Below are 57671 nucleotides of genomic sequence, written 5' to 3' on the forward strand. Positions count from 1 at the left end.
TTCGCCCGCCGCCGGCAGGCCACTGTCATTGATTTCCAGCAGCAGCTGACGCGCAATACGCAGGCCGTCATTAATCTGGAAACTGCCGTCCATGTGCGGATCGTTAATCAGTCCCTTCCAGCCGACCGTGGTGCGCGGTTTTTCAAAATAGACGCGCATCACTATTTCCAGCGAATCTTTCAGCTCGTCACGCAGCGTCAGCAGACGTGAGGCATACTCTTTTGCTGCCACGGTATCGTGGATTGAACAGGGGCCAATCACCACCAGCAGACGATCGTCCTGCTTTTTCAGAATTTTATGTATCGCCTGGCGCGCAGAAGAGACTGTGGCAGCCGCCTTGTCCGTGGCAGGGAATTTTTCAAATAACGCAACCGGAGGTAAAAGCTCTTTTATCTCTTTGATTCTTAAGTCATCATTCTGATAATTCATAGTATTTCCAGGTTATTACATTGCCATACTGCACACCAGGCGCATCCGTTCCAATTTATCGCGACTCCCCTGCCCTGTAAATCGCCATTCGCGACTAAAAGCGCCGGGCACATTTGATCTTTTCACAGGCTCTACTACACTTTTAAGCGTTAACTCTTGAAAAAAACGTATTTGCACCACTAATGATTATTGGGTGGTACATATGCGGGATTTTATTTTGCCAGAAGTGGATTTACCTCAGACCTTAAAGTTCTGGTTGTTCGCCAGTATTCATAAAATTAACGGAGCATAATGATGAATAAGTTTGCAATCGTATTCCTGACAGCAGCAATGACTTTAGGCAGCGGCGCGGCGATGGCTGCTGGTGACGGTAACGGCTCTGCCAACGCGGCTGCCGATGCAGGTGCAGTGGCGCCAGGTGCGAAAGAGAATTTGCCACCAAATAAAGTGGATAACAGCAAAATTAACACCTCTGGTGATAATGCCACGCATAAAGACATGAAAAACCACAATGGCATGAGCGCGGATGAAGTGAACAAAAACGCGCAGTGTAAAGACGGCAAATGCCCGGATATTAATTCCAAAGTGGGTGACGGCGCGGATACCAAAACTGACGGCACCACACAGTAATTCCTGCGCGTAAGCGAATAAATAAAGGAGAGCAAAAGCTCTCCTTTTTTGTTTCTTATTTTCATCAGCAACCTCATCGGCTATCCTGAACCCCCAGTTTGATTTCGGACCCCTTAATGACCACGTTGCTGCTGATAGACGATCATCCGCTGGTGCAGTTAGCGCTGGAAGCCGCCCTACGTCACGCCCCGTTCCCTCTTACGCTGCTGGCCGCGGAAGATCAGCAGACGGCACTGGATGTGCTTAACCGGCAGACGGTTAATGTGGTGATACTTGATATCGGCCTGCCCGACAGCGATGGCCTGCAGTTGCTGAAGCGGATCAAGCGCCTGTACGCTGAACTGCCGGTGGTGATTTACTCCGCTCAGGAAGAGCGCGTATGGCCACGACTGGCGGAGGAAGCCGGCGCATCCGGATATGTGGCAAAGCGTCAACCCGTCAGCCAGCTGCTGTCGGCCGTGCTGGCGGTGATGGGAGGCCAGCGGGCCTTCCCACCGCAGCAGCCCGATGAAACCCCGCATGAGCAGCTCACGGCGAAAGAGGTTCAAATCCTCGCTCTGCTGGCTCGCGGGCAGTCAAACCTGCAAATTGCCGCCCAGCTGAATATCAGCAATAAAACCGTCAGCACGCATAAAAAAAATATTATGGAAAAAACCGGGGCGCAGTCAGTGGTTGAACTGGCCCGACTCTGGCAGTCACAGCAGTGATAGCCCGTCTGCTGTTACTGGTTCTTCTGCTGTGTATGACCAGCGCCAACGCCAGCCTGCGCCCCGTCAGCAGTATTGCCCTGCCGCAGGAGATGATGCCGCTGGATTCCGCCCCGGCCGGATGGGAGAAGCCTCTGCGCATGGGCGTCCTGTGCTGCGGTAACTCGCCGTGGAATATGGTTGTCGGTAACGATCTGTATGGCATTAATGCTGATTATCTGGTGGCGTTGCAGCAGACCACCGGCCTGAGTATGACCGTTGAGCGTTTTGACGACCTGCCCGCGATGTTTCAGGCACTGCAGCAGGGCAAGGTGGATGCGCTGTTTGGCGTGCCGCAGCAGCCCCTCCCGGCAGGCCTGAGCGCCACGCAGCCGTGGTTCAGCAGCCCGCTGCGCATCTACCGCAACCGCAACAATCTTCGTCCGGTGATGTTTAACTCCGCAGAGGCCCGTATCAGCGTCAGCCGTGACACCCTGGCGCGGATCAATCCTGCCTTCGTCCGCCAGCACCACTGGCAGATCACCGACACCGATTTGCAGGCACTGTCTGGGCTGCTGAATCAGCACAGTGATTACGTAGTTGCGGATGAGACCAGCGCCGGTTTTCTGCTCGGGCAGCTCCAGCAGGGTGAAGTGTATCAGTTGGCTTCTGCCCTCGATCCTGGAAAAATTCAGCTGCAAACCGTGACCCGCGACGCCGCGCTGACCCGGCTGCTGGACAAGGCTATCCGGCAGTTGCCCATGGAAGTGATTAATGGTATCCAGGGCCGCTGGAGCAGCGCGCTGCCGCGATACCAGGACAGCAATACTGCACGCCTGACGCCGATGGAGCGCAGCTGGATTGCACAGCATCCCACGGTGACCTACGCCGCCGTCAGTGATGATTATCCCTGGAGCTACCGTAACGCCAGCGGCCAGCCCGCCGGTTACAGCGTCGATTTACTCAACAGTATTGGTCAGATCACCGGTCTGCGCTTTCAACCTTACTGGGTCAGCAATGCCCTGCAGGCCGGCACGCTGGTCAGTCAGGGCCGTGCGCTGATCCAGCTCACGCTGCCTCTGACCGGCAACGATGCCATGCTGAACAACTCACAGCCGGTCTGGCGGGCCCTGTGGGGGGTCTATGTGCGCTCTCCGGTGCAGGGGATCACTCAGTGGAGCGATCTCAGGGGTAAACGCATCGGCGTGAAGCGCGGCGACCTGGCCCTGCGCCTGCTGCCGGCAGACACGGTACCCCAGGTGTTTGACGATACCACCAGCCTGTATGACGCCCTGGCCAGTGGACAGATTGATGCCCTGGCCGACAATGTGCTGTCCGCGCGCTGGCGGATCCAGAGCCGCTATGCCCGTTCGCTACAGCTGGCGTTTACCGCCAGTGATACCGCCTGGCCGGTTGCGATGGGAACGGCTCATAATCAGCCGCTACTGCGCGCCCTGCTGAACAGCAGCCTGCAACAGATCCCGACAGAAAGCTGGCAGCGCCTGCGGGAAAACTGGAGCAGTACCCCGGAAAGTTTTAACGACGGCCATCAGGGTGAGATGCGGCCCATTTCTCTGTTTGTGCTGGTCGCCGCCCTTTTCGCCATCGCTTTTCTGCTTATTCTGCTGTTCCGTCGCTATCTTGAACAACGCCGCGAGCGCCAGCAGCGGAAGCTGCTCGAGCAGGAGCGGGAAGTCGCTCAGCGGGAAAACCGGATGAAGAGCCAGTTTCTTGCCACCGTCAGCCATGAACTGCGCACGCCGATGCAGGCGGTACTCGGGCTACTTGAACTGGAGCTGGCGCAGCAGCCCCAGCGCCATAATCTGTCTCTGATCCACAGCAGCGCCTCCGGGCTACTGACACTGCTGAACGATCTGCAGGATCATGCCCGGGTTGAGAACAACAGCTTCAGCCTGGTGCTGAAGCCTCTTGAGCCGGAAAGCTGGCTGAAACGGCAGGAGGTTTTTTATCATCCTCTGATGCGCCGTAACGGGCCGCAGCTGCGGGTCAGCGCCCTCACGCCCCTGCCCGCATGGGTGCTGATTGACGGTGAACGACTGCAGCAGATCGCCAATAATCTTATCGGCAACGCCATTAAATTCACCTCGCAGGGCGAAATCCATCTCACCCTGGCCAGACAGGAACATCCGCCCGGGCTCTGTCTGCAGGTCAGCGATACCGGCAGCGGTATTCCTGCGGACGAGCAGCAGCGCCTGTTTGAACCCTGGTACCAGACGCCATCCGGCCGGCAGCTTTCGGTACAGGGCAGTGGACTGGGTCTGTCTATCTGCCGGGAAATCGTTACCCGCATGGGCGGCGATATTGCACTGCGTTCGGTTCCCGGGGAAGGCACCTGTGTCAGTGTTACCCTGCCGTGCCAGACCATTAATGCTCCGCAGAAAAGCGCGTCCTCCGACCGGCCAGAAGCGATCCCTGTCAGCCACTTGCGCGCAGCGATTGTTGATGACCACCCCACTAACCTGCTGGTCATGCAGCAGCAGCTGGCGCACTGTGGCATTCAGGCAGAAACCTTTTCTGATGGCCGTACCCTGCTGGAGGCCGCACAGCGCCGTCAGTGGGACCTGCTGTTTATCGACGTCAATATGCCTCACCCGGACGGACTGATGCTGGCGAAAATCCTGCGCCGCCGCGAACGGGGTCAGCCGCACTCTACCCGCATCATCCTGTGCTCCGCCGATGCGCAAATTCAGAGTCACCCTCAGGCACAGCAGATCGCCGATCGTTTACTGCTGAAGCCGGTCTCTCTGAGTGATATCACTACCCTGCTACAGACGGAATCACCTCTCCCCTTTGCCGACCTCTCGCAGCGCCTGCAGCAGCTGGCGCATCACGATGAGCACTATTTACAGCGCCTGTCTGCCACGCTGAGTGAAACACTGAACCGCGACAGCGAGGCAATGCTGCAGGCACTGGCTGCCAAAGAGTGGGTGACGCTTGAAAAAGCCGCCCACCGGATGAAGGGCAGCTGGCTGCTGCTGGGATACAGTGAGGGGGAAGTGTTATGTCAGCAGGTGATCACGGCGGCACAAACTCATCAGGATGCTAAATCTGCGCTAAATTTACTGATATCCTTCAGTAATATGTTACTCACTCAACTGGATTCGTATGGCTCACAACCACGGTGATACCGACACCAACCGTTCGCGGTTACTCGCAGCCTTTGCTGTCACCGCCCTCTTTATGGTGGCTGAGGTCGCTGGCGGGCTGATCTCCGGCTCGCTGGCGCTTTTGGCCGATGCCGGACATATGCTCACCGATGCCGCTGCCCTGTTACTGGCGTTGATGGCCACGCATTTTTCCCGACGCGCGCCCACGGTACAACATTCATTCGGCCTGCTGCGTTTAACCACGCTGGCCGCTTTTGTTAATGCCATTGCGCTGCTGGTCATTACGGCGCTGATTGTCTGGGAGGCGATTAACCGCTTCTGGCAGCCGCAGCCCGTCGCCGGCGGCATGATGCTGGTTATTGCCGTTGGCGGACTGCTGGCCAACCTGCTTTCTCTCTGGCTACTGCGCAGCGGCAGTCAGGAGAAAAACCTGAACGTGCGCGCGGCGGCACTCCACGTGCTGGGCGATCTGCTGGGTTCCGTGGGGGCGATTGTTGCCGCGATAATTATTATGCTGACAGGATGGACACCGGTTGATCCGATTCTGTCCGTTCTGGTGTCAGTACTGGTACTGCGGAGCGGATGGGCGCTGATGAAAGAGAGCGGTCGTGAACTGCTGGAAGGCGCACCCGCGGGCATCGACGTGGTGAAGCTGCAGCGGGCGCTGGTACGCAGCATTCCGGAAGTCAGAAATATCCATCATCTGCATTTATGGCAGGTCGGAGAAAAGCCGGTGATCACCCTGCACGTGCACGTGGTACCGCCCCACGATCATGATGCCCTGCTGCATCGCATCCACCACTACCTGCATGAACACTATGAGATTGAACATGCTACGGTGCAGATGGAGTACCAGTCGTGTCAGTCTGATGACTGCGACCTGCAGTGGATTCAGGGCAGCGGCGGTGCGCATCACTCTCACCACCATTAATGATGTTGGGGCGGCCGGAATAACGGGCCGCCCCAACAGCCTGCGTTCAGATCAGCGCTGGCGGGCGCTTTTCATCCACAGCCACGAGCCGTTCAGGGCAATGAGCGTCAGCAGCGCATATTCCAGCGCCATCGCATAGACCCCCTGCCGGGCAAAAATCATCACGCTGATGACATTGATCACCACCCACAGCAGCCAGTTTTCTACGTATTTTCTGGTCATCAGGATCATCGCCACAATCGACAGCACCATCATGCAGGAATCCCAGAACGGGAACGCGTCGGGCTGCAGCTGCGGCATCACCACGTTCAGGCCCATGCCCTGCATCAGGGAGACAGCGGCCTGGGTCAGGAAGGCAAACACCGGGTCGATATAGCGCGTCATCAGCGCAATGGCCACCACAATCGCAGCGCCCCAGCCAAGCAGTTTCGGCAGCGGCAGCCAGCGTATTTTCAGCGCCTGCTGGTTATCGCTGGTTTGCCGGCTCCAGGCGTACCACCCGTAAATATTGGCGACAAAGAAAAACAGCTGTAACAGCAGGCTGGCGTACAGTTGGATCTGGAAGAAAATCACCGCAAACAGCGTGACGTTAATCAGGCCAAACGCATAGTTAACAATCTTTTCCAGACTGGCCAGCCAGATACACAGTAAACCGGCAAGGGTTCCAATGGCTTCGATCCAGGAAAGATCGTAACCCCCGGCCCCGAGCGGAATATGAACCAGAATATTAGAGGTACTGAAAAAATCCATATTGAGAAATCCTTCAATGAGAAAACTGGAACAGGAGCGGCGGTCAGGCGTTGCCCTTACCCGCGATCTTAATTTTAAGATCCGCTGCAAAGGTTAGCATACGATCCAGCGGGATCAATGCCGCCTGACGCAGCCCCTCATCCACAAAAATTTCATGTTCACGGCCGCCCTGCTCCAGCGCATCGGCCATCGCCTTCAGCCCATTCATCGCCATCCACGGACAGTGGGCACAGCTGCGGCAGGTGGCCCCCTCACCGGCAGTCGGTGCTTCCAGCAGCTCCTTATCCGGGCAGGCCTGCTGCATCTTGTAGAAAATACCGCGATCGGTGGCGACGATCATCTGCTTCTGCGGCAGGGTTTGCGCGGCATGGATCAGCTGGCTGGTTGATCCGACGGCATCGGCCAGATCAACGATGGCCTGAGGCGATTCCGGGTGCACCAGCACCGCCGCCTCCGGATAGAGCCGCTTCATGCGCTGCAGCGCCTGCGTTTTAAACTCGTCATGGACGATACAGGCTGCCTGCCAGCAGATAACGTCCGCACCGGTTTTACCGGTCACGTACTGCCCCAGATGACGGTCCGGTGCCCAGATAATTTTCTCACCCAGGCTGTCCAGGTGCTCAATCAGCTCAACGGCAATACTGGAGGTCACCACCCAGTCGGCACGGGCTTTCACCGCCGCTGAGGTGTTGGCGTACACCACCACGGTACGATCGGGATGGGCATCGCAGAAAGCGCTGAATTCTTCCACCGGGCAGCCGAGATCGAGTGAACACTCTGCCTGTAATGTCGGCATCAGAATCGTTTTTTCCGGACTGAGGATCTTCGCCGTTTCGCCCATAAAGCGGACGCCGGCCACCAGTAGCGTGGAGGCGGGATGCTGGCTGCCAAAGCGCGCCATCTCCAGAGAGTCGGAGACGCAGCCGCCGGTCTCTTCCGCCAGCGCCTGGATCTCGGGGTCGGTATAGTAATGCGCGACCAGAACGGCATTGCGCTCTTTCAGCAGGCGTCGGATTTTCTCGCGATAAAACGCCTGTTCATCAACGGATAATCGGGCCGGTTTAGGCGGAAAAGGATAAACGGCAGCTTCGGGATCGAACATCAGGCTCATAAGGCGACTCTCGTTTCATCAACTTAACCGAATTAGCGCGGAATGCCGATCCGTCGCCAACTCTACGGCTGGTTTGTTTTGTATGCTAAACACGATAGCGGAAAAATGAACCGGTGTCGCCGGGTTTTTACCTTTTGCCGCGGGAGGTGAATCCGCTCAAAAGAGCGGTTCTTCCTGCCACAACTGTCCACCTTCCAGACGCAGCAGGAAAGCTTTGGTTTCCAGGCCTCCAGCGAACCCCGTCAGTTTACCGTTGGCGCCAATCACGCGATGGCAGGGCGCAATAATCGAGACAGGATTACGCCCGTTCGCCGCCCCGACTGCCCGCACTGCTGCCGGGCTGCCAACCTGGCGGGCGATCTCGCTGTAGCTCCGCGTCTCACCAAAGGGAATAGTCACCAGTGCTGCCCAGACCCTGCGCTGAAACTCCGTGCCGATAAAATCGAGCGTCAAATCGAACTGCTGTCGCTCGCCGGTAAAGTATTCGCGCAGCTGCTTTTCGGCTTCCAGCAGCGTCCTGTGGTGAACATCCTCCTGCTGGGGGAGGAAGCGTACACGTTTTGGATCGTCATTTTCCCACATCACCGCCGCCAGGCCGCGCTCTGTCGCAACCAGTTTCAATTCTCCCACCGGGGAGTCGATCATTTTGTACCAGAAAGCCATCTTCCTTCTCCTTTCGTATCAGGGGCACGGTATATTATGCCCAGGGGGCAGCGCATAACTCGCTGTTTTCGGACACCGGCACAGAATAGTTTCATGACCGAAAATGGCGAGTACAGGATGTGTTAAGCGCCTAGTCTGAGGTGAATTCTGTGCAACAGGACATAAAGATGATTGACCCGATCTCTGCTTATCTTGCCCTGACATCCCGGGATGTCCGCTTTGACGGCGTATTCTACGTGGGTGTGACCTCAACCGGTATTTATTGTCGCCCGATTTGCCCGGTCAAAGCCCCCCGGGCGGCGAACTGCCGGTTTTTTGATAGTGCAGAAGCGGCAGAGAAAGCCGCTTTTCGCCCCTGCCTGCGCTGCCGCCCGGAGCTGGCACCCGGCAACGCGCCAGTGGATAACGGGCAACGTATTGCTGAACGCCTGATGCAGCGGATTGATGAAGGACTGATTGAGCAGGTAGAAAGTCTGGACGAGATCGCTGCCCATTTTAATCTCAGCCTGCGCCAGCTCCGCCGCATCGTACAGAAGGAGCTGGGGGTCTCTCCCCTTGAGCTCCGTCAGACCCGGCGTCTGCTGCTGGCCAAACAGTTACTCAGTGAAACTCATCTACCGGTTACTGAAATCGCCTTTGCCAGCGGCTTTTCCAGCCTGCGGCGTTTCAACGCCGCGTTCAGCCAGCAATACCGGATGTCCCCTTCCCGCCTGCGCAAAAGCGGTGATACCCGGTCGGGGGAGGAAAACATCGGGGGCACGTCTGCATTACAATTGAGCTATCGCCCCCCCTACGACTGGGAGGCGATGCTGGCCTTTCTCAGGCGACGTGCGCTGCTGGGCGTGGAACACGTCGATCACCAAAGTTATGCCCGTACGGTGCGTCTGGGAGCGCACAGTGGATGGATCCGGGTCACTCAGCGCAGTGAGAAGAACGTTCTTCAGGTTGAGTTCACGCATTCGCTGAATGCAGTCTTGCCGGTTTTGCTTCGCCGGCTACGTAATCTGTTCGATCTGAGCGCCCGCCCGGACCTGATTACGCAGCACCTCAGCCAGGATCCGCTACTGGCCGCCCGGGTAATGGCCAGCCCGGGGCTAAGGGTTCCCGGTGCTTTTGATGGATTCGAGATGGCCGTGCGCGCGATTCTCGGTCAGCAGATCACCGTTCAGGCGGCTGCCACGCTGGGCGGCCGTTTTACTACTGCACTGGGTGAACCTTTCGCCACGCCGGTGGCAGGGCTCACTCACCTTTCTCCCCTCCCGGCTCGGGTCGCGCAGTGCAGCGTTGATGAGATTGCCCGCCTGGGAATTGTCAGTGCGCGCACCCGCTGCATTCTGGCCCTGGCAGAACACTGCACGCAGGGCACACTGCAGCTGGATGCGGCAAGCCATCCGGATCAGACCATTTCACAGCTTCTGTCTCTGCCGGGGATCGGTGACTGGACGGCGCAATACCTTGCGATGCGCGCACTGCGCTGGCCTGATGCTTTTCCTGCCGGTGATATAGTGGTGCGCAATAACCTGGGGGGGCTGAGTGCCAGGGAGGCTGAGGCTCGTTCTCAGCAATGGCGACCATGGCGCAGTTATGCGGTGATGCATATCTGGAACAGCGGTAAGCTGCTGGGATGATCAAATCTCGTGCGAAACGAGCAGAAAAAAGACTATCCCGCGACGCTGGCTGAATCTCACCGCGGAATGGCAGGGGCTGACCTTATTTGTGGTCAGCCCGGATGCTCTGCATTCGACCCGAACCTGCTGCAGGTTCGAACCCCGCCCGGGTGACAGATAGCAAAAAGGCGCCTTTAGGGCGCCTTTCTACATTGGTGGGTCGTGCAGGATTCGAACCTGCGACCAATTGATTAAAAGTCAACTGCTCTACCAACTGAGCTAACGACCCGATATGGTGGGTGATGACGGGCTCGAACCGCCGACCCCCTCCGTGTAAAGGAGATGCTCTACCAACTGAGCTAATCACCCATATCGAAACTTTAAAGCAAAACGTATTAGTGGTGGGTCGTGCAGGGCTCGAACCTGCGACCAATTGATTAAAAGTCAACTGCTCTACCAACTGAGCTAACGACCCGTAATACGGTAAATCTGAAATTTTTATCGCTGATACGTTGAAGTGGTGGGTCGTGCAGGATTCGAACCTGCGACCAATTGATTAAAAGTCAACTGCTCTACCAACTGAGCTAACGACCCGATATGGTGGGTGATGACGGGCTCGAACCGCCGACCCCCTCCGTGTAAAGGAGATGCTCTACCAACTGAGCTAATCACCCATATCGAAACTTCAAAGCAAAACGTAATAGTGGTGGGTCGTGCAGGGCTCGAACCTGCGACCAATTGATTAAAAGTCAACTGCTCTACCAACTGAGCTAACGACCCACTTTTGTGCTGCTGGCGTCTCTTAACATATCCCCCGGCAACGGCGGCATATATTACTGATTTGAATTCCCAGCGCAACCACTATTTCAGGATAAGTTGTTCAACTGCTTAGGTTTCACGCGGTAAGACCACAATTCAGGCTAAAAGAGGACAAAAGTCGTCAGTTACAGTGCGGCTGAACGCTTCTGAGCCTGTTTTGCGGCTTCACTGTTAGGGTACAGTTTCACCACCTGCTGATAGACCGCTTTGGCTTTCGCTTTATCGCCTTTTTCCTGCATGATCACCCCAACCTTCAACAGCGCATCAGCACTCTTGGGCGATTTGGGATACTTTTTGACAACTGTAGCGAAATAGTAAGCCGCATCGTCTTTTTTGCCTTTGTTGTAATTCAACTGACCGAGCCAGTAATTCGCATTTGGCTGATAAGTTGAATCCGGGTATTTCTTCACAAAAGCCTGAAACGCTGCGATAGCCTGATCGTACTGTTTTTTCTCCAGTACCAGCGCTACAGCGGCATTATAGTCAGTATTCGCATCGCCGCTCTGGGTAGGAGCAGCAGCGGCAGCAGCAGGTGCCGCCGCTGCATTACTGCCATCAGAGGACGTCTCGGCAGCTGCCGCACCGGCACCTGACGCTGCCGCGGCACCGGCGTTTGCACCACCGCTGCTCAGCGCATCAATCTGCTGATAAAGACCTTTCTGACGTTCCACGACCTGATTCAGCTGATAGCTATTTTCCTGAATTTGACCACGAAGTGAGTCAATATCATTTTGCGTTTCGGAAAGTTGCTGCTGAAGCTGCTGAAGGAGTTGCGCCTGAGCATTAGAAATACGCTCAAGGGTAGTGACACGGTCTTCGACCGAGCCGGAGCCAACGTTACTGATTGTTGCCTGGGCATTAGCGGCCCAGGGGGCCGCTACGCCAACCAGTAACGACAGACTCAACAGGTGAGTTCTGAAGCTACTAATCATGTGATTCTCTTAGTAAACCAGTACTGCACGACGGTTTTTAGCATACGCTGACTCGTCATGACCCAGTACGGCTGGTTTTTCTTTACCGTAAGAAACGATAGAGATCTGGTCAGCAGAAACGCCTTTACCCTGCAGGTACATTTTCACTGCTGAAGCACGACGTTCGCCCAGGGCGATGTTGTACTCAGGTGTACCGCGCTCATCCGCATGACCTTCAACAGTCACTTTGTATGATGGGTTGCTACGCAGGAAGTTAGCGTGAGCATCCAGCATCTGAGCAAAGTCAGACGCGATGTCATACTTGTCCAGGCCGAAGTAGACGATGTTGTTTTTCTGCAGTTCCTGCATCTGCAGACGTGCCTGCTCATCAGAAGACATGTTACCGCTGTTCATGCCGCTGTTAGAACCGTCACCCATGCCCATACCGTTGGTCTGGTCATTGTTGTTGTTCTTGTGAGAGCTACATGCAGCCACTGCGATTACTGGCAGTGCCAGCATTAAGCCTTTCAGCACTTTGTTCAGTTGCATTATTTAATTCCTATTATAGTTTGCCATACATATTTACACATGCATCACAGATACGGCGACCAGGCAGGAAATTTGACCTGTCCATCGGTTGCCGGAAGACGCGCTTTGAAACGCCCATCCGTCGAAACCAACTGCAATACGGAACCCATACCCTGTGTAGAGCTGTAGATTACCATTGTGCCGTTAGGTGCGAGACTTGGCGTCTCATCCAGGAACGTGTCCGTTAATTGTTGAACGGCTCCCGTTACCAGATCTTGTCGGGCGACGTGTTGAGCGCCACCGTTGGTGCTGATCATCACCATTGATTTGCCATCAGAGCTCACGTCGGCATCCTGGTTCTGAGAACCTTCCCAGGTAATACGCTGGGCTGTGCCACCGCTGGCGCTGATTTTGTAGATTTGTGGACGTCCCGCCTGGTCAGAGGTATAGGCCAGACTCTGGCTGTCCGGGAACCAGGTCGGTTCAGTACTGTTATAACGACCGTCAGTCACCTGGCTGATCTGGCCAGAAGCGAGGTTCATCACATACAGGTTCAGGCTGCCGGTTTTCGATAAGGCAAACGCCAGCTTGCTGCCATCAGGAGAAAAGGCCGGTGCACCGTTGTGACGTGGGAATGAAGCCACCTGTTTGATTGCACCGTTAGCCAGCGTCTGGATAACCAGAGCAGACTTACCGCTTTCAAACGTCACGTAAGCCACTTTGCTGCCGTCTGGAGACCAGGCCGGTGACATCAATGGCTGTGGTGAACGGTGAACCACGAACTGGTTGTAGCCATCGTAATCTGACACGCGCAGCTCATAAGGGAACTGGCCGCCGTTGGTCTGGACTACATACGCGATACGGGTACGGAATGCACCTTTAATACCGGTCAGTTTTTCAAAGCTTTCATCACTGGCGGTATGCGCTGCATAGCGCAGCCACTGTTTGGTGACTTTAAACTGATTCTGTGCAAGTACCGCCCCCGGATTGCCGGACGTGTCAACGAGCTGGTAAGAAACCATATAGCTACCGTCAGCGCCCGGCTGTACCTGGCCTACGACTACGGCATCAATACCCAGCGCAGTCCATGCAGCAGGCTGCACTTCGGCGACAGAGGTCGGCTGCTGGGGTAAGCGTGAACGATCGATTGGGTTAAATTTACCGCTGTTGCGCAAGTCGGCAGCAACGATGCCACCGATGTCTTCCGGCGCTGCACCCGGGCCATCCCACTTAAACGGCACAACGCCGATTGGACGTGCGGTATTCACACCCTGAGTAATTTCAATGCGGACTTCTGCATGCGCTACCGCGACAAACAGCATTAAAAAACTCAGCGCTACACGAAATGCCTGCTTCATTCTTTCTCCCTTATCCGGGCATAGCACCCACGATAATTAGCCTTGTATCAAGAAACCTAAGAGTACGGCATGAATAACATAGTTCAACATGCCGCTTATTATCGAATTCTTACAGTTTAAACCCGACTGTCGCTTCTTTCACAGCCTGCCAGACCTCCGGGCTTGGCGGTTTCGGGATCTTCGCCGTACGTGCAGCAGTTAATGCAGCCTGACAAAGCGCAGCATCGCCGCCCGCCGGTATCGCTGAAGTCAGAAACCCGTCCGGTGCCAGTTTAATACGGATATCACAGGTCTGTCCGGCGTACGTATCCGCATTATACAGTTTACTCTCAATCGCGCCTTTTACCTGGCCAAGATAGCTGTCAATTGCCGCGCCAGATGCGCCTGACTTCTTCTGCGTCCCCTGCCCTGCGGCACCGCCACCACCGGCAGCATTACCGGATTTCGGCGCATTTTTACCGGAGGTCAGATCGCCCAACAGATCGCCAACATCACCCGACTCTTTTGCGGCTTCTGCAGCTGCTTTCTTCTTCGCTGCGGCATCGGCTTTCGCTTTTGCCGCTGCTTCGGCTTTGGCTTTCGCTGCCGCTTCCGCTTTTTCTTTCGCTGCGGCTGCGGCTTTCTCTTTGGCTTCTTCTGCCGCTTTTTCTTTCGCTTCCGCCGCTGCCTGCGCTTTCGCTTCCTGAGCCGCTTTCGCATCGGCAGTGGCTTTGGCTTTCGCCTCGGCCGCTGCTTTCACTTTTGCGGCTTCAGCTGCGGCTTTTTTCGCTTCGGCTTCAGCTTCTTTCTTTGCGTCAGCAGCGGCTTTTTTCGCCTCTTCTGCCGCTTTTTTCTGGGCGTCAGCGGCGGACTTCGCCTGAGCATCCGCCTGAGCTTTTGCATCGGCTTTGGCTTTTGCTGCCGCAGCTTCCGCCTGCTTCTGTTCCTGCTGCGCCTGCTTCGCCGCATCCGCAGCCTGTTTCTGTTCGCTGGCCTGTTCCGCAGCCTGCTGTTTGGCCTCTTCCTGTGCCTGCAGACGCTCTTTCTCGATCTGCTTCAGTCGTTGCTGCTCCGCCGCCTGCTTCTGCTGCAGTTCTTCCGCCTGCTGTTTAGCCTGCTTCTGACGCTGCTGCTCAGCGCGTTTACTGTCGCTCTGCTGATTTTGCTGACGATTGTACTGTTCCACAACCGCGCCTGGATCGACCATGACGGCATCGATATCGCTACCGCCACCGCCGCCACTGGCATCGATGTTTTCGTCAAACGAGCTCCATATCAGCACCGCCACCAGAATGATGTGGAAAATAACGGATAGGGTTATTGCTCGTTTTAACTTTTCGTCTTGCTCGGTTGCCTTCGACACTCTCGGTTCCCAAAAACGGTTCGAATGAATTAAATCGGCTGCGTCATTAGCCCGACAGACTTCACGCCTGCCTGATGCAGCAAGTTCAGCGCCTTGATGATTTCCTCGTAAGGAACCTCTTTGGCTCCGCCAATCAGGAACACCGTTTTCGGGTTAGCCGTAATGCGCCGCTGCGCTTCGGCCACCACCTGTTCCGCTGGCAGCTGTTCCATCCGATCGTGATCGACCACCAGGCTGTACTGCCCGACACCGGCCACTTCAACAATCACAGGTGGATTATCATCGCTGGAGACGGTTTTAGAATCTGTAGCGTCCGGGAGATCAACTTCCACGCTCTGAGTGATGATGGGCGCCGTTGCCATGAAAATCAGCAGCAGCACCAGCAGCACGTCCAGTAATGGAACAATATTGATCTCGGACTTCACGTCGCGGCGACCGCGACCACGCCTTCTGGCCATGCTAACCTCCGACTTACTTGCTTACGTCGCTTGAGAACGCCTGACGATGCAGGATAGCCGTGAACTCTTCCATGAAGTTGTCGTAGTTCTGCTCCAGCTTGTTCACGCGCTGGGTCAGGCGGTTATAGGCCATAACCGCAGGGATTGCCGCGAACAGACCGATAGCGGTCGCAATCAGTGCTTCAGCAATACCTGGCGCCACCATCTGCAGGGTGGCCTGCTTCACCGCGCCAAGCGCGATAAAGGCATGCATGATCCCCCACACTGTACCAAACAGGCCAATATAAGGACTGATTGAACCGACAGTGCCAAGGAAAGGAATATGGTTTTCCAGCGCTTCCAGCTCACGATTCATGGAAATGCGCATCGCACGGGTTGCGCCCTCCACCACCGCTTCCGGGGCATGGTTGTTCGCACGATGCAGGCGGGCAAACTCTTTAAACCCGGCATAAAAAATCTGCTCTGAACCGCCCAGTTCATCGCGACGAGCCTGGCTTTCCTGATAGAGACGAGACAGTTCGATACCGGACCAAAACTTATCTTCAAAGGCATCTGCATCTCGCGTGGCCGCATTCAAAATACGGGTTCGCTGAATAATCACAGCCCACGAGGCGATAGAAAACCCGATCAAAATCAACATGATAAGTTTGACCAGAAGGCTCGCCTTCAGGAACAAATCAAGAATGTTCATGTCAGTCACTGCTTGAACTCCGCGACAATAGACTTGGGAAGCGCTATCGGCTTCATTAGATGTGGATTGATGCAGGCGATCAGGACCTCTGCTTCATTGAGCACACGGCCTTCTGCATTAACGATGCGTTGTGCGAATGTCATGGTCGTTCTGGTCATACGAATAACCTCGCATTGCACTTCGAGCATATCGTCGAGGCGTGCAGCTGCAAGGTAATCAACCGTGATACGGCGCACAACAAAGGCAACCTGCTGTTCCAGCAGAACCTGTTGATTGAAATGGCGCTCACGCAGCATTTCAGTTCGTGCCCGCTCATAAAAAGCGACATAGCTGGCATGGTAAACCACACCACCGGCATCCGTATCTTCGTAATAGACACGCACCGGCCATCGAAACAGCGTTGTACTCACTCTACATCCCGGTAATGCTAACGTTGGTACAGGAAAACGTTGCTACTATACGCAAGACCTAACACATTGGGAATGGGTTGCCACAGGCTGATGAAAATAATTATTGCACCGTAACAACTTCACTAATTTCAGCACATTTGTTAGACAACGATTGACGTAAATGCAGCTAAATAAAGGTTTGAAGACACTAACAGTGTGGAAGGAAACACGAGAAAACAGCGGACCAGGACGACCCGGCCCGCTGCATTATGACAGGAAGAAAAACCCGACCCCACTCAGGAGGAGCAGCATTGCCGGAAGGGGGGAGAAAAAGCCGCGCCAGCGTAAGCGGCGCGGGCGGAACCCAACACCGTGGATCACGCCGGTACACACCGCCCACATCAGCAGCAACCCCTGCCAGATAGCAAGCTCACTGCTGTTGGCTGCAAAGCGCGATGGGTTCCAGAACATACATCCCGCCAGCACCAACGCGGCTACCAGGGAAAGCACCCGTAACGGGCGCTTATCCATCAGCTGATAAAGACGAGCGATGCCCTCCCCCATTACAGTTTCTCTTTACTCGCGGCAGACGCTTCCGCTTGCTCTAAGGCCAGCGCGGTAATGATACCGAAGGCACAGGCCAGCAGCGTGCCGAGGATCCAGGCAAAATACCACATGATATCGCTCCTTCTTTAGTAAAGAGAATGGCTGTTACTTTCAATCTGTTCTTTGGTCAGCCGACCGAACATTTTGTAATAACACCAGGTTGTATAAGCCAGAATGATCGGCACAAAAATGGCGGCCACTACGGTCATGACTTTCAGTGTCAGCACCGTTGAGGTGGCATCCCACATGGTCAGACTAACATTAGGGACCGTGCTTGATGGCATCACAAATGGGAACATGGCAATACCCGCCGTCAGGATGACACAGGCCAGGGTCAGTGATGAGAACACAAACGCCCAGGCCCCTTTCTCAATCCGTGAAAAGAGAATAGTCAGTAGCGGAAGCACTACACCCAGGGCCGGGATAGCCCAAAGAACCGGGGCGTTATTAAAGTTAAGCATCCAGGCACCCGCCTGACGACTCACTTCTTTTACCAGTGGGTTAGATGCCCCGTTATGATCCAGTGCAGATGTCACGACATAGCCATCAATACCATAAACGATCCAGACGCCGGCTAGCGCGAAACACACCATCATGACCGCAGCAGAGATCTGTGCCGCTTTGCGGGTGCGCAAATGCAGTTCTCCCACGGTACGCATCTGTAAATAGGTGGCCCCCTGGGTAAGGATCATTGTCAGACTGACCACCCCAGCCAGCAGGCCGAAGGGATTAAGTAGCTGGAAGAAATTACCGGTGTAGAACAGCCGCAAATCATTATCGATATGGAACGGCACACCTTGTAACAGGTTACCAAAGGCGACACCAATCACTAACGGCGGTACAAAACTCCCAATAAAGATCCCCCAGTCCCACATGCCACGCCAGCGCATATCTTCGATCTTGGAACGGTAGTCAAAACCGACCGGACGGAAGAACAGGGAGGCAAGTACCAGAATCATCGCCACATAAAAGCCGGAAAATGCCGCTGCGTAGACCATCGGCCAGGCCGCAAACAGCGCCCCCCCTGCGGTGATCAGCCAAACCTGGTTGCCGTCCCAGTGCGGAGCAATACTGTTTATCATAATACGGCGTTCGGTATCAGAACGGCCAAGAATGCGGGTTAGCATTCCTACGCCCATATCGAAACCGTCAGCGACCGCAAAACCGATCAGCAAAATGCCAATCAGCAGCCACCAGATAAAACGCAATTCTTCATAAGTTAACATTTATGGACTCCTGTCTTAACGTGCAGGCTGCGAGGCAATGCTGGACTGTTCATAGTGATAGCGTCCGGTCTTGAGACTGCTTGGGCCAAGGCGGGCAAATTTGAACATCAGATACATTTCAGCCACCAGGAACAGCGTATACAGGCCACAAATCAGCCCCATTGAGAACAGCAGATCGCCAACGGTCAGGGAGGAGTTTGCCACTGCAGTAGGCAACACTTCACCAATGGCCCAGGGCTGACGGCCGTATTCAGCGACAAACCAACCTGATTCAATCGCAATCCATGGCAGCGGAATGCCATAGAGAGCACATCTCAGCAGAAGTGGCCATTTGCCAATGCGGTTACGGATCACCGTCCAGAATGACAGACCAATGATCAACAACATCAGCACACCGCAGGCGACCATAATGCGGAAGGAGAAATAGAGCGGAGCCACGCTTGGGATCGAATCTTTCGTTGCCTGCTGGATTTGCGCTTCGCTGGCATCGGCCACATTCGGTGTGTAGCGTTTCAACAGTAAACCGTAGCCAAGATCTTGTTTAGCTTCATTGAATGCAGTACGGACTGCAGGATCCTTGTTACCAGTACGCAACTCCTGCAGCAGCTCATACGCTTTCATCCCATTACGAATGCGTACTTCATGCTGCTCCATCAGCTCTTTCAGGCCCGTGACCTGCTTGTCGACTGAACGGGTGGCGATCAGGCCAAGCGCCCACGGGATCTGGATAGCATAATGGTTTTTCTGTGCTTCCTGATCCGGGATACCAAACAACGTAAAGGCGGCGGGCGCTGGTTGGGTTTCCCACTCGGCTTCAATCGCGGCCAGTTTCGTTTTCTGCACGTCACCAATTTCGTAACCGGACTCATCACCCAGTACAATCACGGAGAGGATCGCTGCCATACCAAAGCTGGCTGCAATCGCGAAGGAACGCTTAGCAAAGGCGACGTCACGTCCGCGCAGCAGATAATAAGCACTGATCCCCAGAATGAACATGGCACCACAGGTATACCCTGCCGCGACGGTATGCACGAACTTCACCTGAGCGACCGGGTTCAGAACCAACTCGGAGAAGCTGACCATCTCCATGCGCATGGTTTCAAAATTAAACTCGGAGGCAACCGGATTTTGCATCCAGCCGTTGGCGACCAGAATCCACAGTGCGGAGAGGTTGGAACCCAGCGCCACCAGCCAGGTCACGGCCATGTGCTGCACTTTGCCAAGGCGATCCCAGCCAAAGAAGAACAGACCGACGAAGGTTGACTCCAGGAAGAACGCCATTAACCCTTCAATGGCCAGTGGGGCACCGAAGATATCCCCCACATAGTGCGAATAGTAAGACCAGTTTGTGCCGAACTGAAACTCCATAGTCAGCCCGGTGGCCACGCCCAGAGCGAAGTTAATACCAAATAACTTGCCCCAAAACTTGGTCATATCTTTATAGATTTGTTTACCTGACAGTACGTAAACCGTTTCCATAATAGCCAGTAAAAACGCCATACCCAGCGTTAATGGCACAAACAGGAAATGGTACATAGCAGTCAAAGCAAACTGTAATCGCGACAGTTCGACAATATCAAACATTTTGACTCCTTGCTCCGCAAGTGGGTTCCGACAGAAGAATACCCGAGTTAAATACTCAGAATTACCTGGAGACATCCCAATAAATAATAAAAGCTTAACCCCGAAAAGTGGTTCCTGAGATACAGAAAAGCACCCCATCCCTGTGACAAAAATGGCCCGTGACAGGTATGGAAGATTCAGAACGACCTCCTGACTCTCATAATACGCCTTTATACACACAGGTTTAAAGGGGTTTTGTGACGTCAGTATTATTTTTAGCAGGGAGTATCAATTTTCAATCTAACAGGGACTTTACCTGAATTTGATGTGGCGCAATTTAAACTAAAAAAGCAAAAATACGCCAGTAATATACCCAATAAATAACTCTGCTTTTCTTGATCTAAATTAATATTTAGATCTCATCTCCTGTGGTAGCAACACCAGTTTGTTAAAGGTTTGTGTGTATTATCACGATGAAGGTTAAAATATATAAACAATAAAAAAGAAATTAACGTTAAATAACGCCCGCGATATTTAATAATAATTTAACGCAAATTTTTGTCATCAGAAATGAGTGGGACAGCGGTGAAAAAAAAGGCCACCCGAAGGTGGCCTTGATTGTTCATTCCGTACAACGACAGACAACGTTACTGTGGAAGTACCGCTTTCACCGCTTCACCGATGTCAGCCAGACTGCGCACCGTTTTCACGCCTGCCGCTTCCAGCGCAGCGAACTTCTCGTCTGCCGTGCCTTTACCACCCGCAATGATGGCGCCGGCGTGGCCCATACGTTTGCCTTTAGGCGCAGTTACGCCCGCAATGTAACCCACCACTGGCTTGGTTACATACTCTTTGATGAACGCAGCCGCTTCTTCTTCTGCGCTGCCACCGATTTCACCGATCATGACAATGGCTTCGGTCTGCGGATCATCCTGGAACAGCTTAAGGATGTCGATGAAGTTTGAACCCGGGATCGGGTCACCGCCGATGCCGACGCAGGTAGACTGACCGTAACCGATGTCAGTGGTCTGCTTAACCGCTTCATAAGTCAGCGTACCGGAACGGGAAACGATACCGATACGGCCTGGCTGGTGAATATGGCCAGGCATGATCCCAATCTTACAGGCGCCAGGGGTAATCACACCCGGGCAGTTTGGACCAATCATACGCACGCCAGCTTCATCCAGCTTAACTTTCACTGTCAGCATATCCAGTGTCGGGATACCTTCGGTGATGGTGATGATCAGCTTGATACCCGCTTCAATCGCTTCCAGAATACCGTCTTTACAGAACGGGGCTGGTACATAGATGACTGAGGCTGTCGCCCCGGTGGCTTCTACCGCTTCACGCACGGTGTTGAACACGGGCAGACCCAGATGCTCCGTTCCGCCTTTCCCTGGGGTCACGCCCCCAACCAGCTGCGTACCGTAGGCTAAAGCCTGCTCGGAGTGGAAGGTACCCTGACCACCGGTGAAGCCCTGGCAGATAACTTTGGTGTTTTTATCAATCAGAATAGACATTATTTACCCTCCGCTGCGGCAACAACACGGTGCGCCGCATCGCTCAGGCTGGTTGCTGCAATAATATTCAGGCCGCTGTCTGCCAGTTTTTTGGCACCCAGCTCGGCATTGTTCCCTTCCAGACGCACGACCACCGGCACGTTAACGCCCACTTCTTCTACTGCACCGATGATGCCGTCAGCAATCAGGTCGCAGCGTACGATACCGCCGAAGATGTTAACGAATACGGCTTTCACCGCATCATCAGACAGGATGATTTTAAAGGCTTCGGTAACACGTTCTTTAGTCGCACCGCCACCAACATCAAGGAAGTTAGCTGGCTGGCCACCGCTGAGTTTCACGATGTCCATCGTACCCATCGCCAGACCGGCACCGTTGACCATGCAACCGATGTTCCCTTCCAGCGCCACATAGTTCAGTTCCCACTGTGCAGCGTGAGCTTCACGGGAGTCTTCCTGGCTTGGATCACGCATTTCGCGAAGCTCAGGCTGGCGGAACAGTGCGTTGCCATCTGCCGTCAGTTTACCGTCCAGGCAGACCAGGTCGCCCTGCTTGGTGATCACCAGCGGGTTAATCTCAACCAGTGCCAGGTCGCGCTCCAGGAACAGCGTCGCCAGACCCATAAAGATCTTAGTAAACTGGCCAACCTGCTTACCGGTCAGACCCAGTTTAAACGCCAGCTCACGGCCCTGGTAAGGCTGTGGCCCGGTCAGGGGATCCAGCGCCATTTTGTGGATCAGGTGCGGGGTTTCTTCCGCCACTTTTTCAATTTCCACGCCGCCTTCGGTTGACGCCATAAAGACGACACGACGGGTGCCACGGTCAACCACCGCGCCCAGGTAGAGCTCCTGGTCAATATCAGTCGCAGACTCAACCAGAATCTGGTTAACCGGCTGACCATGTGCGTCAGTCTGGTAGGTCACCAGACGCTTGCCCAGCCAGTTCTCAGCAAAAGCACGGATCTCTTCTTTGCTGTTAACCACTTTCACACCGCCCGCTTTACCGCGGCCACCGGCATGAACCTGACATTTCACTACCCACGGGCCGGCACCAATCTTAGAGGCGGCTTCTTCTGCTTCGCGTGGCGTGGTGCAGGCATAACCGGTTGGTGCCGGTAAACCATACCGTGCAAACAACTGTTTTGCCTGATATTCGTGTAAGTTCATGATGTTCTATCCATTCAGGTCTGAAAAGATTTAGCTGCCAGAGGCGGCTACTCATAGGGTTGAGCACGGCGTGACGCCGTGCTCAGGGAGTTAGACATCCAGCAGCAGACGTGCTGGATCTTCCAGCAGCTCTTTAATCGCCACCAGATAACCTACTGATTCGCGTCCATCGATCAGACGGTGATCGTAAGAGAGGGCCAGATACATCATTGGCTGAATAACGACCTGACCATTGACCGCCATCGGGCGATCTTTGATGGCATGCATCCCCAGGATCGCACTCTGCGGTGGGTTGATGATCGGAGTGGACATCAGAGAACCGAACACACCACCGTTGGTGATGGTGAAGTTACCACCGGTCAGTTCGTCAACGGTCAGCTTGCCGTCACGCCCTTTCACCGCCAGCTCTTTAATCTTCTTCTCGATGTCAGCCATGCTTAAGGCATCCACATCTTTTAATACCGGGGTCACCAGGCCACGTGGCGTGGAAACCGCGATACTGACGTCAAAGTAGTTGTGGTAAACCACTTCTTCGCCATCAATAGAGGCGTTGACTTCCGGATAGCGTTTCAGCGCTTCTACTACCGCTTTGATGTAGAAGGACATAAAGCCCAGACGCACACCATGACGTTTCTCGAAGGCATCACCGTACTGCTTACGCAGTGCCATGATCGGCTGCATGTTAACTTCGTTAAAGGTCGTCAGCATCGCCGTGCTGTTTTTGGCTTCCAGCAAGCGTTCAGCCACGCGCTTACGCAGGCGGGTCATCGGCACACGCTTCTCGCTGCGATTACCCAGCGATGGGGCCGCTGTCGCCGCAGGGGCCGGCTTAGTCTCTGCCGCTTTAGCTGGCGCTTTCGCCAGGTGTTTTTCAACATCTTCACGGGTCAGACGACCGCCAACACCGGTGCCTTTGATGGCTGCCGCGTCGAGGTTATGTTCAGCGATCAGGCGACGAATTGCCGGGCTGAGAGCATCATTACTTTCTTCTTCCAGGGAGGCGCTCTGACGCTGTGCCGGAGTAGACTCATTGGCTTCAGCTTTAGCAGAGGTTTCTTTGCCGCCGCTGTTGCCTTCTTTCAGTCGACCGAGTGCCTGACGGGAAACGACGGTTGCGCCCTCTTCTTCCAGGATCGCTTCCAGTACGCCATCCGTGGAGGCAGGGACTTCCAGGATCACTTTATCGGTTTCAATTTCTACCAGCACTTCGTCACGCTTGACGCTGTCGCCAGGTTTTTTGTGCCAGGTTGCTACAGTGGCATCAGCCACGGACTCAGGCAGGTCAGGAACAACGATATCTACGCTACTCATTCTTTTTCCTTAATTATTCAACGTTCAGCGCGTCATTAACCAGATCTTGCTGCTGCTGCTGGTGAACGGACATATAGCCAACTGCCGGGGATGCGGATGCAGGGCGACCGGCATAACGTAATGAAGCCCCAAACGGCACGACTTCGCGGAAGTGATGCTGGCTGCAATACCATGCGCCCTGGTTCAGGGGTTCTTCCTGACACCAGACAAAATCATGCACGTGAGAATACTGTTGCAGAACATCCTGCACCGCTTTATGCGGGAAGGGATATAACTGCTCAATACGCACGATTGCGACATCGGTTTGTTCGTTTTTACGACGTTTATCCAGCAGATCGTAGTAGACCTTACCGGAACAGAGCACAACGCGTTTGACCCCTTTCGGATCAAGATCGTCGATCTCACCAATCGCAGGCTGGAACGCACCACTTGCCAGCTCTTCGAGTGAAGATACGGCCTGTGGATGACGTAATAACGATTTCGGCGACATGACCACCAGCGGACGACGCATACCGCGCAGCGCCTGACGACGCAGCATGTGGTAAACCTGCGCCGGCGTCGAAGGCACGCAAACCTGCATGTTTTGTTCAGCACAAAGCTGCAGATAACGTTCCAGACGTGCTGAGGAGTGCTCAGGGCCCTGACCTTCGTAGCCGTGCGGCAGGAGCATTACCAGGCCACACATACGGCCCCATTTCTGCTCGCCGGAGCTGATGAACTGGTCAATCACCACCTGCGCGCCGTTAGCAAAGTCACCAAATTGCGCTTCCCAGATAGTCAGGGTACGCGGTTCTGCCGTGGCATAGCCGTATTCAAATGCCAGTACCGCTTCTTCCGACAGGACGGAGTCCCAGACCTTGAAGGTACCCTGACCGTTGTGCACGTGCTGCAATGGGGTATAGGTTGAACCATTCGCCTGATTATGGATAACCGCGTGGCGGTGGAAGAAGGTGCCGCGCCCCATATCCTCGCCGGAAAGACGGCATGGAATGCCTTCATCCACCAGCGTGGCGTAAGCCAGGTTCTCTGCAGCGCCCCAGTCAAACGGTTTATTACCTGCAGCCATTTCTGCGCGGTCGTTGTAAATCTTCGCGACACGCGACTGCATTTCGACTGACTCTGGTACCGTACTGATGCGTTTTGCCAGTTCCTGCAAGCGCTTCAGTTCGATAGATTCCGGATAGCCTTCATCCCAGTCGTGGTTCAGATACGGTGACCAGGTGAACGAATGCAGGCTCATTGGACGCCATTCCGGCACGACACATTCACCGGCATCCAGCGCATCACGGTAAAGGTTGACCATTTCCGTGGCATCTTCCAGGCTGGCGACCTGTTCGGCTTCCAGCTTGTCAGCATACAATTTACGCGGCGTCGGGTGTTTCTTGATTTTCTGGTACATGACAGGCTGCGTGGCGCTTGGCTCATCCGCTTCGTTATGGCCATGACGGCGATAACAGACCAGGTCAATAAACACGTCGCGTTTAAAGGTGTTACGGAAATCCAACGCCAGGCGGGTCACAAAGGCAACGGCTTCCGGATCGTCCGCATTAACGTGGAAGATCGGGGCCAGCACCATTTTTCCGATGTCAGTACAGTACTGCGTTGAACGCGCATCTTTAGGGTTAGATGTGGTAAAGCCGATCTGATTATTGATCACGATACGCACGGTACCGCCCACTTCATAACCGCGCGCCTGAGACATGTTCAGGGTTTCCTGCACCACGCCCTGGCCGATAACCGCAGCATCACCATGGATGGTGATCGGCAAGACTTTATTGCTGGCAGGTTCATCCAGGCGGTCAAGACGGGCACGTACTGACCCCATTACCACCGGGCTGACAATTTCAAGATGAGAAGGGTTAAACGCCAGCGCAAGGTGAACCATGCCGCCTTCGGTTTCCACATCTGATGAGAAGCCCATGTGGTACTTCACATCGCCGGTGCCGAGATGCTCTTTATGCTTACCAGCGAATTCGTCAAACAGGTCTTGAGGTTTTTTCCCCAACACGTTGATCAGCACGTTAAGACGGCCACGGTGCGCCATTCCCAGCACCACTTCGCGCGTACCGCTCTTACCGGCATGACGGATCATCTCGTTCAGCATCGGCACCAGCGCATCACCACCTTCCAGTGAGAAACGTTTTGCCCCAGGGAATTTTGCCCCAAGGTAGCGCTCCAGACCTTCTGCGGCGGTCAGCTGTTTGAGGAAGCCCTTCTTCTCTTCAACAGAATAAGAAGCCTGCCCTACCGCCGATTCCAGACGCTGTTGGATCCAGCGTTTCTCTTCGGTGTTGGTCATGTGCATATATTCCGCACCGATCGAACCGCAATAGGTTTGCTGCAGAGCGGCAAACAGATCCGCCAGCTTCAGCGTGTCTTTGCCAATGGCAAAGGAACCTACATTGAAACTTTCCTGGAAATCGGCTTCGCTCAGACCATGGTAGGCCGGGTCGAGATCGGGCACCGCCTCCTGCTTCCACAGGCCTAACGGATCGAGGTTTGCCTGCTGATGCCCGCGAAAACGGAAGGCGTTGATCAGCTGCAGTACCTTGACCTGTTTGGCATTCGTTTCAGGATCGCTAACGGAGGCGGTATAGCGCGATGCATCTTTCGCCAGGCGGCGGAAGTACTCGCGAGTGGTGGAGTGGAATTGCTCAGGTCTAACCCCAGTGCCAGGAAGCTCTTGGAAAAGAGATTTCCAGGCCACATCAACAGAGTCAGGATCGGTTAAGAAGTCCTCATAGAGCTGTTCTATGTAGGACTGGTTCGCGCCGGCCAGCCAGGAGGAGTCCAGCCAGGGTTTCATCGCGCTGTTCTGCATTGTGATCCCTTAAGCATATTTGTGCTTTTTTTTTCGCCGTGGTTGTAATGGAACCTTTGCAAGTCCCGCGCCGCGTTAACGGCTTACCGTGGTACGGTTCTTCGTTACGAGCGACCGGCCCGTAAGGGAACCTTTGCAAAGGGTTTCCGGCAACATCGCTCTGCCGAAAACACCTTACAAAGATGACCTGGTAAAACGCCGGGAACCCTCAGGCTCCCGGATATCACTATTACGCGCCCCGCTGCAGCAGCATCGACTTAATATGGCCGATGGCACGCGTTGGGTTCAGCCCTTTCGGACATACGCTCACACAGTTCATGATGCTGTGACAGCGGAATACGCTGAAAGCATCATTCAGATTGTCGAGGCGCGCATCGGTTTCCGTATCGCGGCTGTCAATCAGGAAGCGGTAAGCGGCAAGCAGGCCTGCCGGACCAATAAACTTGTCCGGGTTCCACCAGAATGACGGGCATGAGGTGGAGCAGCAGGCACACAGGATACACTCATACAGGCCATCCAGTTTTTCACGCTGTTCGGGTTCCTGAAGGTGCTCCCTTGCTGGCGGTTTTTGCCCATTATTCAACAGGTAAGGCTTAATCTTCTCATACTGAGCATAGAACTGGCCCATGTCCACCACCAAATCGCGGATCACCGGTAAACCGGGCAGCGGGCGGATGACAATTTTCTGTTTACCGTTCCCCAAAGCAGAGACCGGGGTAATACAGGCAAGACCGTTCTTTCCGTTCATGTTCAGGCCGTCAGAACCACATACGCCCTCACGGCAGGAACGGCGAAATGCTAACGTCGGGTCTTTCTCTTTCAGACGCATCAGCGCGTCCAGCAACATCATGTCACGGCCGTCTTCTGACTCCAGCGTGTATTCCTGCATACGCGGAGCATCATCGACTTCCGGGTTGTAACGATAGATGGAAAATTCGAGTCTCATGTTTATCTCCGCAAACTAGTAAGTACGTGCTTTCGGCGGGAAGGCCGCACGCAGTTTCGGCTGCATGTTCACCTCACGGCGCGTCATGCTTTCACTTTGCGGCAGATACACGCTGTGACATAACCAGTTTGCATCGTCACGTTCAGGATAGTCGAAACGGCTGTGAGCTCCACGGCTCTCGGTACGGAAGTTAGCGGCAACGGCAGTGGCGTACGCCGTTTCCATCAGGTTGTCCAGTTCCAGGCACTCAATACGCTGCGTATTGAAGTCCGGGGAACGATCGTCGAGACGGGCGTTTTTCAGACGTTCACGCAGCACTTTCAGCTCGGCCAGGCCTTTCGCCATTGCATCACCTTCACGGAAGACCGAGAAGTTATGCTGCATGCAGGTCTGCAGGGCTTTACGCAGTTCAGCCGGATCTTCACCCGTCACGTTATTGTTCCAGCGGTTCAGACGTGCCAGCGAAGCGTCAATTTCTTCTTCGGTGGCGTCACGCAGTGTGCCCTGCTCGTTAATCGACTCCTGCAAATGCAGGCCCGCCGCACGGCCGAACACCACCAGGTCAAGCAGCGAGTTACCGCCCAGTCGGTTAGAACCGTGGACCGATACGCAGGCAATTTCACCGACGGCAAACAGGCCAGGCACCACAGTATCCTGCCCCTGCTCGTTAACGGTCAGCGCCTGACCGGTCACCCGCGTTGGGATCCCCCCCATCATATAGTGGCAGGTTGGGATTACCGGAATTGGCTCTTTCACCGGATCAACGTGGGCAAAGGTACGCGACAGTTCCAGAATGCCCGGCAGACGGGACTCCAGCACGTCTTTACCAAGGTGGTCCAGTTTCAGTTTGATGTGCGGACCCCACGGGCCTTCACATCCACGGCCTTCACGGATTTCAATCATCATTGAACGGGCGACGACATCGCGGCCTGCAAGATCTTTCGCATTTGGCGCGTAACGCTCCATAAAGCGTTCACCGTGCTTGTTCAGCAGGTAACCCCCTTCGCCACGGCACCCTTCCGTGACCAGCACACCCGCACCGGCAATGCCAGTTGGGTGGAACTGCCACATTTCCATATCCTGCACCGGGACACCCGCACGCAGCGCCATGCCCACACCGTCACCGGTACAAATATGGGCGTTAGTGGTCGACTGATAAATACGTCCGGCTCCGCCTGTCGCCAGCACCGTGGCTCGGGCTTTAAAGTAGACCACTTCACCATCTTCAATGTTCAGCGCGGTACAACCGACAATGGCACCGTCCGCATTTTTGACCAAATCCAGCGCATACCATTCAGAGAAGATCGTGGTTTTGTTCTTCAGGTTCTGCTGATAGAGCGTATGCAGCAACGCATGCCCCGTACGGTCAGCCGCGGCCGCGGTTCTTGCCGCCTGCTCACCACCGAAGTTTTTGGACTGGCCACCGAACGGACGCTGATAGATGCGGCCATCATCCAGACGGGAGAAGGGCAGTCCCATATGCTCTAATTCGGTCACCGCTTCCGGTCCGGTTTTACACATATATTCAATGGCGTCCTGGTCACCGATATAGTCGGAACCTTTCACCGTGTCATACATGTGCCATTCCCAGTTGTCGTCGTGGGTATTGCCCAGTGCGACAGTGATACCGCCCTGCGCAGACACGGTATGGGAACGGGTCGGGAAAACTTTAGACAACAGGGCACAGGTCTGGCCCGATTGGGAAATCTGTAAGGCAGCGCGCATACCTGCGCCGCCGGCGCCGATCACCACGGCGTCAAATTCTCTGACTGGCAAACTCATTACACACCCCACACTACGACAGTTCCATAAATTGCATACACTAACAACGCGACCACAATCACCAGCTGCAGCATCATGCGCAGCGCCAGTGGTTTAATGTAGTCTGTCAGTACCTGCCACATCCCAATCCAGCCGTGCACCAGAATGGAGAACAGCGTCAGAAGGGTGAACACTTTCGTAAAGGAAGATGAGAAGAATCCGCGCCAGATGTCATAGGTCAGGGTCCCTGACATCACGATAAAGCCGAGGAGATAAATTACATAGAGGGTCATCACCATAGCGGCAGCACGCAGCAACAGCCAGTCATGGATGCCATTGCGACCCAGTGCAGAAGCGTTGCTTACCATACGAGGACTCCAGCCAGAATTGAGAGCACGACAGTGATACCGAACGCAATTTGCGCTGAAAGCTTGCCAGTTTCTAAGGTTTCGCCGAGGAAGCCAAAGTCCATCATCATATGGCGAATACCGCCAGCGATATGGTATGCCAGTGCGGTTAAGATGCCCCACATGATAAATTTGGCGATAAAGCTATCCATTACGGCAGCAGCCTGAAGGAAACCTTCGGGAGAGGAAAGCGACAGACCCAGTAACCAGAGCAGAATCCCGATCGACACGAAAGTGATCACGCCGGAAACGCGGTGGAGAATGGACGCAATTGCGGTTAAGGGAAACCGGATCGTACTGAGATCCAAATTGACAGGTCTTTGTTTTTTCACGATTTTGCCCACACAGCCTTTCTTATTTTGCTTCCTCCGGTCCTGAAGGCGGGTCAGACAGCGTTAATAAGGCAAGCATTCGCGCCAGGCACCAAAACTACAACGTCCAGTGTCAAAAACGACGCGTATGAAACGCTGGGTGGCTCCTACTGCAGGGTATTTCCGGAGACCTGGGCGCAGTATAGGGGGTTCACAAACTCATTACAATTCCCCTACAAACTCTTTGGTCACATTTCAGCGGAACAGTGATCAGCCTCACGGTTTTCATATTTCATACATTTTTAATTATCTGATTTGACAAAAGTTCAACATTCTTGTTACAAACGGACGGATAAAAGTTCTATGATACTCAAAAGTTATGGGGATACACTTTCCCCTAAGCACAAGTTATGTAACATTGGTTGGGATTACCCATAAAGCATCGGGTATTGACGCTAGCATAAGTCATCACCAGACCGGATCTTTACACAACCATATTACGCATCAGGATGATGTCATCCCGGCCCGCACGCGCCCGTCACTCTGTACCCTGCACGTAAAAAGATGCCACAGAGTTGATGACCTTCTGCGCCAGGCACAAGGCTGGGAAAGATATTTCCCGGTGATAAAGATCCCTAAATAAGGCGCTAAGGAGACTGTAAATGGCTGATAAAAAAGCAACGCTAACCCTGGATGGCGAAGATCCAATTGAGCTTGATGTGCTGAAAGGTACATTGGGTCCGGAAGAGATTGACGTCCGTAATCTGGGTTCTAAGGGGTATTTTACCTTTGACCCTGGCTTTACTTCTACTGCGTCCTGCGAATCGAAAATTACCTATATCGATGGTGATGAAGGCATTCTGCTGCACCGGGGTTTCCCGATTGACCAGTTGGCGTTGCACTCAAACTATCTGGAAGTTTGTTACATTTTGTTGAACGGTGAAGCACCAACAGCAAAAGAGTTCGAAGAATTTAAAACCACGGTGACACGTCATACCATGCTGCACGAACAGATCCATCATCTGTTCCGCGGCTTCCGCCGTGATTCGCATCCAATGGCCGTTATGTGCGGTGTGACCGGTGCGCTGGCCGCCTTCTATCATGACGCAATGGACGTCAATATTGAGCGTCATCGTGAGATTGCAGCTTTCCGTCTGCTGTCTAAAATGCCGACGATGGCCGCGATGTGCTACAAATACTCCATCGGTCAGCCGTTCGCTTATCCGCGCAACGATCTCTCCTATGCCGGTAACTTCCTGCATATGATGTTCTCTACGCCTTGCGAAGAGTATGTGGTGAACCCGGTGCTGGAACGTGCGATGGACCGTATTCTGATCCTGCACGCCGACCATGAGCAGAACGCATCGACGTCAACCGTCCGTACCGCAGGTTCTTCGGGTGCGAATCCCTTTGCCTGTATCGCGGCCGGTATCGCCTCCCTGTGGGGGCCAGCGCATGGGGGTGCAAACGAAGCCTGTCTGCGGATGCTGGAAGAGATTAGTACCGTGGAACATATTCCTGAGTTCCTGCGCCGCGCGAAAGACAAAAACGATTCATTCCGTCTGATGGGCTTTGGCCACCGCGTTTACAAAAACTACGATCCCCGTGCCACAGTGATGCGTGAAACCTGCCACGAAGTGCTGAAAGAGCTGGGCATGAAAGATGACCTGCTGGAAGTGGCCATGGAGCTGGAGCATATTGCGCTGAACGACCCGTACTTCATTGAGCGTAAACTCTATCCAAACGTTGACTTCTATTCCGGCATCATTCTGAAAGCGATGGGTATTCCATCGTCTATGTTTACCGTGATCTTTGCGATGGCGCGTACTGTAGGCTGGATTGCCCACTGGAAAGAAATGCATGACGACGGTGTGAAAATTGCCCGTCCACGCCAGCTTTACACTGGCTATGACCAGCGTGATTTCAGCTCTAAAATCAAGTAACTGTTAACGGACGGGCCGGAACATCAGGCCCGCTCGTGCCATGACAGAGCGCGTAAACGTAAGGGCCGATCGCTTGTTGATCGGCCCTTAATTTTTTACGTCTGGCAACCGGGGCACCAGTAAAAGGGCCGCGATGACAGCAGGGTTCGTTCAATCGTAGTGCCGCAGCGTTCACATGCCTGCCCGGCACGGTGAAACACTTTAAAGCTGAACAGAGCGCCATGGTGATGGTTCTCCCCCCCCTGCCCCCGCGTCTGGTAGGAGAGTCGCGGTAGCGCCAGCAATGCAGTGACCAGCACATCGATCTGCTCACTGGTTAACCCTTCCGCTTTATGTTGGGGGGCGAGCTTTGCCTGCCAGAGGATTTCCACGCGCAGATAGTTGCCCAGCCCGGCAAGAAACGTCTGATCCAGCAACAGCGCACTAAACTGGCGACGGCGGAAACGCGGTGACAGCAGACGCTCGCGCACTTCGGCTTCGGTCAGTGACATATCCAGCACATCCGGTCCGATCTTTTGCAGAAAAGGATGGCTTGCCACGCCTTCAGCATTGAGCAGTTCGATCTCGGAGGCGCTGAACAGCAGCAGCGTTTTATCTTTCGCCGCCAGCCGCACGCGCAGCTGTCGCTTACTGACCGGTTCAGTGCCCGTTTTCACTACGCGCCAGACGCCGTACAGCTGGTTATGGCTGTACAGTGTCAGACCATTAGAAAAGTGGGTTAACAGCGCTTTCCCCCGGGTCTCAATAGCGATCACGCGCTCCCCTACCAGCGCCTGCTGGTAGGTTTGCAGCGCCGGAAAGGCAAACCACACGTCGGTCAGCACTTTACCCTTTATAGCCTCTTCCAGCCGGTCTGCGGCACGGCGGATCTCAGGACCTTCTGGCATAACGATTTTCCCTTTCTGTCAGTGCGTGGCTCCACCTTCCAGCCGGATATCCTCTTCGACTGCCAGAGCGATGCTAATGGCCATCTCCAGAGCCAGCGTGACCATCGCCAGCGACATACTGGGTGCCCCGGGATGGTGAATGGCCTGTTCAGGTAGCCAGGGAATATGAATAAATCCGCTGCGCGTTTTGCGACGGCGCAGATGATGCAACAGACCATACATCACATGATTACAGACGAACGTCCCGGCGGTCTGCGACACTGACGCCGGGATGCCAGCCTCACGGATCCCGGCCACCATGGATTTAATGGGCAGCGTTGAAAAATATGCGGCGGCCCCCTGCTCGACGACCGGTTCATCGATCGGCTGCTTTCCCACATTATCCGGAATACGGGCATCATCGATGTTGATTGCCACACGTTCAACGCTGATTTCACTGCGGCCACCGGCCTGCCCTACGGCGATAACAATATCAGGCTTCACCTTCTCTATCGCGCTATACAGGACCTCAAGCGAGGCACCGAAAACACAGGGTAATTGCAGGGCAATCACTTTAGCATTGCCGATAAGGCGGTCGTGCAGCTGGCTGACCGCCTCCCAGGAAGGATTGATACGTTCACCATCAAAGGGCTCGAAGCCCGTGATCAGTACTGTTTTCATCGTTCCCTCACAAAAACATCAGGAAATACAAAAGGAATATATTGGCAATCAACAGTAGCACACCGGTCGGGATCTGCGCTTTGATCACCGCGTTGCGATCCGGCAGTTCCAGCAGCCTGGCAGGCACGATATTGAAATTTGCCGCCATCGGCGTCATCAGCGTGCCGCAGTAACCGCAGAACATGCCGATCGCCGCCATCACCGCCGGGTTACCGTGGTGCTGTAAGACCAGAATGGGGATGCCGATACCGGCGGTCACAATCGGGAAGGCCGCAAACGCATTGCCCATTACCATGGTCAGGAGCGCCATGCCGCCAGCGTAAAGCACCACCGCAATAAAGCGATTGTCTACGGCCAGATACGTTTCGGTCAGGTGGGAAATCGCCGTCCCCACACCCGCGCTGGTAAACAGCAGGCCCAGCGTCGCCAGGATCTGCGGCAAAATAAATGCCCAGCCAATCGAGTCAAGCAGGCGGCGCGCTTCCTGCAGAGACTGTGCCGGCGATTCGCGCGTGATCTTCAGCGCCAGCAGCCAGGCCAGCAGACAACCCACCGTCATGGAAAACAAGGTGATCAGCGTGGCATGATTGCCCGCTCCAAACACCGCCTGCTGAAGTGCCGGAATATTGTTGAAGATCAGCACGCCAATCACCGTGACGACGGGAATAATCAGCGCGGGCATAAACAGGCGATTTCCCAGACGTTCCGCCCGTTCTGTGCGTTGCTCCGGGGTTCGCTGTGAGTAGCTTCCCAGCTTCACGCCGCCAAAACCGGCAATCAGCGCCATCACCACCACACCCACACCGATACCAATGTGCAGCGTACGTGCGCTGACCAGATCGGTCGTCCATTCACCGATAAAGAACACCAGGCCATACAGTGCCCAGAACAATCCGGTCGTCAGACGGCGCGGGTTACTTTTGTCACGCCAGGACATCAGCGCAACCCCCAGCAGAATGGTACCCGCCAGCCAGTACAGATAATTTTGCTCAAACATCAGCGGCCCTCCTTCTGTTGCAGCGCACTGGCATTGAGCCTGCTCAGTTCATTCGCCAGGGTTTTATCCAGACGGTGCAGCCGCACGGCATGAATTAAAAATGCGCACAGCGCGGTGGGAATGCCCCAGAGAGCAATATGCAACGGTTCGGTCTGTATTCCTGCCGACTCCTGCATAAAGTTATGCATAAAGATAATGGCACCAAAGGCAACAAAAATATCCTCGCCAAAAAACAGCCCGACGTTATCGGTCGCGGCTGCCATAGCACGCAGACGATAGCGCACCGCCGGAGGCAGTTCGCCATAGCGACTTTCCGCCGCCCCTTCGGCCATGGGTGCCAGCAGCGGGCGCACCATCTGCGGGTGTCCCCCCAGACTCGTCAACCCCAGCGCCGCGGTGATCTCACGCGCCAGCAGATAGACAATCATCAGCCGTCCGGCAGTCGCACTGCGAATACGGGCGATCCAGGCCTGAGCACGCTCTTTCAATCCGTTGCGCTCCAGCAGGCCAATGATGGCCAGAGGAAGTAAAAGAATAAATGGCAGATTACGGGTATTAAGAAACCCGGAACCGAGTTTTTCCAGAATATCCGCTACAGGCATCTGGGCCGTCAGTCCGGTGATTAACCCGGCAACGACGACCACAATCACCGGGTTAAACCGCAGTAAAAACCCGACCACGATGGCGGCGATCCCCGCAAGGGGCCAGAGATTAACGACAGCGTCCATAAAGACTCCTTAAAACAGAAAAAAACGCCCCAACATCGTGTCGGGGCGTCATCACAGAGAGCCGCGTTAGCGGCAGGTAACAGCGATGTGCTGCTGGCTGAATGCCTGGCGCAGCTGACGGGCAAAATCAAGGGCATGGGCACCATCCCCGTGCAGACACACCGTATCAGCCTGAACCTTCACCCATTCACCGCTCAGGCTCTGCACCTGGCCCTGCTGGATCATGGCCAGCGTCTGGCTAATCGCCTGCCGATCGCTGTCCACCAGCGCACCGGGCTGACCCCGGGGTATCAGTGAACCATCAGGCTGATACCCCCGATCGGCAAAGACCTCCTGTCGGGTGGCCAGTCCATAATGTTCACCGGCACGGATCAGTTCGCTGTTCGCCAGCCCGACCAGCACCAGCGCCGGGTCGACCGCTTTAACGGCTTTGGCTATGGCCTGGGCCAGCAGCGTATCAACCGCGGCCTGGTTATACAGCATGCCATGTGGTTTAACATGAACCAGTCGGCCTCCTTCGCTTTCAGCCAATGCTTTCAGTGCACCAATCTGATAAACCACCTGGGCATACACCGTTTCCGGCGGCAGCTGCATTGCCGTACGGCCAAAATTTTCACGGTCCGGGAAGCTGGGATGCGCACCAATCGCGACGCCATACTCCAGCGCCCAACGCACGGACTGCAACATGGTCTGTGCATCCCCTGCGTGGAAACCACAGGCGATGTTCGCCGATGAAACCAGTTGTAACAGCGCCAGATCGTTGCCTGCACCTTCACCGAGATCGGCATTAAGATCGACTTTCATTCTCTAACCCCCAGGCCATGTGATCCAGTGAACGCTGCTGCTCACGCTTAGCCAGCAACGCCTCTTCCAGTGTGCAGTGAACAAAATGAACCGGCTCACCGAGGCGCAGTTGAGCCAGATGATAGAGATCGGCTTCGATCACGCAGGCGATACGGGGATAACCTCCGGTCGTTTGTGCATCGGCCATCAGCACAATCGGCTGACCGTTTGGCGGAACCTGCACCACGCCGGGTAGCAAACCGTGTGACAGCAGATCGCGGGAGGTATCACGCAGCAGCTTTCGCCCCTGCAGACGATATCCCATGCGGTTACTTTGCGGATTCAATCGCCAGGCCGTGCGCCAGAAGGCTTCCTGGCTCTCTTCGCTGAACTCGTGGTATTCCGGCCCGGGCAGCGCACGCACGCGATTGCCCCACAGCAGCTGACGGACGCCTGCCGTCTGATGAAACTGCCGCGACGGTTGACCCAGCGGCAGCTGATCGCCATCAGCCAGACTCCGTCCGGCAAAACCCCCAAACCCGGCTTTAAGATCGGTACTGTCAGAACCCAGTCTGTCGTCAATAATATATCCGCCATCGACCGCCAGGTAGCTGCGCATGCCACGCTGCGGCAGGCTTAACGTCAGACGCTGCCCCGCTTTCACCGCGGTCCGCCACCCCGTCCAGACGGGTTTTCCGTCAAGTTCGGCATGACAGCCGGCCCCCGTCAGAGCCAGCCAGCCATCGCGCCTGAATTCTGCACAAAACTGGCCCAGGGTGATCTCCAGCACCGCACTGTCAGGCGCATTGCCCACCAGCATATTGGCGGTCTGCATCGCGGGATGATCCAGTACACCGCTGAGGCTGATGCCATATTTTCGCCAGCCTACCCTGCCGCCGTCCTGAATGCTGGTGCTCATCCCGGCACGAATAATCGTTAACATATGCCCTCCTTCTGCGGCACAAAACGCACGCGATCGCCAGGGCGCAGGAGCACCGGGGGATGGGTGTCGGGGGTAAACAGTGCGGTGCGCGTATGACCGATCAGCTGCCAGCCGCCCGGGGCCGCCAGTGGATACACGCCGGTCTGGCTGCCGCCAATACCCACCGATCCTGCCGGCACCTGCACGCGGGGTTCAGCACGGCGCGGAGTATGTAGCCGCTCATCCAGCCCGCCGAGATAGGGGAAACCCGGCTGAAAACCGATAAAGTAGACAACGTAATCTACCGACGTATGGCAGGCCACCACCTGCGACGGACTCAGGCCGCTGTGATGCGCCACCTCATCAAGGTCGGGGCCGCCCTGTCCACCATAAACCACCGGGATGTCTATCAGTCGCGATTCCAGCTGCAGAGATTCACTGGTTTCCCACCACTGCTGCAGCCATTCAATCGCATCCAGCGCGGTCTGCTGCGGATCGCGCAGCATCACGGTGATATTATTCATCCCCGGCACAACCTCGATCACTTCAGGGCGATCCTGTAATCGTTGTGTCAGTCCCCAGATACGTTGCTGGCTGGCGAGTGATACCGGCGGTTCAAGCTCCAGCACCACAGCCCGATCGCCTAACAGGTAACAACGTGCTCGTTGCAAAAGGCGTCTCCTCAAAGCCGAAAATGGGCAATATCCTCTCGATCCGCGGCGGTATGACGACCGCCAGCAGGTCACAAATCGGACTTATTGCAAATATGACAGACAGTTATGCGGAATTGTTATAACGGAGTCAACCTTCAGCGCACGGATTTCTCCGGGCGCTGACAGGCAGGAAGGGTCAGACAGGATTATTGATATCGATGAAGGTGACATCCAGGCCATGCTCACGCGCGAGCCATTCGCCCAGCGCTTTGATTCCGTCACGCTCAGTGGCGTGATGGCCGGCGGCGAAGAAGTGCAGGCCCTGCTCACGTGCGCTGTGAATGGTCTGCTCGGACGCCTCACCGCTGATAAAAGCATCCACGCCAAATGCGGCGGCCTGATCGATATACCCCTGGCCACCACCGCTGCACCAGGCCACCCGTCGGATCAGGGCAGGCGCATTGTCGCCACAGTGCAGCGGCTCACGACCCAGCGCCGCGCTGATCCGTTGAGCAAAGACGTCGCCGCTAACAGGCTCTTTCAGTTCACCCCACGGCAACAGCAGCGCAATTTCCCCTTTCACCTCAATGCCGAACAGCTTCGCCAGTTGGGCGTTATTACCGATCTCCGGGTGTCCGTCCAGGGGAAGATGCCAGCCAAAGAGGTTGATGTCGTTTGCCAGCAGGGTTTTCAGTCTCTGACGTTTCATCCCTTTAATCGCTGGCGCTTCGCTTTTCCAGAAATAGCCGTGGTGAACCAGTACGGCATCCGCCTGTAAACGCACGGCCTCATCAAGAAGCGCCTGGCAGGCGGTTACACCCGTAATCACTTTTTTAATCTCGCTGCGGCCTTCAACCTGCAGGCCATTAGGCGCATAGTCTTTGAAGTCCGCCGTATTCAGCAGTTGGTTAACACGCTGTTCGAGTTCAGTATTCAGCATAATCAGTCCGTCTTTTTTCGTGCTGCCTCAAAGGCAGCCAGGGTTTGCAGGCGTGCCTGTTTATGTTCCACGATCGGCGCAGGATAATCGAGACTTTGATGATTTTTCTTTGCCCACTCGTGCGGCTGGTGAATGTATTTTTCCGGTACATTACGCAGCTCAGGCAGCCAGTAGCGGATGAATTGCCCACTTTTGTCAAAGCGCTCGCCCTGGGTCGTGGGGTTAAAGATGCGGAAATACGGGGCGGCATCGGTACCGGTAGACGCGGCCCACTGCCAGCCACCGTTATTCGCGGCCAGATCGCCATCCAGCAGCTGTGACATAAAATAGCGTTCGCCCTCCCGCCAGTCGATCAGCAGATCTTTCACCAGAAAACTGGCGGTGATCATGCGCAGGCGGTTGTGCATCCAGCCCAGCGTGTTCAGCTGGCGCATGGCGGCATCAACAATCGGATAGCCGGTTTTTCCTTCCTGCCATGCCTGCAGTCCCTGCGGATCGTCTCGCCATCTCACGCCTTTCGTCCACTGAGTAAAAGGCTGATGCCGGCACAGCGCAGGGTAAGCCACCAGCAGATGACGATAGAATTCGCGCCAGATCAACTCATTCAACCAGACGAAGACCTTCGTATCCTCCAGCCCCTGGGGATGCTGCTTCAGCAGCCGGTGCAGACACTGACGCGGAGACAGTACTCCTGTCGCCAGACAGACCGACAGACGACTGGTACCGTCCAGGGCGGGCAGATCGCGCTGCTCCGGGTAAAGGGTGACCGGTTGCTGGCAAAACGCGCGCAGGCGGGCAATGGCGGCTTTCTCTCCCACCGGGAACAGGTCGGCATCAATTGCCTCACAGGGATAATCAAAGCGCGACTTGCTACTGTCTTCCACCTCAATCGCCCCGCTGCTTCTGACATCTGGCGCAGGCAGACACTCCGGCAGTCCTTCCTTAAGACGTTTTACAAACGCCTTACTGAACGGCGTAAAGACTTTGTACATCTCGCGGCTGCCGGTCAGCACGCTGCCCGGTGGCAGCAGCAGGCTGTCGTCAAATCCCTGAACCATAATATCGTCGTTATACAGCGTGCGTTCCACCTCAGCGTCGCGCTGACGTTCGTGCACTTCGTACTGATAGTTATAAAACAGGCGATCGACTTTATGTTCCCGGCAAAAGGCCTGCAGCAGAGAGACGGAGGCACTGAAATCATCACATTCCGCTTTGTACAGAGGGATGCCTTTTTGCGCCAGCGAAGCCTGTACATCTAGCAGGCTTTGCCAGATATATTCCGCCTGTTTCGGGGCCATATGATGCGACGCCCACTGAGCGGGCGTGGCGATAAACAGGGCAATAACGCGTGCATTCTCTGAGCGGCAGGCAGCATGAAGCGCGTGGTTGTCATTAATACGCAGGTCATTGCGCAGCCAGACCAGATGAGTTGTCATAAAGCTCCCTGAGATTAATGTCCGTACCGCAGGCGCAGCGCTTCCGGATAAGGCGAGAAATAGCGCTGCCCGGCCAGCCACGGATGCGGGAATTCCGCCATGTAATGTTTCAGTAAAGTGATGGGCGCCAGTAAAGGCTGAATACCCTGGCGATAATGGTCGATCAGACCGGCCAGTTCCTGACGCTGAGGCGAAGTCAGCTCACGACGGAAGTAGCCCTGAACATGCATCAGCACGTTAGTATGATTGCTGCGTGAAGCGATATTCTTCATCAGGTCCATCAGGCGCTGGCGATATTCCAGCGCAAAGGCTTCCAGGGACTCCCATTGATCCATCTTCGCGACAAAGGGGCCAATTTCACGGTAGGCAGGCTGAGAGTGCGCCAGCAGCAGTAGCTTATAACGCGTATGGAAAGCGACGAGCCTGGCGCGTGTCAGCCCACTGGCCCAGAGCTGGTTAAATTCATGCAGGGCATAAACGCGGGCGACGAAGTTTTCACGCAGCAGCGGATCGTGCAGGCGTCCATCTTCTTCCACCGGTAGCCACGGCATCTGTTCCATCAGCTCGCGGGTGAACACACCAATACCCACTTTGCGATTGTTATTGTTATCGGGTTGATAAATCCGCACCCGCTCCATTCCACAGCTCGGCGATTTAGCACAGACGATATAACCACAGAGGTGGCGCAGGCGGCTGACTTTCTCCTGAGACCAGACGGCCATCTTTTCAGTCACCGGTGCCTGCTGCCCGTTACTGAAGCACAGGGAAATGTCATTCTCTCCCGGCCCTTCTGTCAGACGCAACGCAGGGCGTGGCGTGGGCAGGCCAATGCCCATTTCAGGACAGGCCGGTTCATAACGCAGGAAGGGCGCCAGTTGTTCAGCCGCAAATTCATTGCGCTTATGGCCGCCGTCAAAACGGACTTTTTCGCCTAACAGACAGGCACTGATACCAACCGGAATTTTATCGCCCATAATTATACAACCTCAAATATCTTGTACAGATTTCAGTGTAGCGTAAACTCAGGGCAACAGGCAAAAAAAACCCGCCTGACGGCGGGATTAAACAGCTTTTGAGGTATAGCTCTCAATACAATCAGTAGAAATCACATCCGGCCGCTTCAGCCTGTGCCAGCCAGACTGGCTGATCGCTGGTTTTCGCCCAGACACGGTGCAGGTAGCTGTAGAAACGGGCGCGATCGTGGCGGAACAGCATGATCGGCAGCGCAGCGATGCCGATCAACAGCACCGCAGTGCGACGCATGAAAATCCGAGTAGATGAATAGTTATGATAAAGACTCATACGTCCTCCTGGGATGAATAAAAGTGGCTGTGTGTAATCTGAACAAAATAATACTCCCTGAGGTGTAACTTTACTACTGATCCGACCACTTTTGACGAAAAAAAAATCATTCTTGGTATGAAAAATGAAATAAGGTTACAGTTTGGTTAAATATTCACTGCAATACCGATCCCTTTATTAACATCATCAGAGAATTGTCACCAAACACGGACGCCCTGCTGACTTTTTGCTAAATTAGCAGCTGTTATCATGACGTCTCTCTCCACTCTGGTTAGCTGCTGAGGTTTTGTGTCCACCATCCTGATTGTCGAAGATGAAAAAGAGATCCGCCGCTTTCTGCGTGTGGCACTGGAGGGCGAAGGTTTCCGCGTGGTCGATGCCGACACCCTGAGTCGCGGTCTCATTGAAGCCGCCACACGCAAACCGGAGCTGGTAATACTTGATCTCGGTCTGCCGGATGGCGATGGGACGCAGTTTATTCGTGAAGTACGCCAGTGGAGCAGTATGCCGGTGATTGTGCTGTCAGCGCGCAGCGATGAGCAGGATAAAATAAGTGCTCTGGATGCCGGCGCGGATGACTTCCTCAGTAAACCTTTCGGCGTTGGCGAACTGCTGGCCAGGGTTCGGGTGGCGATGCGTCACCGTCCACAACCGGGAAATGAGGGGCCCGCCGCAGAGGTCAATTTTGGCAGCATCAGGGTGGACATTGCCGCCCGCCGTGTGATGCGTGAAGGTGCAGATCTGCATTTGACCCCGATTGAATTTCGCCTGCTGGTCAGCCTCATTAATCACCCGGGGAAAGTGATGACTCAGCGCCAGTTGCTGACTCAGGTCTGGGGGCCGAATGCGGTAGAGCACAGCCACTATCTGCGTATCTATATGGGACATCTGCGGCAGAAACTGGAGTGTGACCCCGCCCGCCCGCAGCATTTGCTAACCGAGACCGGCGTGGGCTACCGTTTTATGCCATAAAAAAAAGGGCTCACCAGTGAGCCCTTTTCATGCACAGCCTGAGCAATCAGACGTTTTTCAGCACGGCGCTGACAATTTCTACGGCCTCTTTCTCAATCTTCTCGCGGTGTTCAGCACCAAGGAAGCTTTCGCAGTAGATTTTATAAGCGTCTTCCGTACCGGAAGGACGTGCAGCAAACCAGCCATTTTTGGTCATGACTTTCAGACCGCCAATGGATGCCCCGTTCCCGGGCGCCGCCGTCAGACGCGCGGTAATAGGATCGCCCGCCAGGGTGTCAGCGCTGACCATTTCAGGGGAAAGCTTAGACAGCGCGGCTTTCTGAGCCGAGGTCGCCGGTGCCTGGATACGGTTGTAGCTTGGCGCACCAAAACGCTGAGCCAGTTCATCGTAGTGTTGCTGTGGGTTCTTGCCGGTGACCGCGGTAATTTCGGCTGCCAACAGGCACATAATGATGCCGTCTTTATCGGTTGACCATGGTGTGCCGTCGAAACGCAGGAAGGAAGCCCCTGCGCTTTCTTCACCACCAAAACCAAAACTGCCATCAAACAGGCCGTCGACAAACCATTTGAAGCCTACCGGCACTTCCACCAGTTTACGCCCTAAATCGTCAACCACGCGGTCAATCATCGCGCTGGACACCAGGGTTTTACCCACGGCAACGTCCTGACCCCACTGTGGGCGGTGCTGGAACAGGTACTGGATCGCAACCGCCAGATAGTGGTTGGGATTCATCAGTCCTGCAGGCGTCACAATACCGTGACGGTCGTAATCAGGATCATTGGCAAAGGCCAGATCGAACTTGTCGCGCAGCGCCAGCAGGCCCGCCATCGCCGACTCAGACGAGCAGTCCATGCGGATCACGCCGTCGTGGTCGAGATGCATAAAGCGGAAAGTCTGATCGACCGCATCGTTAACGATGGTCAGATCCAGCTTGTAGAATTCCGCAATTCGCTGCCAGTAGGCAATACCTGAGCCGCCCAGCGGATCAACGCCAATTTTCAGCCCTGCTTTCTGAATCGCCGGAATATCCACGATCAACGCCAGACCTTCAATATAAGGTTGGATCAGATCCTGTTCAGTCAGATGACCGCTGGCCCACGCCTGATCCAGTGGAATGCGTTTCACGTCTTTCAGGCCATCTTTGATCAACGCGTTAGCACGATCTTCCACAACTTTTGTCACGTTGGTGTCGGCAGGCCCGCCGTTTGGCGGATTGTATTTAATGCCGCCATCTTCCGGGGGGTTGTGCGACGGCGTGATCACAATACCGTCTGCCTGAATACCACCGGCTTTGTTGTGTTCGAGGATCGCATGGGAAATGGCCGGCGTTGGCGTGTAGCCATTATCCTGCTGTACGATCACATCCACACCGTTAGCGGCCAGCACTTCCAGTACCGAGATGATGGCCGGCTCAGACAACGCATGGGTATCTTTGCCGACGTAGCAGGGACCGGTCACACCATTCTTTTTACGTTCTTCGGCGATCGCCTGTGCGATAGCCAGAATGTGAGTCTCATTGAAGCTGTGACGGCCCGCGCTACCGCGATGGCCGGAAGTGCCAAATTTCACCGCATGTTCTGCGTTACCCAGTTCAGGCTGCAGGACATAATACTGAGATGTTAATTGTGCAACGTTAATCAAATCGCTCTGCCGGGCTGGTTGGCCGGCACGGGGGTGATTGGCCATTGGCGCTTCTCCCTGACGCTTCAGTTAGAGGGTACCGCAAACTTTCTCTGTCAGTTCCACCGGGAACTGCATCGACAGCATAATGTGTTCCACCATGCTGCGCTTACGGTCAGTATTTGTGTTGGTTATCACCCAGTACGGTGTGCCCGGAACGTGCTGAGGCTTCGTATGGGTGCCATTTTCTACCAACGTTTGCTGGTTACCCGCGAAGTAGACGCGGGTTCGACCCTGCAGCGATTCAGTCGCTGCACCAAACGCTTTGGCATCCAGACTGTATAAAGTTGACAGGATCAGCATGAAACGATTTACCGCCCGCTTCTGCTCGGCATACTCGTCCGAAAGCAACAGCTCACGCACCGCGCGAACGCGATCCTGCGGCCGGGACTCCGTTTTAATGCCACCCGCAACAGGCTCTTTTGCCATCGCAGAGGCGGACACCGCTGACATGGTCTGACCGGCGGTGAATTTCAGCATCCGGCGCAAAATATCTGATGCACTTTCACCAATATGCTGAGTGTGGCTGGCAATATAGCGGTATAGCTCTTCGTCGACTTCGATCGTTTTCATCTTTATCCAGTACGGTTAGTGCTTGTATCAGAACCCGGTTACTCAGGGACGAAGACTCTCGTCACCCTCACGGCGTTTAGCCTGCCCAGTTCTAACATCAGGATTATAAAGTTAAATCCTGCCGGGGTGTAGCGCCATGCCCTTTTCAGGGCAAAAGTCGGAATATGCCGCAAAAAGATCATCTCCGTGATTCGCACCAGCGGCAGAAATTGTGGGATCCATGATACCCTAAGCCCTCGTGCCAACTGTAAGAACTTTCGCTATGAATTTGAATTTCCGCCTGCAATCTGAACAATCTGCGACTCATGGACTGCCTCTGGTGTTGATCCACGGCCTGTTCGGCAGCCTGGACAACCTGGGCGTACTGGCCCGGGGATTAAAAGACGATCGTCGTCTGATTCAACTCGATGTGCGCAATCACGGCTTGTCTTCGCGTGCGCCTGAGATGGATTATCCCCTGATGGCTCAGGACATCCTGGAAACGCTTGACGACTTGCAGGTCGATCGCTTTAGTGTGATCGGACATTCAATGGGCGGGAAGATCGCTATGGCGTTGACCGCGCTGGCCCCCGATCGGGTAGAGAGTATCGTGGTGATTGATATTGCGCCAGTGGCTTACACCACCCGTCACCACGATGACATCTTCACAGCCCTGAACGCCGTGACAAATGCGGCTATCACCTCACGGAGTGAAGCAGCATCGCTGATGCGGCAGTCGATTGACGAAGAAGGCGTGATTCAGTTTCTGCTCAAATCATTTCATGATGGTGAGTGGCGCTTCAACGTTCCCGTGCTGTTGTCCTGTTATGACGACATTATTGGCTGGCAGTCGCTACCGGCCTGGCCGCACCCGGTGCTTTTCATTCGCGGAGACCGCTCACCGTATCTGGCAGACGAATATCGTGATGCGCTAATGTCACAGTTCCCGCAGGCCCGTGCACATGTAATAAGCGGTGCCGGGCACTGGGTACATGCCGAAAAGCCCGATGCGGTGTTACGTGCTATTCGTCGTTTTTTTGCGTTGTAAAAAAATTATTTGCTCCGGTTATCATAACCAAAATCATGCGTGTTGCTGCAGGGCGGCAAGACGTTCGGTCAAGGGTGTGAGCAGAAATCACTCAGTGGCCGGGAACAGGCCCAGGAAGGGCCGGATTAAGGACGCCATCATCCCCCCGACCGCTTGAAGAATGAAGGGGATAAATGATTGTCGTCACCACTTTCACTGGGGTATGATGGCGCGCTAAAATTTTGCCGCTGCTGAACCCTCAGACGGCATATCGGCCAATTCATCAGTCATCCAGCCTTTCAGTACGACGATTCCTATGGCAAAAGAGAATACGGACCGCACAACGATCGATCTGTTTGCAGATGAACGTCGTCCGGGACGACCCAAGACCAATCCGCTGACGCGTGATGAGCAGTTGCGTATCAACAAACGTAATCAGCTCAAGCGTGATAAAGTGCGCGGCCTGAAACGTGTTGAGCTGAAAATGAACAGCGACGCGGTGGATGTCCTGAATCAGCTGGCTTTCGAGCGTAATATGAGCCGAAGTGAGCTGATTGAAGAGATGCTGCTGGCACAGCTGCAAAGCCATCAGCCCTGATTCTTTCGGGGGGTGAGCACTCAGCGACAAAACCAGCAGTATTACTCATTTATCCGCTTACGGCGGTCTGTTATCATTAACGATATCTGCTAAAAAATCAGCAGTCACCATATCATTAAGATTCAAGAGGTTATTAAGCTCATGGCACTCGTCGGCATTTTCTTTGGTAGCGATACAGGCAATACCGAAAACATTGCAAAAATGATCCAGAAGCAACTGGGGAAAGATGTTGCAGAAGTTCGTGATATTGCTAAAAGCAGCAAAGAAGACCTTGAAGCCTTTGATATTCTGCTGCTGGGCATCCCGACCTGGTACTACGGTGAAGCACAGTGTGACTGGGATGACTTCTTCCCGACGCTGGAAGAGATCGACTTCAACGGTAAACTCGTGGCCCTGTTCGGCTGTGGCGATCAGGAAGATTACTCGGAGTACTTCTGTGATGCGATGGGCACTATCCGTGACATCATTGAGCCGAACGGTGCCGTCATTGTTGGCCACTGGCCGAGTGAAGGCTATCACTTCGAAGCCTCTAAAGGCATGGCAGATGACACCCACTTCCTTGGCCTGGCCATTGATGAAGACCGTCAGCCGGAGCTCACCAACGAGCGTGTTGAGCAGTGGGTAAAACAAATTTCAGATGAACTTCAGCTGCAAGACATTATCGAAGCATAGCTATAACAGCTTGATGTGGGAGGTATCTCACATCAAGTGAGTGGTTTTTCCTATAGAAGTAATAGATACATATTTGTAACTTTCATCTGCAAAACTGTACAATAACCCCATCGGTTACCCGCTTTCTCAGCGCAAGCCCCATTATTGAGGACGTGAGTCGCCCTAAGGGCGATGAGATGAGGCAGATCGAGATGTTAAACCAACATAATCCGGGCGCGCGCTTCCCTGGATGTAACGACACTTATCCTTACATCCCTTGCGGTTTCAGGCATCCCTTTTGGTTTTCATTTCGAATTATCAGTTCTATACTGAAACGCACTCATTTTTAGCGCCGACCGATGTTCAGGGCTTTTCAGCCACTAAGTGACTCGCAAAGTAACAGGACAATATCCGCATGACTGACAATAACACCGCATTAAAGAAGGCCGGCCTGAAAGTCACGCTTCCCCGACTGAAAATTCTGGAAGTGCTTCAGGAACCAGAGGGCCATCACGTCAGTGCGGAAGACTTGTACAAACGCCTGATTGATATGGGCGAAGAAATTGGTCTGGCTACGGTTTACCGTGTCCTGAACCAGTTCGATGACGCGGGGATCGTTACCCGCCACAACTTTGAAGGCGGTAAATCCGTTTTCGAACTGACCCAACAGCACCACCACGATCACCTGATCTGCCTGGACTGCGGTAAAGTCATTGAGTTTAGAGACGAATATATTGAGGAGCGTCAGCGTGAAATCGCTACGCGTCATGGTATTAAACTGAGCAACCACAGCCTGTATCTTTATGGCCACTGTTCGCTGGGTGATTGCCGTGAAGACGAGACTCTGCACGATAAGTAATCTGATCGACTGAATGCAAAAACCGATGGCCCTGCCATCGGTTTTTTTATGCCTGTCTTACAATGATTCCTGTCGGCTGAAGCGCTGCCCATCCGGGCTTACCGCTCTAATCTGCACGTCTCCGGTTACCGTTGGTAGGTTTTGTCTGTCGTAATACTGCCAGCGCTTTCCGCCGTCGGTGCTGAACTGCATCTCTAAACCAGGGAAGGCCGTGTTAGCTTCAAGTTTGCCAGCCACAATGCGTGCGCCTGGCACCGGTAAACGATAGCTGATGCCATGCTTATCGAGTTTAGCCAGCTCTCGCTGACCAAGAATATTGGCGAATCGCTGCCAGTCATCGTGTAAAGCACGCTGGTCAATCCATTGCGTTTCACCGCCCCGATACTCTTTGCCAGCTTGATAATCCTGCTCCCAAGCCGCACGATGCCAGGAGCGCTCTGCTGCAGAGAACATACGCGGGTAGATCATAGACTCCATCTGGTCATCAGTGCGTACAGTCTCACTCCACAACTGTGCCGACATACCGGTTGCACCAGGCCATGGTTTGTCAGATTTCGCATTGAAGAACTGACCGTCACGATCAACAGAAGTTTCTGCATTTTGTGGCATATTATCCGGCGCAAAACTGAACATTTTACGTTCATCATTATAACGAGTGCCCCAGTAATAGCCCCTTTCGAGTGGATTCACCTCAGACGGGAAATCCATATAGAGATAGTCTGGGTTTGAAACAATCACCTGATAGCCTTTGTTCGCCCAGTCATTCACCGTGTCGAAGCCACCCCAGTAAAGCGTATCCCAAAAATTTACCGCAACTTCAGGCGTAGCGAACGCATGGGCATCCTGGGCATTTTTCAAACCATCCTGCCAGGCCTGCATTCGCTCAATACCGTGTTTTTTGACTAATTCACTGACCTTCAAAGCAAAATAGCTCGGAAGATGCCCCAGATCGCTGACCTTACCTGATGCAATCATGGCCTGACAAACCTGGGACTTCGCCCACGGCTGATCTTCCCTGCTGAGATCAAGCTGACCTTTACCCGCCTCAGGGTGTTTGATATCGGTATAGCCAACACCAAGACGAATATTTTTTGCTTCATCCCCCCCAAAGTGCCAGCTACGCAGTGGCTGCCCGGCTTCGCGGTGCATAAGCTGAATTTCACTGATGACCTTATTAGCAAAATGCAGTGAGGAAGTCAGGCATGGGTTCAGATAGCTGGTCCGGTCATAAAGTTGTACCGACGTAGTATTGGAGTTATCTCCTGGATCGACCAGACGGTACTCTGACGCTTCTTTTGCACGGCCAGCGTTCATCAGGTGCTGATAACGCGCTTCCATGGCGATCACGGCAGCGCGGGCATGGGCAGGCATATCGACTTCTGGCAATACCTGGATACCGCGTGCTTCAGCAAATTTCACAATCTCAATGTAGTCGTCACGGCTGAAGTAGCCACTTCCGTTATTATCGCTGAACGGCCCTGAGCCTAACTGCGGTAACAGACAACGCTGTTCTTTGAGGTCGTGACAGCGTCGGCTACCCACTTCAGTCAGCTCTGGCAGGCCAGGAATTTCAATACGCCAGCCTTCATCATCCGTGAGATGGAAGTGGAAGACGTTAATTTTCCAGGCGGACATCTGGTCAAGCATCCTCAGGATGGCCGTTTTACTGTGAAAGTTTCGGCCCACATCAAGGAAGATGCCGCGGTAGCTAAAGCGTGGTGCATCATCAGCCTTCAAGGTGGCAATACGATGACTTCCGTCTGCTGGCAGGAGTGACATAATTGACTGCAGACCGTAGTAAACCCCCTGCGCATCGTACCCAATCACCTCGGCTTTATCTTTCGAGATAACCAAACTATAAGCCCCTGATATCGAAGGAATATCTTTCAGGGCTGCTGGGTTCACGGTGGTAAGGATAGGATAACCTGCCGCATTCAGTTTCACGCCCAGCAGGGAGAAACGTTGTTTAACGGCTTCCGCCCGATCTTTCGGTAAACTCGCCAAATTAAGGTTTATACCCTGACTGAGATCGGCATCCTCTTCCGCTATCACCACTTTCAGCGGAGTGGGAACAATTTGTCCACGAAGTTCGCTGGCAGCAAGTTGTTTAACATCTTGATTTTTCACGTAGCGGCTGCCAGCTTCCATCAGAATATTTTTATCTTCAGGAGTGCGTTTCCACTGATCACCAATCGGAACCACGAAACGAGAGAGATCTTCTGTATCCGTAGCCTGAATGATTTTTGGTTTAGCATCACCGGACGTCACATACCAGCGTGGCATCACGTCCGTGCTAAATAGCTGCCAGTACTCATTAACAATCGGGATGACGACAGAAGCCCCGGGTGCCAAACCGACAAATTTATCCGTAGGTTCCAGCCGGGTCAGATCGCCGACAATATGCACCATTCGAAACTGATCGTTCTGAACAGCCAGCGTTTTATGGACGTTGCTCATATAGATTGCCCAGTTTTTACTGGTGATTGTTGGCCCATTGTTCGTCAGCGTAATCGTGGCGCGGTTGCAGGAAGCCCAGTCAGCCCCAAGTACAGCACAGTCCACACCGTTGAGCGCAGCATGGTTATCAGTAACCTGATAGCTAACACCGAACTGACTGATTTGATCCACCAGCTGCTGGCTCGCGAGACCGGTACTGCTTCCCAGAATAGCGATAACTGCCAGTGCTAACTGACTGGTTCTTTTAACATTCATAATTGCATCCTTCCTTGTCAATTATTGATTAGCCTGCTGAATTTCCTGCCAAAGTTTGCCACAGCGTTCATGAACACCTTCACCGCCGCCCATTTGTTCCGCGTCCAGGCAGCGTTCATAGTCAAGGACTCGCACACTTTCCTGGCGGGCAAACTGCTGGTGCTGTGGCTGCTGGTGCAGAGAGCCAGGTAGCGGTTTGCAGGCCTTAACCTTTTCAGCGCTGCCGTTTGCCTGATTAATACAGCTGCGCCAGGCTTCGCGCTCTGGCGTATTGCTACGCTGCATCTGCGACATGCAGCCGCACAACAGCAGCATCAAGAAAATTGTTATCCCTGCTTTCATACCCATTCTCCTGTCAGTCCTGCGCAATCAAAACAGGGTGAAAGGCGCAATTACGATAAATTTAACGTCTTTTTCATCCTGGAAAATATTGTTGTACCCACTGCCGTAACTGGGAATATTGCTGTGGTTGTCATAGCGGGTGTAATGCAGCTTGAACAACGTCCCTTTCGCCGCGCCTTCCTGAATCGTATAGAGTAAATCAAGGTTCCACGCCGATTCTTTTAAACGCGAGCTCTGGTTATAAACCGGATTACTGCTGGGTTTCGCATCCCAGCCATAGGCATAAGAGGCACCCACACCCCACCCTGGTAACTGCCAACTGACGAGATCGTAAATGACCCCGGCAAACAGCGCTTTTTCACCATTGGCATTCCAGTCGGACCGGGCATCCCACCATACGTCAAGGCGACCATTGGAGGAGGCGTAACCGGGTGTCATACGCTGCAGGAAATAGCCCTGATTACCCTCAGCTTTTACCCACGTTCCTTCAAGGCGAAAATCAAATGGCCCCGCGATATAGCCCAGAGTCAACGCCTGAAGCCACGCCAGCCCCTCGTAAACATCATTAATATTTTCCGCACCGCCATGTTCTTTATCTTTGGCACCATAGAACTGCCAGCTGGTGCGCAGATCATTGCCAATAAGTGGAAAAGCATAAGATGCTTTAGCAAAATATTGGTCCATGTAATCTGCTGCCTGTCCGAACGCTCCTTCTAAAACTAATTTGTTGGTGAATTCATATTTTAACCCTAATGAATGCAGATAACGTATTCCCGTAGAGCCATCGGCTTTGCGGAAGTTATACATATTTTCATACCAGGGGGCTTTATAACGGTCGCTCCACATATACGAAAATGACAACACACCCGCATCGCCAAAATCATGCCGATATCCACTTTCCGCACCGAGATAAGTGCCAGGTAAAAAACTCCAGTGTGGGGCCAGGAGAGTTTGTCCCGTGGGTTGTAAATACCCCGCCCTTAGCCATATATCATCATATTTAACTTTTATTGCAGCCTTATAGATACTGGTGCCACTACGGTCACCGCTCCAGCGTTCATCCCAGCGGGTTTTCGCATTACTGAAACCAATTTCATTTGGAGCCGCTGGGCCGCTGTTCGCCATTTCAAGAGCGCTAAACACCGCCAGGTCTAAACCGATAATGTCAGCAGCCAATCCTGAAGAGAAATCCAGGCTGCCGTTAAAGGTAGAATGGTGCAGGTTTTGCTGATACTGGCCATATTTATCACTCGCTGGCTCGAGATCTTTACGGTCGCGCTGCCGCTGCCAGTAGTAAATGCTGCCATTAAGTGCAGAATCTGTAATAAAACCAGTAGCAACAGAAGGTGAAGAATAAAAAACACCAGATGAAATTAAACTCAACGCCAGCGGAATCGCTAGCGAACTTCGCCCAGAGGTAATGTTATGCATCGAATAATCCTTATTCTTATCGGATGGGAAAATAATTCCATTTGGCGATTAATTAATTAACGCCTTATATCACCCACGGATGCATATTATTTTTCGCGACGCGAATTATCAATTGAAAATAAATTATGAATGTAAAAACATGATCGACACCACAAACTCACGGGAAATAAAAATACCACTTTCGTATTTCTACTAATGGTATTTTACTATTATACAGTTTAGCCCGTATAGAGCGGTAACCACCCGCCATAAGAGAGTAGCGACACCAGCGCATTCAGCAAACCAAACAACAGCACCAGGATAATCGGCGCGTTACCTCCCCTGACACGCCAATTGGCCGTGGAATAACGTCGCCGGGACTGTCTGGCCAGCAGTGCAGGCGTCACGACTGCCCAGACGGTCGCAGCCAGCCCCGCATAGCCAATAGCCAGCAAAAAACCATCAGGCCAGATGAGTGCAGCCGTTAACGGCAGGCTGAACGTCAGTAGCGTAGTTTTCAATCGTCCGAGTGCAGAATTATCCAGCTTAAACAAATCGGCAAGGTAATCAAAAAAGCCGAGACTGACACCAAGAAAAGAGCAGGCAACAGCAAAGTTAGAGAAGATGTCCAGCATCAGATTCAGATAGCGATTATGCAACACACCCGATAGCGCCCCGACCAGCACATCGATATTTCCCCCCTGCGCAGCAATCACTTTGAATTCGCTGCGCGGAATATTACCCATGGTGCCAATGATCCAGATAAAATAGATCGCCAGAGCCATTAACGTGCCAAAAACCAGACAGCGGCTGACGCGTGCTGCATTTTTATGATAATAACTGATCAACCCGGCAATATTGCCATGATAGCCAAAAGAGGCCAGGCAGAAAGGCACGACGGCCCACAGATAGCGTAAATAATCGCTCTCCGTTCCCTGGCTGTCGAGCAGATTGACCGGCTCGATATGCCACAGCAGCCCGCCGAAAATCATCAAAAAAGTAATGACCTTTGCGCCAAGAAAAATCAGCGTCATGCGGCTAACCACCGCCGTCCCAAGCCAGATAAACAGTGCCACCAGCAGCGTAAACAGCAGACCAGCCACCCGGGCCGACATGCCGATATCTAACTGCCCCAGGCTGCGCTGTATAATCGCTCCGCTGGCAGAAATATAGGCGTAGGTCAGGATACCCAATACAAAGACTACCGACAGGCCATTAACCAGATTCCAGCCACGCCCCAACAGGTCACGTGTAACGGTATCGAAACTGGCTCCAGCGGGATAATGCAGACTGGCTTCAAGATATAACAGCCCGGACAGCAACATACAGAACCATGTGGCGATCAGCAGAGCCGAGGACCAGAGAAACCAGGCACCGGACATCACCACAGGAAGAGAAAACATTCCGGCACCAATGATGGTGCCGCTGATAATCAGTGTTCCCCACAGTGTCGACGGTAAGCGAACAGCAGAAGCCGGTACAGCCATAACAATCCCTTAGCGGAAGCAGTAAAAAAACATGCCCTTTGCCGGGATAATCCACTGGCTAAACGGCCATAATGCCGCATAGTCTACACATCTTCACACTCGCGAACTAGTACAGTAATCAGTTGGTCACCATCGTTTCCTGTAAATATCGCCAGCGCGGTGGCTCAACACCACAGTTAATCACCGCCAGTGAAATTCGGTGAGTATGATTTTCCCCCTGCTGCTGCCGTTCGTGATACTGAATGGCCACCTCCTGGCCAAACTGGGCCAGGGTCTGACACTGTTCAATGGTAATTTTCAACCCCTGCCGCCCGCCGACCAGGCGTGCAAACAGTGCCGCTAGCTCAGGCATCGCCAGGCTCTTGCCGGTGGGCGTGACCATCACAAAGTCGGGGTCAAAATGTGAAAGCAGCGGCGTTAACTGACTTTCATTACCATTAAATACGGCAGTAATCTGTTCATGTAACACCAGAACACTTTCACGGGCTTTTTCGGTTAATGTTGACACAGGGTATCCTTATGACGGGTGAGGCGGGAGATCATCCACAGCGGAAGCAGCCCGGTAACGGCGGCGATGATATAAACCTGCTGATATGACTGCGCTGCAGGATAAAAGTGATTAAGTAAACTGAACAGCACCGTCAGCAGGGCCGCCCCCAGGCTGAATGAAAGCTGACGGTTAATATTCCATATCACGCTGGCCCGCGTCATCTGTCGATCGTGAAAATCGCTCAGGGCGCTGGTTTGCGCCGTATTGGCGCTTATTCCGCCGCCAATGCCCATCAACAGGTAGGCGAGGCTCAACACCAGGATCTGTTCCGGCTTCTGTACCAGCGCCAGCATGGCGATACCGACGGCATGGAGCACTAAGCCCGTGCTGAACAGGATGGCGGTTCCAAGACGATGGTAGAGACGACCACACAGCAACATCGCCACCAGCGCACCACCGCCGTAAAACAGCATAAAAGCCCCGCTGCGCTCGGCAGAAAAATGCAGGCACTGTTGCAGATAAAATATATTCAGCAGGTTTACCCCGGTAAACAGGCCCGGTACCGCGTAATACACCACCACTGCAAGCTGAAGCCGGGCGTTACGCAGCAGACTCAGATCTATTACCGCCTGCGCCTGACGCCGGTAATGTTTCAGATAAGCGAATGCCAGACAGAGCCCCGACAGCAGCCACAGCGAGGCCGGGAGCGCGGAACCCGGCTCACTCAGCCGTGAGAGCCCAAGCAGCACGGCAGCCAGCGACAGACAGACCAGCAGAATACCCCGAATGTCAGGATGAATAGCCGTCAGCGTTTCAGGCTTTATCCACAGTGCGGCCAGTACAGCGGCAGCCAGACTAAACGGAATATTGCACCAGAAAATCCAGCGCCACGAGAGTGTGTCCACAATCATTCCCCCTAAAAGGGGAGAAAGTGCCGGGGCTATCAGCGCCACACACATGATAAGCGTAGAAATGGTTGCCCGCTCCCTGCCCCGGAACAGGTTGAACGTCAGCGCCTGCCCTACCGGGATCAGCAGTCCCCCCGCCATACCCTGTAAAAAACGCCACAGCACCAGTAACGTAAATGAATCGGACCGACCACAACCCCATGCCGCCAGGCTGAACAGGATCATCGATACCACCAGCACCGGGCGTGCGCCGAAGCGGCCAGCCAGCCAGCCGCTGACCGGAATAATCACCGTCAGCCCAAGGATGTAACTGTTCGCCACCCAGCTAAGCGATCCGCTGGCAATACTCAGTTGTCCGGCTATCTCCGGCAGGGCAACAGCCGACATAAAAATATTAATACAATCAATAAAAAAACCGAGCAAAAAAATGACGGCAACACGGTAACGATAACTCATAGTCATACCTCCGGGCGCAGCATAGCGGTGATTGACTACGTAAATCGACTGGCATAAATTGAAAATATTGTTTTATAAAAGTGAACAATCACGTGCATACCCATCTCGATAAGATCCACACGTTCTTCGCGGTCGTCGACAGCGGCAGCTTTACCCGTGCCGCTGATAATCTCGGTCTGAGCAAGGCCATGGTCAGCCTGCATGTCAAAACACTGGAACAGGTGCTGGGCGTGACTCTGCTGGTACGCAATACCCGCAATCTGGCGCTGACGGAAAGCGGAAGTCAGCTTTATGAAGAGTTCAGGACGATATTTTCCCAAATCGAACAGGCGGTTAGCCGCGTTACCGATGACAGCCAGCCCCTTTCCGGTGAGCTGCGTATCACCTCAACCTGGGAATATGGTCAGCGCTGTCTGATGCCCCTCGTTGCCCGTTTCTGTCGGCAGCATCCCGCTCTGAAACTCAGTTATAACGTGGGTGCATCGCTGGACGACCTGGTCAGCCACAAACTGGATATCGCTATCCGCCTGGGCACGCTGCGAGACTCTTCACTCAGGAGCCGCAAACTGGGCGAATACCGGATATGGCTGGTGGCCTCCCCCCACCTTGTGGCCCGCTACCCGCTGCAAAACCTCAGTGAGACTGCCGCATTACCGTGGATACATAACAGCAACTTGCCCCATCCGGGCCGCTGGCGTTTCAGTCTGGATAAAGAACACTGCGAGATTAAAAGTGAGGCAAGTTACAGCGCCAATTCTGCTCAGATTATGCGCCAGATGGCGCTGGAGGGGTTGGGCGTGGCGGTACTGCCTGAATGGCTGGTGGCTGAGGATGTGGCGGACGGAGCGTTACAGATCCTGTTTAGTGACTGGCAGCTTCCGGTACAGCCGGTCAGCGCCGTGTTTGCCGCCGGGGTCACCCTGCCGCGTAAAACGCGTTTGTTTATTGATTATCTGTGTGCGGAATTATAAAAAAAGGGCGCATCAACGCCCTTTTCTTCGGAGTAGCAGCTTACTCGCCGACTTTCGCCCAGGTGTCACGCAGGCCAACGGTGCGGTTGAACACCAGATTGCTGGCACTGGAGTAGACACTGTCAGCGCAGAAGTAGCCTTCACGCTCAAACTGATACGGGGCTGACGCCTCCGCCTGCTGCATCCCGGGCTCCACGAAGCCCTGACGGATCACCAGAGATTCCGGGTTGATGCTGGCCAGGAAGTCTTCTGCCGCCCCCGGATTCGGTACGCTGAACAGCCGATCGTACAGACGGAACTCTGCCGGAAGGGCATGAACAGCTGACACCCAGTGGATCACGCCCTTCACTTTACGCCCGTCGGCCGGATCCTTGCTCAGAGTATCCACATCACAGGTACAGAACAGGCAGGTAATGTTGCCTTCATCATCCTTTGCCACGCGCTCGGCTTTGATCACATAGGCGTTACGCAGACGCACTTCTTTGCCCAGCACCAGCCGCTTGTACTGCTTGTTTGCTTCCTCACGGAAGTCAGCACGATCGATGTAGATCTCACGACTGAACAGGACTTCGCGGGTACCCATTTCCGGCTTGCTCGGATGATTCGGCATGGTGATCACCTCATCGTGATGCGCAGGCAGATTTTCAATCACCACTTTTACCGGATCCATCACTGCCATGGCACGCGGGGCATTCTCATTGAGGTCGTCACGGATACAGGATTCCAGAGCGGCCATTTCAACAATATTGTCCTGCTTGGTCACCCCAATGCGGCGGCAGAATTCACGGATGGATTCCGCAGTGTAGCCACGGCGGCGCAAACCCGAAACAGTCAGCATACGGGGATCATCCCAACCTTCCACCACGTTCTCGGTCACCAACTGACTCAACTTACGCTTGGACATGATGGCATATTCAAGATTCAGGCGAGAGAATTCATACTGACGCGGATGAACCGGAATGGTGATGTTATCCAGCACCCAGTCGTACAGGCGACGGTTATCCTGGAATTCCAGCGTACACAGTGAGTGAGTAATGCCTTCCAGCGCATCAGAGATGCAGTGGGTAAAGTCATACATCGGATAGATGCACCACTTATTGCCGGTCTGATGATGTTCGGCAAATTTGATGCGGTAGATCACCGGATCGCGCAGAACGATAAAGTTGGAAGCCATATCAATTTTGGCTCGTAAACACGCGGTGCCCTCGGCAAAGCCGCCCGCGCGCATTTTAGCA

The 57671-nt window shown here is 54.2% G+C and carries 55 protein-coding genes and 6 tRNA genes (2 of these 61 only partly in view); 12 read left to right on the top strand and 49 right to left on the bottom strand.

What is annotated here, in order from left to right; genetic code table 11:
* Positions 1-429, bottom strand: partial view of a 3-deoxy-7-phosphoheptulonate synthase AroG gene (gene aroG / locus K6L24_RS15000; protein ID WP_191927224.1) — the start only. The gene continues 624 nt to the left of window position 1, outside the view; only the first 429 of its 1053 coding nucleotides appear in the window; the start codon lies at positions 427-429; the stop codon falls past the left edge of the window.
* A 291-nt stretch (positions 430-720) separates the two neighbouring features.
* On the opposite strand from aroG, the gene K6L24_RS15005 reads away from it, so the two are divergent.
* The 4 genes from K6L24_RS15005 (at position 721) to zitB (ending at position 5804) form a co-directional block, all read left to right on the top strand.
* Positions 721-1059 (top strand): YbgS-like family protein, encoded by a 339-nt coding sequence (locus K6L24_RS15005; protein ID WP_062749358.1) that lies wholly within the window; start codon positions 721-723, stop codon positions 1057-1059.
* A gap of 116 nt (positions 1060-1175) precedes the next feature.
* The gene (locus tag K6L24_RS15010; protein WP_062749361.1) at positions 1176-1766 is read left to right on the top strand and encodes a response regulator transcription factor; all 591 of its coding nucleotides are present in this window, start codon (positions 1176-1178) and stop codon (positions 1764-1766) included.
* Complete coding sequence (locus K6L24_RS15015; protein ID WP_342393959.1) at positions 1763-4891, top strand: ATP-binding protein; 3129 nt, start codon at positions 1763-1765, stop codon at positions 4889-4891. Before K6L24_RS15010 ends, K6L24_RS15015 begins: the two co-directional genes overlap by 4 nt.
* A complete protein-coding gene (gene zitB / locus K6L24_RS15020) occupies positions 4872-5804 on the top strand; it encodes a CDF family zinc transporter ZitB (protein WP_062749363.1) in 933 nt (310 codons plus the stop codon). The genes K6L24_RS15015 and zitB overlap by 20 nt, the downstream gene beginning before the upstream one ends.
* Before the next feature lie 51 nt (positions 5805-5855).
* Here the strand turns inward: zitB and pnuC are convergent, their stop codons facing one another.
* The 3 genes from pnuC to K6L24_RS15035 all read right to left on the bottom strand — a co-directional run bounded on the left by pnuC (position 5856) and on the right by K6L24_RS15035 (position 8328).
* A complete protein-coding gene (gene pnuC, locus K6L24_RS15025) occupies positions 5856-6554 on the bottom strand; it encodes a nicotinamide riboside transporter PnuC (protein WP_062749365.1) in 699 nt (232 codons plus the stop codon).
* Positions 6555-6597: 43 nt separating this feature from the next.
* Positions 6598-7665, bottom strand: a complete 1068-nt coding sequence (gene nadA / locus K6L24_RS15030; protein ID WP_118664447.1) for a quinolinate synthase NadA — start codon at positions 7663-7665, stop codon at positions 6598-6600.
* 156 nt (positions 7666-7821) lie between these two features.
* Positions 7822-8328, bottom strand: a complete 507-nt coding sequence (locus K6L24_RS15035; protein WP_062749370.1) for a methylated-DNA--[protein]-cysteine S-methyltransferase — start codon at positions 8326-8328, stop codon at positions 7822-7824.
* Positions 8329-8495: 167 nt separating this feature from the next.
* On the opposite strand from K6L24_RS15035, the gene K6L24_RS15040 reads away from it, so the two are divergent.
* Entirely contained in the window at positions 8496-9956 is a 1461-nt protein-coding gene (locus tag K6L24_RS15040) for an AlkA N-terminal domain-containing protein (RefSeq protein WP_062749372.1), read from the top strand.
* Between the two features lie 192 nt (positions 9957-10148).
* Here K6L24_RS15040 and K6L24_RS15045 read toward each other — a convergent pair.
* The 25 genes from K6L24_RS15045 to sdhC all read right to left on the bottom strand — a co-directional run bounded on the left by K6L24_RS15045 (position 10149) and on the right by sdhC (position 30102).
* A tRNA-Lys gene (locus K6L24_RS15045) sits at positions 10149-10224 on the bottom strand.
* 4 nt (positions 10225-10228) lie between these two features.
* Positions 10229-10304 (bottom strand) — tRNA-Val (locus tag K6L24_RS15050).
* A gap of 30 nt (positions 10305-10334) precedes the next feature.
* Positions 10335-10410, bottom strand: a tRNA-Lys gene (locus K6L24_RS15055).
* Between the two features lie 43 nt (positions 10411-10453).
* Positions 10454-10529: transfer RNA gene (locus K6L24_RS15060), tRNA-Lys, on the bottom strand.
* A 4-nt stretch (positions 10530-10533) separates the two neighbouring features.
* Positions 10534-10609, bottom strand: a tRNA-Val gene (locus K6L24_RS15065).
* A gap of 30 nt (positions 10610-10639) precedes the next feature.
* Positions 10640-10715, bottom strand: a tRNA-Lys gene (locus K6L24_RS15070).
* A gap of 164 nt (positions 10716-10879) precedes the next feature.
* Positions 10880-11686, bottom strand: a complete 807-nt coding sequence (cpoB, locus tag K6L24_RS15075; protein ID WP_062748487.1) for a cell division protein CpoB — start codon at positions 11684-11686, stop codon at positions 10880-10882.
* 9 nt (positions 11687-11695) lie between these two features.
* On the bottom strand, positions 11696-12214 hold the full coding sequence (gene pal / locus K6L24_RS15080) for a peptidoglycan-associated lipoprotein Pal (protein ID WP_062748485.1): 519 nt from the start codon (positions 12212-12214) through the stop codon (positions 11696-11698).
* Between the two features lie 44 nt (positions 12215-12258).
* A complete protein-coding gene (tolB, locus tag K6L24_RS15085) occupies positions 12259-13551 on the bottom strand; it encodes a Tol-Pal system beta propeller repeat protein TolB (protein WP_062748483.1) in 1293 nt (430 codons plus the stop codon).
* Positions 13552-13660: 109 nt separating this feature from the next.
* Positions 13661-14893 carry a cell envelope integrity protein TolA gene (gene tolA, locus K6L24_RS15090; RefSeq protein WP_191927225.1) on the bottom strand — a complete coding sequence of 411 codons (1233 nt, stop codon included), beginning with the start codon at positions 14891-14893 and terminating at the stop codon, positions 13661-13663.
* 29 nt (positions 14894-14922) lie between these two features.
* Positions 14923-15351, bottom strand: coding sequence for a colicin uptake protein TolR (gene tolR, locus K6L24_RS15095; RefSeq protein WP_062748479.1), 429 nt, complete (start codon positions 15349-15351; stop codon positions 14923-14925).
* Between the two features lie 13 nt (positions 15352-15364).
* Complete coding sequence (gene tolQ, locus K6L24_RS15100; RefSeq protein WP_171148735.1) at positions 15365-16042, bottom strand: Tol-Pal system protein TolQ; 678 nt, start codon at positions 16040-16042, stop codon at positions 15365-15367.
* 5 nt (positions 16043-16047) lie between these two features.
* Positions 16048-16452 carry a tol-pal system-associated acyl-CoA thioesterase gene (ybgC, locus tag K6L24_RS15105; protein WP_062748475.1) on the bottom strand — a complete coding sequence of 135 codons (405 nt, stop codon included), beginning with the start codon at positions 16450-16452 and terminating at the stop codon, positions 16048-16050.
* Positions 16453-16698: 246 nt separating this feature from the next.
* On the bottom strand, positions 16699-16995 hold the full coding sequence (gene ybgE / locus K6L24_RS15110; protein ID WP_062748472.1) for a cyd operon protein YbgE: 297 nt from the start codon (positions 16993-16995) through the stop codon (positions 16699-16701).
* Positions 16995-17108: a cytochrome bd-I oxidase subunit CydX gene (cydX, locus tag K6L24_RS15115; RefSeq protein WP_062748470.1), complete on the bottom strand. Its 114-nt coding sequence runs from the start codon at positions 17106-17108 to the stop codon at positions 16995-16997. The genes ybgE and cydX overlap by 1 nt, the downstream gene beginning before the upstream one ends.
* Before the next feature lie 15 nt (positions 17109-17123).
* A complete protein-coding gene (gene cydB, locus K6L24_RS15120; RefSeq protein WP_062748468.1) occupies positions 17124-18263 on the bottom strand; it encodes a cytochrome d ubiquinol oxidase subunit II in 1140 nt (379 codons plus the stop codon).
* Positions 18264-18278: 15 nt separating this feature from the next.
* Entirely contained in the window at positions 18279-19847 is a 1569-nt protein-coding gene (cydA, locus tag K6L24_RS15125) for a cytochrome ubiquinol oxidase subunit I (protein WP_062748466.1), read from the bottom strand.
* Positions 19848-20473: 626 nt separating this feature from the next.
* Entirely contained in the window at positions 20474-21346 is an 873-nt protein-coding gene (gene sucD / locus K6L24_RS15130; protein ID WP_062748464.1) for a succinate--CoA ligase subunit alpha, read from the bottom strand.
* A complete protein-coding gene (gene sucC / locus K6L24_RS15135; RefSeq protein WP_062748462.1) occupies positions 21346-22512 on the bottom strand; it encodes an ADP-forming succinate--CoA ligase subunit beta in 1167 nt (388 codons plus the stop codon). The genes sucD and sucC overlap by 1 nt, the downstream gene beginning before the upstream one ends.
* A 90-nt stretch (positions 22513-22602) precedes the next feature.
* The gene (gene odhB / locus K6L24_RS15140) at positions 22603-23823 is read right to left on the bottom strand and encodes a 2-oxoglutarate dehydrogenase complex dihydrolipoyllysine-residue succinyltransferase (protein WP_062748460.1); all 1221 of its coding nucleotides are present in this window, start codon (positions 23821-23823) and stop codon (positions 22603-22605) included.
* A gap of 13 nt (positions 23824-23836) precedes the next feature.
* Positions 23837-26644, bottom strand: a complete 2808-nt coding sequence (gene sucA, locus K6L24_RS15145; RefSeq protein ID WP_137268643.1) for a 2-oxoglutarate dehydrogenase E1 component — start codon at positions 26642-26644, stop codon at positions 23837-23839.
* Between the two features lie 229 nt (positions 26645-26873).
* Positions 26874-27590, bottom strand: coding sequence for a succinate dehydrogenase iron-sulfur subunit (locus K6L24_RS15150; RefSeq protein ID WP_062748456.1), 717 nt, complete (start codon positions 27588-27590; stop codon positions 26874-26876).
* A 15-nt stretch (positions 27591-27605) separates the two neighbouring features.
* Complete coding sequence (sdhA, locus tag K6L24_RS15155) at positions 27606-29372, bottom strand: succinate dehydrogenase flavoprotein subunit (protein WP_062748454.1); 1767 nt, start codon at positions 29370-29372, stop codon at positions 27606-27608.
* Positions 29372-29719: a succinate dehydrogenase membrane anchor subunit gene (sdhD, locus tag K6L24_RS15160; RefSeq protein WP_062748452.1), complete on the bottom strand. Its 348-nt coding sequence runs from the start codon at positions 29717-29719 to the stop codon at positions 29372-29374. Before sdhD ends, sdhA begins: the two co-directional genes overlap by 1 nt.
* On the bottom strand, positions 29713-30102 hold the full coding sequence (gene sdhC / locus K6L24_RS15165) for a succinate dehydrogenase cytochrome b556 subunit (protein WP_062748450.1): 390 nt from the start codon (positions 30100-30102) through the stop codon (positions 29713-29715). The genes sdhD and sdhC overlap by 7 nt, the downstream gene beginning before the upstream one ends.
* A 629-nt stretch (positions 30103-30731) precedes the next feature.
* Here sdhC and K6L24_RS15170 point away from each other — a divergent pair.
* Complete coding sequence (locus K6L24_RS15170) at positions 30732-32012, top strand: citrate synthase (protein WP_062748449.1); 1281 nt, start codon at positions 30732-30734, stop codon at positions 32010-32012.
* Positions 32013-32107: 95 nt separating this feature from the next.
* Here K6L24_RS15170 and nei read toward each other — a convergent pair whose 3' ends face one another.
* The 11 genes from nei to K6L24_RS15225 form a co-directional block, all read right to left on the bottom strand.
* Positions 32108-32899, bottom strand: coding sequence for an endonuclease VIII (gene nei / locus K6L24_RS15175; protein ID WP_062748448.1), 792 nt, complete (start codon positions 32897-32899; stop codon positions 32108-32110).
* A gap of 18 nt (positions 32900-32917) precedes the next feature.
* Positions 32918-33559, bottom strand: coding sequence for a pyroglutamyl-peptidase I (pcp, locus tag K6L24_RS15180; RefSeq protein WP_062748447.1), 642 nt, complete (start codon positions 33557-33559; stop codon positions 32918-32920).
* Between the two features lie 7 nt (positions 33560-33566).
* On the bottom strand, positions 33567-34556 hold the full coding sequence (locus K6L24_RS15185; RefSeq protein WP_162900983.1) for a DUF979 domain-containing protein: 990 nt from the start codon (positions 34554-34556) through the stop codon (positions 33567-33569).
* Positions 34556-35284: a DUF969 domain-containing protein gene (locus tag K6L24_RS15190; RefSeq protein ID WP_062748444.1), complete on the bottom strand. Its 729-nt coding sequence runs from the start codon at positions 35282-35284 to the stop codon at positions 34556-34558. The genes K6L24_RS15185 and K6L24_RS15190 overlap by 1 nt, the downstream gene beginning before the upstream one ends.
* 66 nt (positions 35285-35350) lie before the next feature.
* Positions 35351-36088 (bottom strand): 5-oxoprolinase subunit PxpA, encoded by a 738-nt coding sequence (pxpA, locus tag K6L24_RS15195; protein ID WP_062748442.1) that lies wholly within the window; start codon positions 36086-36088, stop codon positions 35351-35353.
* Entirely contained in the window at positions 36072-37010 is a 939-nt protein-coding gene (pxpC, locus tag K6L24_RS15200) for a 5-oxoprolinase subunit PxpC (RefSeq protein ID WP_062748440.1), read from the bottom strand. Before pxpC ends, pxpA begins: the two co-directional genes overlap by 17 nt.
* On the bottom strand, positions 37004-37660 hold the full coding sequence (gene pxpB / locus K6L24_RS15205) for a 5-oxoprolinase subunit PxpB (RefSeq protein WP_062748438.1): 657 nt from the start codon (positions 37658-37660) through the stop codon (positions 37004-37006). Before pxpB ends, pxpC begins: the two co-directional genes overlap by 7 nt.
* A gap of 178 nt (positions 37661-37838) precedes the next feature.
* Entirely contained in the window at positions 37839-38582 is a 744-nt protein-coding gene (locus K6L24_RS15210; RefSeq protein ID WP_062748436.1) for a type 2 GTP cyclohydrolase I, read from the bottom strand.
* Between the two features lie 2 nt (positions 38583-38584).
* Entirely contained in the window at positions 38585-40018 is a 1434-nt protein-coding gene (gene phrB, locus K6L24_RS15215) for a deoxyribodipyrimidine photo-lyase (RefSeq protein WP_062748434.1), read from the bottom strand.
* 14 nt (positions 40019-40032) lie between these two features.
* The gene (locus K6L24_RS15220) at positions 40033-40992 is read right to left on the bottom strand and encodes a DUF523 and DUF1722 domain-containing protein (RefSeq protein ID WP_222681616.1); all 960 of its coding nucleotides are present in this window, start codon (positions 40990-40992) and stop codon (positions 40033-40035) included.
* A 121-nt stretch (positions 40993-41113) separates the two neighbouring features.
* Complete coding sequence (locus K6L24_RS15225) at positions 41114-41320, bottom strand: YbfA family protein (protein ID WP_062748429.1); 207 nt, start codon at positions 41318-41320, stop codon at positions 41114-41116.
* Between the two features lie 288 nt (positions 41321-41608).
* On the opposite strand from K6L24_RS15225, the gene kdpE reads away from it, so the two are divergent.
* Positions 41609-42292 (top strand): two-component system response regulator KdpE, encoded by a 684-nt coding sequence (kdpE, locus tag K6L24_RS15230; RefSeq protein WP_062748427.1) that lies wholly within the window; start codon positions 41609-41611, stop codon positions 42290-42292.
* A gap of 46 nt (positions 42293-42338) precedes the next feature.
* Here the strand turns inward: kdpE and pgm are convergent, their stop codons facing one another.
* On the bottom strand, positions 42339-43979 hold the full coding sequence (gene pgm / locus K6L24_RS15235; RefSeq protein ID WP_062748425.1) for a phosphoglucomutase (alpha-D-glucose-1,6-bisphosphate-dependent): 1641 nt from the start codon (positions 43977-43979) through the stop codon (positions 42339-42341).
* A 24-nt stretch (positions 43980-44003) separates the two neighbouring features.
* Complete coding sequence (gene seqA / locus K6L24_RS15240) at positions 44004-44546, bottom strand: replication initiation negative regulator SeqA (protein ID WP_062748423.1); 543 nt, start codon at positions 44544-44546, stop codon at positions 44004-44006.
* Positions 44547-44808: 262 nt separating this feature from the next.
* Between seqA and ybfF the strand changes: the two genes are divergently transcribed.
* The 4 genes from ybfF to fur all read left to right on the top strand — a co-directional run bounded on the left by ybfF (position 44809) and on the right by fur (position 47660).
* The gene (gene ybfF / locus K6L24_RS15245; RefSeq protein WP_222681617.1) at positions 44809-45573 is read left to right on the top strand and encodes an esterase; all 765 of its coding nucleotides are present in this window, start codon (positions 44809-44811) and stop codon (positions 45571-45573) included.
* A 295-nt stretch (positions 45574-45868) separates the two neighbouring features.
* The gene (gene ybfE / locus K6L24_RS15250; RefSeq protein ID WP_062748419.1) at positions 45869-46150 is read left to right on the top strand and encodes a LexA regulated protein; all 282 of its coding nucleotides are present in this window, start codon (positions 45869-45871) and stop codon (positions 46148-46150) included.
* A 141-nt stretch (positions 46151-46291) separates the two neighbouring features.
* Positions 46292-46822 (top strand): flavodoxin FldA, encoded by a 531-nt coding sequence (fldA, locus tag K6L24_RS15255; RefSeq protein WP_062748417.1) that lies wholly within the window; start codon positions 46292-46294, stop codon positions 46820-46822.
* 394 nt (positions 46823-47216) lie between these two features.
* Positions 47217-47660 (top strand): ferric iron uptake transcriptional regulator, encoded by a 444-nt coding sequence (gene fur / locus K6L24_RS15260; protein WP_062748415.1) that lies wholly within the window; start codon positions 47217-47219, stop codon positions 47658-47660.
* A 57-nt stretch (positions 47661-47717) separates the two neighbouring features.
* Here the strand turns inward: fur and K6L24_RS15265 are convergent, their stop codons facing one another.
* The 6 genes from K6L24_RS15265 to K6L24_RS15290 form a co-directional block, all read right to left on the bottom strand.
* Positions 47718-50372, bottom strand: coding sequence for a beta-N-acetylhexosaminidase (locus tag K6L24_RS15265; RefSeq protein ID WP_222682336.1), 2655 nt, complete (start codon positions 50370-50372; stop codon positions 47718-47720).
* A 21-nt stretch (positions 50373-50393) separates the two neighbouring features.
* Entirely contained in the window at positions 50394-50714 is a 321-nt protein-coding gene (gene chiQ / locus K6L24_RS15270) for a ChiQ/YbfN family lipoprotein (RefSeq protein WP_187510046.1), read from the bottom strand.
* 27 nt (positions 50715-50741) lie between these two features.
* Positions 50742-52145, bottom strand: coding sequence for a chitoporin ChiP (gene chiP / locus K6L24_RS15275; protein ID WP_118664458.1), 1404 nt, complete (start codon positions 52143-52145; stop codon positions 50742-50744).
* 218 nt (positions 52146-52363) lie between these two features.
* Positions 52364-53611, bottom strand: a complete 1248-nt coding sequence (mtr, locus tag K6L24_RS15280) for a tryptophan permease (protein WP_062748405.1) — start codon at positions 53609-53611, stop codon at positions 52364-52366.
* A gap of 118 nt (positions 53612-53729) precedes the next feature.
* Positions 53730-54119, bottom strand: coding sequence for a hypothetical protein (locus tag K6L24_RS15285; protein ID WP_222681618.1), 390 nt, complete (start codon positions 54117-54119; stop codon positions 53730-53732).
* A complete protein-coding gene (locus K6L24_RS15290; RefSeq protein WP_222681619.1) occupies positions 54107-55465 on the bottom strand; it encodes an MFS transporter in 1359 nt (452 codons plus the stop codon). Before K6L24_RS15290 ends, K6L24_RS15285 begins: the two co-directional genes overlap by 13 nt.
* Positions 55466-55557: 92 nt before the next feature.
* Between K6L24_RS15290 and K6L24_RS15295 the strand changes: the two genes are divergently transcribed.
* Positions 55558-56436: a LysR family transcriptional regulator gene (locus K6L24_RS15295; RefSeq protein ID WP_072277486.1), complete on the top strand. Its 879-nt coding sequence runs from the start codon at positions 55558-55560 to the stop codon at positions 56434-56436.
* A 40-nt stretch (positions 56437-56476) separates the two neighbouring features.
* Here K6L24_RS15295 and glnS read toward each other — a convergent pair whose 3' ends face one another.
* Positions 56477-57671, bottom strand: partial view of a glutamine--tRNA ligase gene (gene glnS, locus K6L24_RS15300; protein WP_222681620.1) — the 3' portion only. Its footprint extends 473 nt past the window's final position; 1195 of the gene's 1668 nt are visible here — the last part of the coding sequence; the start codon falls outside the window, past its right edge — the gene reads right to left on this strand; the stop codon is at positions 56477-56479.

It is taken from the genome of Erwinia persicina (genome assembly GCF_019844095.1).
In the GTDB taxonomy this organism is placed as follows: domain Bacteria; phylum Pseudomonadota; class Gammaproteobacteria; order Enterobacterales; family Enterobacteriaceae; genus Erwinia; species Erwinia persicina.

Bases quoted from the DNA above. Each gene is read 5' to 3' on its own strand.
- pnuC (WP_062749365.1), bottom strand. From the start codon at position 6,554: ATGGATTTTTTCAGTACCTCTAATATTCTGGTTCATATTCCGCTCGGG.
- sucD (WP_062748464.1), bottom strand. From the start codon at position 21,346: ATGTCTATTCTGATTGATAAAAACACCAAAGTTATCTGCCAGGGCTTC.
- pxpA (WP_062748442.1), bottom strand. From the start codon at position 36,088: ATGAAAGTCGATCTTAATGCCGATCTCGGTGAAGGTGCAGGCAACGAT.
- K6L24_RS15010 (WP_062749361.1), top strand. From the start codon at position 1,176: ATGACCACGTTGCTGCTGATAGACGATCATCCGCTGGTGCAGTTAGCG.
- K6L24_RS15005 (WP_062749358.1), top strand. From the start codon at position 721: ATGATGAATAAGTTTGCAATCGTATTCCTGACAGCAGCAATGACTTTA.
- seqA (WP_062748423.1), bottom strand. From the start codon at position 44,546: ATGAAAACGATCGAAGTCGACGAAGAGCTATACCGCTATATTGCCAGC.
- phrB (WP_062748434.1), bottom strand. From the start codon at position 40,018: ATGACAACTCATCTGGTCTGGCTGCGCAATGACCTGCGTATTAATGAC.
- ybfF (WP_222681617.1), top strand. From the start codon at position 44,809: ATGAATTTGAATTTCCGCCTGCAATCTGAACAATCTGCGACTCATGGA.
- K6L24_RS15150 (WP_062748456.1), bottom strand. From the start codon at position 27,590: ATGAGACTCGAATTTTCCATCTATCGTTACAACCCGGAAGTCGATGAT.
- sucA (WP_137268643.1), bottom strand. From the start codon at position 26,644: ATGCAGAACAGCGCGATGAAACCCTGGCTGGACTCCTCCTGGCTGGCC.
- pcp (WP_062748447.1), bottom strand. From the start codon at position 33,559: ATGAAAACAGTACTGATCACGGGCTTCGAGCCCTTTGATGGTGAACGT.
- fur (WP_062748415.1), top strand. From the start codon at position 47,217: ATGACTGACAATAACACCGCATTAAAGAAGGCCGGCCTGAAAGTCACG.
- chiP (WP_118664458.1), bottom strand. From the start codon at position 52,145: ATGCATAACATTACCTCTGGGCGAAGTTCGCTAGCGATTCCGCTGGCG.
- ybfE (WP_062748419.1), top strand. From the start codon at position 45,869: ATGGCAAAAGAGAATACGGACCGCACAACGATCGATCTGTTTGCAGAT.
- pgm (WP_062748425.1), bottom strand. From the start codon at position 43,979: ATGGCCAATCACCCCCGTGCCGGCCAACCAGCCCGGCAGAGCGATTTG.
- sdhA (WP_062748454.1), bottom strand. From the start codon at position 29,372: ATGAGTTTGCCAGTCAGAGAATTTGACGCCGTGGTGATCGGCGCCGGC.
- pal (WP_062748485.1), bottom strand. From the start codon at position 12,214: ATGCAACTGAACAAAGTGCTGAAAGGCTTAATGCTGGCACTGCCAGTA.
- odhB (WP_062748460.1), bottom strand. From the start codon at position 23,823: ATGAGTAGCGTAGATATCGTTGTTCCTGACCTGCCTGAGTCCGTGGCT.
- K6L24_RS15185 (WP_162900983.1), bottom strand. From the start codon at position 34,556: ATGTTTGAGCAAAATTATCTGTACTGGCTGGCGGGTACCATTCTGCTG.
- sucC (WP_062748462.1), bottom strand. From the start codon at position 22,512: ATGAACTTACACGAATATCAGGCAAAACAGTTGTTTGCACGGTATGGT.
- nei (WP_062748448.1), bottom strand. From the start codon at position 32,899: ATGCCAGAAGGTCCTGAGATCCGCCGTGCCGCAGACCGGCTGGAAGAG.
- ybgE (WP_062748472.1), bottom strand. From the start codon at position 16,995: ATGGGGGAGGGCATCGCTCGTCTTTATCAGCTGATGGATAAGCGCCCG.
- chiQ (WP_187510046.1), bottom strand. From the start codon at position 50,714: ATGAAAGCAGGGATAACAATTTTCTTGATGCTGCTGTTGTGCGGCTGC.
- mtr (WP_062748405.1), bottom strand. From the start codon at position 53,611: ATGGCTGTACCGGCTTCTGCTGTTCGCTTACCGTCGACACTGTGGGGA.
- cpoB (WP_062748487.1), bottom strand. From the start codon at position 11,686: ATGATTAGTAGCTTCAGAACTCACCTGTTGAGTCTGTCGTTACTGGTT.
- cydA (WP_062748466.1), bottom strand. From the start codon at position 19,847: ATGTTTGATATTGTCGAACTGTCGCGATTACAGTTTGCTTTGACTGCT.
- K6L24_RS15265 (WP_222682336.1), bottom strand. From the start codon at position 50,372: ATGAATGTTAAAAGAACCAGTCAGTTAGCACTGGCAGTTATCGCTATT.
- tolQ (WP_171148735.1), bottom strand. From the start codon at position 16,042: ATGAACATTCTTGATTTGTTCCTGAAGGCGAGCCTTCTGGTCAAACTT.
- K6L24_RS15290 (WP_222681619.1), bottom strand. From the start codon at position 55,465: ATGAGTTATCGTTACCGTGTTGCCGTCATTTTTTTGCTCGGTTTTTTT.
- K6L24_RS15035 (WP_062749370.1), bottom strand. From the start codon at position 8,328: ATGGCTTTCTGGTACAAAATGATCGACTCCCCGGTGGGAGAATTGAAA.
- tolR (WP_062748479.1), bottom strand. From the start codon at position 15,351: ATGGCCAGAAGGCGTGGTCGCGGTCGCCGCGACGTGAAGTCCGAGATC.
- K6L24_RS15210 (WP_062748436.1), bottom strand. From the start codon at position 38,582: ATGCTGAATACTGAACTCGAACAGCGTGTTAACCAACTGCTGAATACG.
- cydB (WP_062748468.1), bottom strand. From the start codon at position 18,263: ATGTTAACTTATGAAGAATTGCGTTTTATCTGGTGGCTGCTGATTGGC.
- K6L24_RS15170 (WP_062748449.1), top strand. From the start codon at position 30,732: ATGGCTGATAAAAAAGCAACGCTAACCCTGGATGGCGAAGATCCAATT.
- K6L24_RS15040 (WP_062749372.1), top strand. From the start codon at position 8,496: ATGATTGACCCGATCTCTGCTTATCTTGCCCTGACATCCCGGGATGTC.
- K6L24_RS15220 (WP_222681616.1), bottom strand. From the start codon at position 40,992: ATGGGCGATAAAATTCCGGTTGGTATCAGTGCCTGTCTGTTAGGCGAA.
- cydX (WP_062748470.1), bottom strand. From the start codon at position 17,108: ATGTGGTATTTTGCCTGGATCCTCGGCACGCTGCTGGCCTGTGCCTTC.
- nadA (WP_118664447.1), bottom strand. From the start codon at position 7,665: ATGAGCCTGATGTTCGATCCCGAAGCTGCCGTTTATCCTTTTCCGCCT.
- sdhD (WP_062748452.1), bottom strand. From the start codon at position 29,719: ATGGTAAGCAACGCTTCTGCACTGGGTCGCAATGGCATCCATGACTGG.
- K6L24_RS15190 (WP_062748444.1), bottom strand. From the start codon at position 35,284: ATGGACGCTGTCGTTAATCTCTGGCCCCTTGCGGGGATCGCCGCCATC.
- fldA (WP_062748417.1), top strand. From the start codon at position 46,292: ATGGCACTCGTCGGCATTTTCTTTGGTAGCGATACAGGCAATACCGAA.
- zitB (WP_062749363.1), top strand. From the start codon at position 4,872: ATGGCTCACAACCACGGTGATACCGACACCAACCGTTCGCGGTTACTC.
- pxpC (WP_062748440.1), bottom strand. From the start codon at position 37,010: ATGTTAACGATTATTCGTGCCGGGATGAGCACCAGCATTCAGGACGGC.
- K6L24_RS15225 (WP_062748429.1), bottom strand. From the start codon at position 41,320: ATGAGTCTTTATCATAACTATTCATCTACTCGGATTTTCATGCGTCGC.
- tolB (WP_062748483.1), bottom strand. From the start codon at position 13,551: ATGAAGCAGGCATTTCGTGTAGCGCTGAGTTTTTTAATGCTGTTTGTC.